The sequence below is a fragment of the Brevibacterium sp. GP-SGM9 genome, assembly GCF_047300845.1.
Classification (GTDB): Bacteria; Actinomycetota; Actinomycetes; order Actinomycetales; family Brevibacteriaceae; genus Brevibacterium.
In genome coordinates this window covers 913,461-971,131 of record NZ_CP178563.1, presented here as the reverse complement: position 1 = coordinate 971,131, position 57,671 = coordinate 913,461, and the positions used below count along the sequence as shown (strand labels likewise).

The following is a 57,671-nucleotide window of genomic DNA, read 5'->3' as shown; positions in this document are numbered from 1 at the left end:
CTGGCCACGATGTCGTTCGTCCTCGGCGCCGGCGCCGGTCCGATCCTCGCCGGAGCCATCACCGAGGCGAGTGCAGCTCGAGGGGCCGGGCACGGATCGCTCACCGCTCCCTTCGTCGTCATGCTCGGGATGCTCATCGTCACCGCGGTGCTCGTGTTCATCCTGCGGCTGCACCGGCCGCTGACCCGGCAGCGGTGGCGCCCCACCTGGCCCGCCGTGCCGGGGCCGATGCGCGCGAGCTTCAACATCGCCGCGATCACCGGTCTGCTCGGCTGGGCGAGCCTCGGCCTGTTCCTGGCCCTGCTGCCGTCGATGTCGGAGTCGGTCATCGCCGAGCCGAGCCCTCTCCTCTCCGGGCTCATCGTCGGTTCGGTCCTCGTCGTCTCCGCCGGAGTCCAGCTCATCGCCCCGAAGTTCGAGCCGCGGGCCGCGCAGACCATCGGGCTGATGCTCATGGGCGTCGGGGCCGCTCTGCTGCTGAGCTCGAATCTGCCGAGCCTCGGGGCATCGACCGCCCTGATCCTCATGGCCGTGGCCGCGTTCGCCACGGGCACCGGCCACGGTCTGAGCTACTGGGGTGCCAATCGGGAGATCGACGTGCTCACTCCGACCCGGCAGCGCGCCGGGATCACGGCGGCCCTCTATCTCGCGTTCTACGCCGGTGCGGGTCTGCCCGCGATCGTCGTCGGCGTCATCGCCGTGTACACCGGACTCGTCGAAGCGATCATGATCTTCACCCTCGGCCTGCTGCTCGCCGTCATCGTGTTCATCCCGATGCCGAGCCTCGCACTGACGACGGTGCGCCGGTCCCGTGCGGAGGCGAATGCCGCACACGGGTCCGATCGACGGGGCGGGGGCTCGTTCCCGCAGCTGGCCTCTTCGGGCGACCGATACGGGGACTACCATTCGAAGTGAGTGAGATTGCACCCGACCCGAGGACCCGATGACTTCGACGAACCCCGCACCCGACCGGACCGATCAGATGCCGACACTGCCCACAGGGCTGGCCGAGCGGCTCGTCGCCTGGCGGCGGGACTTCCACAAACACGCCGAAACGGGCTGGACCGAGTTCAGAACCACCTCGGCGATCATCGGGGTCCTGCGAGACCTGGGCTGGGACACGAAGTTCGGTCCTGACCTCCATGACGCCGACTCCCGGCTCGGGGTGCCCAGCGCAGAGGTGCTCGCCGGGGAACGTGAACGCGCGGTTGCACAGGGGGCCGATCCCTTACTCGTCGAGGCGATGGGGGAGGGCTTCACCGGAGTCCTCGGTGTGCTCGAGACCGGACGGCCCGGTCCCGTGGTCTGCTTCCGCTTCGACATCGACTCGAACAACCTCGTCGAACTCGCCGATGACAGCCATCGCCCCTTCGCCGAGGGCTTCGCCTCCGTCAACGACGGAGCCATGCACGGCTGCGGACACGACGGGCACGCGGCGATCGGACTCGGCCTGGCCACGGCGCTGAGCGAGCATCAGGACGAACTGACCGGGACCGTGAAGATCATCTTCCAACCCGCCGAGGAGGGTGTCCGCGGCGCTCATTCGATTGTGGCCGCAGGTTGGTTCGACGACGTCGACCTCTTCGTCGCCACCCACCTGAAGTCCGATGATGCGAAGGGCAACATCGTCACCGGATCGGACGGGTACCTGGCGAGCACGAAGTTCGACGTCACCTTCACCGGGATCGGCTCACACGCCGGCGGTGACCCGGAGAAGGGGAAGAACGCCCTGCTGGCGGCCGCCTCGGCGACCTTGGTGCTGCATGCGATCCCACGGCACTCAGGTGGGGCCAGCCGCATCAACGTCGGCACTTTCAACGCCGGTGAGGGCCGGAACGTGGTGCCCAGGAAGGCCGTGATCCGAGTCGAGACGCGCGGGCAGGACAGCGAGATCAACGACTTCATGTTCGGCCGCGCCCAGGACGTCATCGCCGGCGCCGCCCGCATGTACGACGTGCAGAGCGAACTGAGTGTCGTCGGCCGAGCCGACCGGGAAGACCCCAGCCCGGAGCTCCTGCCCTATGTCCGGGAGAGCTTCACCGGAGTCCCCGGGGTCGCCGAGATCCGCGACTCGAGCGGAGTCGGCGGATCCGAGGACGCCACGGCGATGATGAAGCGGGTGAAGGAGCGCGGCGGTCTGGCCACCTACGTCCAGATCGGCATGGGCACCACGGCCGGTCACCACACGGAGCGCTTCGATGTTGACGAGGACATGCTCGCTCTCGGTGTGCTCGCCGAGCTGAGAGTGGCGCTGGGGGCCGCGGAGTTCTTGGGCGGGCTCGGGCAGTAGCAAGCTGCCTGGCCGAGTGTTTCCGGGACCGATCCAAGCGGCTTCCGGTTGCTCAGGGATGGCGCGCGGCAGGCGGCTCGAACGCGTCCGATAGACTCATTGGAATGTCGAGAATCTCGTGCCCGAATCTTCGTTCCAAGGTCGTCACCCCTGATCAGGCGGCTGCTCACATCGCCGATGGCGACCGAGTCGCGACGAGCGGCTTCACCGGCTCCGGCTACCCGAAGGCCGTTCCGGAATCCCTGGCCGCACGTGCTCGGGCCGAGCACGAGGCCGGACGCGACTTCGGCGTCGAACTCTGGACAGGAGCCTCGACCGCGCCCGAACTCGACGGAGTCCTCGCCGAGGCGGCAGCGGTGACCAAACGCCTGCCCTTCCAATCCGATCCGGCGATGCGGAAATCGATCAACGACGGCACCACCGAATACGTCGATACGCATCTCAGCCATTCGGCCCAGCAGGCGTGGTTCGGCTTCTACGGAAACCTCGATGTCGCAGTCGTCGAGGTCGCGGCGATCCTGCCAAACGGATTGCTCGTACCCGGCAGTTCGGTGGGCAACGCGAAGACCTGGCTCGACCTCGCCGACAAGGTCATCATCGAGGTCAACGACTGGCACCCGCGGGCCTATGAGGGATTCCACGACGTCTACTACGGCACCCGCAGGCCTCCCGAGCGGCTGCCGATCCAACTCCTCGAGCCGATGCAGCGCATCGGTGATCCCTACCTGCGGGTCGATCCCGCGAAGGTCGTCGCCGTCGTCGAAACCGACGCCCCGGACCGGAACCTTCCCTTCAAACCCGCCGACGAGGACTCGCAGGCGATCGCCGCCCACCTCGTCGACTTCCTGCGGCACGAGATCCGAGCCGATCGGCTGCCTCCGCACCTGCTGCCGCTGCAGTCGGGGGTCGGCAATGTCGCCAATGCGGTGATGGGGAACCTGGCCGACAGCGAATTCGAGGGTCTGACCGCCTACACCGAAGTCATCCAGGACGGCATGCTCGACCTCATCGACAGCGGCAAGCTCACCTCTGTCTCGGCGACCGCCTTCTCCCTGTCCGCCGAACGGGCCGCGGACTTCAACGAGAACATCGAGTCGTACAAGGGGCGGATCCTGCTGCGTACGCAGGAGATGTCGAACCACCCGGAGGCCATCCGCCGCCTCGGGGTGATCGCCATCAACGGCATGGTCGAAGCCGATATCTACGGCAATGTGAACTCGACCCAGGTCATGGGTTCGTCGATCATCAACGGCATCGGCGGATCGGGAGACTTCGCCCGCAACGCCTATCTCAACTTCTTCGTCTCGAACTCTCTGGCCAAGGGCGGGGCGATCTCCTCGGTCGTGCCCTTCGCCAGCCACATCGACCACACCGAACACGACACCCAGATCCTCGTCACCGAACAGGGACTGGCCGATCTGCGCGGACTCTCCCCGGTGGCCAGGGCACGGAAGATCATCGCGAACTGCGCGCACCCGAGCTATCGGGACCGCCTCGGCGACTATCTGGATCGGGCGATCGCCGAGAATCCCCATGGCCGGCACACTCCGCACCTGCTCGGCGAGGCGCTGTCCTGGCACGGACGGTTCCAGGCCGAAGGGCACATGTAGGCAGGGGCGTCAGCCGGCGATCCAGGTCGGCACGGCCGCGACGAACCAGGCCAGGCCCGGTCCGATGAGGCACATCAGTCCGGCATAGCCGATCATCTGCTTGTAGTAGCGGTCGCGGATGGTCGAATGCACATTCGCCAGCAGCATCGCACCGTTGGTGGAGAACGGGCTGATGTCGACGATGGTCGCGGCGATCGCCAGCGCCGCGACGAAGCCTCCGACGTGGACATCGCCCGACTCGAGGAAGGGCACTGCCAAGGCGATGACCACGCCGATGATCGCCAGCGAGGACGCCAGGGCCGAGATCAGACCGGACATGTAGAAGAGTAGCAGAGCGGCCAGCAGCGGAATTCCGATGGCGGAGATGCCCGCCGAGACCCACTCCACGGTGCCCGCCTCCTGCAGGACCGCGATGTAGGTGAGCACACCGGTGATGAGGATGACGACCGACCAGGAGACCCGGGACATCGCAGCCTTGCCCGCCGCAGGATTGATGACGGCGAGGATGATCGAGATCGTGATCGTCACGAAGCCGACGTCCCAGCCGAAGATGAGCACCGACAGCGCCATCGCGATGAGCCCGATGAGGGTCGGGACCTGGCCTCGGGTCAGCCTGCCCCGCCGTGCCTCGCCTGTCGGTGCGCTTCTGGTGAGCAGCCCGGTCTGCGATGCGGCCGTGGAATCCAGTGACACGGCGGCGGAACCCGGTGACGCGGCGGCGGAACCCGGCGACGGCGAGGCCGGATCGTCGTCGGCCTCGGCGCGCAGGCCGGGCCGGTGCCGCAGCACCAGCCACACGACGAGGGCGAAGACGAAGTTGAAGACCAACGGTGCCAGGAACAGCGACACCGGGGTGGGGGTCAGCCCGTTTTTCGCGAGGTAGTCGTTGATGAAGATGCCGTAGACGCTGATGGGGGAGAAGGCGCCGGCGAGGGCACCGTGGACGACGAGGAGGCCGACCATGAACTGATTAAGACGGTGTCTGCGGGCGAAGGTCAGGGCCAGCGGAGCGATGATCGCCACGGCGAAGAGTGCACCGAGTGAGATGAGGACAGCGGTGAGGGCGAAGAAGATCCACGGCATGAGTGAGATCCGCCCGCCGACGAGTCTGACGCACCAATTGACGATGAGCTCGATGACGCCGTTGTTCTGGGCGAAGCCGAAGAGATAAGTGAGTCCGACGAGGGTGAGGAAGAGGTCGACGGGAAAGCCGGCGAGGAACTCCTCGGGCGCCTGGTGAAGGACGAGTCCGCCGACTCCGGCCGCCGCGACGAACCCGAGCAGCCCCATGTTGATGTCCCGCCAGGTGCCGATGATGAACATCAGTCCGAGGACGATCACACAGATCAGTTCCGCACTCATTGCCGCAGTAACTCCTTCAAGGTCGTCGGGGGTGTTCGGATGTGCCGAAGGCGAGGGAGGACCGCCGAACGGATCGTCGCTCTCGCCGTGTCCAATCTAGGTGAAATCTCATTCTCCGACCATTCTGTCTCGTGATGTGACAAACCGTGTTGGCCGGCCTGGAGTGATCGGTTCGAAATCCATCCACCGCGGATAGTGCGTCAGGTCACCAGATCGGTGAGAGTGTCATTCAATCGCCGTCAAGGTGGTTGTCCTGCACTGTTCGAGGCGAGAGAAGTTGATGACTGCCATGACCGAAGACGTGAATGAGCCCAGCAGCGCCGAGGTGCTTCGCGCCGCCGACGCCATCGTCGCCGCATTCTCCGCGACAGACACGGAGGCCTACTTCGCGGCGTTCGCCCCGGATGCCTCGTTCGTCTTCCATCCCGAACGGCACCGCTTCGACTCCCGCGCCGAATACGAGGACACCTGGAAATCGTGGCTGGCCGAGGGATGGTCGGTGGCCGACTGCGCCTCGAGCGACCGGCTCGTCCAGACGTTCCCCGGCGGCGCCGTCTTCTCACACACCGTCGATACGACAGTGAACACCGGTGACGGCCGGGAATCGTACCGGGAGCGTGAGAGCATCGTCTTCCGCCGCCTCGGCGATGGTGGGCTCGTGGCGATCCACGAGCATCTTTCGACGGTCCCGGAGGCTGCGCAGGCCGACTTGACCGGCGCCACTGATGCTGCCGACCTCACCGGCGTTACCGACGCCACCGACGCCGAGGCGGGGGAGCAGTGAACTGGTACCGCAGGCTCGAGGCGCGGCTCGAGTCCGGCAGTGACGATTCCGGCGTCATCCGCGGACAGCTGGGCACCGGCCGGATGTTCATGATCTGGTTGGCCGCCAACCTCGTGGTCACCACGATGCTCACCGGCACGCTCTTCGTCCCGGGCATCGACTACACGACGGCGATCCTCGTCATCGTCCTCGGCACGGTCCTCGGCACCATCGTGCTCACCCTCATCGGCAATATCGGCACCCGGACCGGATTGGCGACGATGGCGATCACGCGGGGAGCCTTCGGTGCGAAGGGCAGCTATCTGCTCGTGGCGGCCAATGTCGTCATCCTCATGGGCTGGAGCTGGGTGCAGGCGATGCTCGCCGGCATCAGCGTCAATTACGTCGTCGCGCAGACGACCGGATTCTCCAACCCGATCCTCTTCTCCGTCCTCTGCCAGGCACTCGTCGTCGGCCTGGCGATCCTCGGTCATGAGGGAATCGAGAAGGCCGAGCCGTGGTTCGCCCTCCTCATCCTCTTGGTCATGGCCTATATCTTCGTCATCGCCTTCACCGGGCACGCACCGGCCGAGTACACGCAGATCCCGATCGACCCGAGCCTCGACGTCACCCCGGCGCTTGCCCTGGACATCGTGATCTCGACCGCGATCTCCTGGACCGTGCTCTCGGGCGATCTCAATCGACTCGCCGGCAGTCAGCGAGCGGGAATCGTCGGCTCCGGCCTCGGTTACATCACCTCGACCGTCTTGGCCATGGTGCTGGGGCTGACCGCATTCAGCTTCATCCTCCTCGACGGCTCGGACGCGGCTGCCTTCGACCCGACCGTTCTGGCCGAGGAATTCGGCTGGGCGCTGGCGATTGTCATCTTCCTCTCCGTCATGGCCACGAACACCATGGTCGTCTACGGCATGGTCAACTCCGTCGTCGGTGCGCAGAGTCGAACCAGACTGAAGTTCCTGCCGGTGGCGCTGATCCTCGGGGCGATCTCGATCATCGGTTCGACCTGGCTGGCGCTGCTCGACCAGTACACGGACTTCCTGACCATGATCGGCGCCTTCTTCGTCCCGGTCTTCGCGATCCTCATCGTCGACTACTACCTCATTAAACGCGGAGCCTACCCCCGCGACATCCTCCGCGATTCCGGCGGCCTCTACTCCTATGTCCGCGGAGTGAATTGGGCGGCGGTGGCCGTGTGGGTGAGTGGGGCGCTCGTGTCCTATCTGCTCACCTATCCGTATCCGAGTCCGGTGGGCGCGACGATCCCGTCCTTCATCGTCTCGTTCCTGCTCTACCTGGGACTCTCATGGCGCTCGCGCGGACGATTCTCCGGAGTCGACTCCCAGCACCTGTCCGTCCGGGACTGAAGCCGAATACCCTCCGCTGACGACCGACGCGGTAGGAGCCTTCGCGGAGCGCCGACCTCTGATCGCTGACCTCTGATCGCTGGCGCGCATCATCGACGCGGAAGGGCCCTTCGATCACCGCCGACGTCGCGGGCTGCTCCCTGTCCGTTCGACGCGGCCTACTCCCTGTCCGCTCGACGCTGGCGGGCTGCCCGCTGACCGCCTGGATGCATCGACCATGGAGGTTGGTGACGGTTTTTCTGTCGAGTCGCTTTCCGAGGTGGGTCTGATTTCTCATGTCAGTGCCGAATGAGACGATTGAGGAACAAGATGAAACGAATGTACATGAAAAGTCAGAGATTTGATGAGAATATTCTGTTCCGGCTATAGACATTGAATGTTCGAATAGAATAGTATTGAAGTACTAAGAAATTCGAGTCAGTTCCACCGTTGCTTCCCCGACAATGACGCACGAGGCAGGTGAAAGACAATGAAAGGCATTACCCCGGCTCCCACAGATCCGCCGAACGGCGATGCCGCAGTGGGCCCTTCGCCGCGATACACGATTCGTTTCGAATCGAATGTCACCAGGCTTGCCGAGGCTGCAGCCGAATCCGATCGCGCACAGTTCGCCGTATTGGAGCAGACCGCGGGAATCATCCTCGAACAGGTGATGCAGTTCAACGGGTGTGAAACGCCCCAGGGCGATGATCCATACCGGTGCGAGACGATCGCTGCGGCAGTTGCACGGTACGCGGAGCCGGTCGAGGACAAGGTCGGCGAAGTCGCTGTCACCTCGCGGGATCCCTGGCGAGCTTATGACGCCGAGGGAAGGCCTTTGGGATCCGACATTGCCGAGGCCACCGACGTTGCCGAAACCACCGACGTTGCCAAGGACGCCGACGTCGCTGAGACTATCGAAGGCGATGCACCTGCGACCGACATTGCCGGCGCGGAACACCCTGGTGCGCACGCAGATGCGACCGAAGCCGAACTCCCGGCGTTCCCTGATTTCGATCTCAGGACCTGTTTCTACGAGTGGGTGCACGAGAACGTGCTCAAGGAGAACCTCGTTGAAGTGTCCTCGATCCTCGGTACTGCCACCCCGCGTACCTACCGACATCTCACTCATGCAATGACGATCATCATCGGACTGCCGAGATTCGCCGACCGGGTACGCAATGGAGATTTCGCCCATGCCCACGTCGAGTCGGCGGCGAACCTGTGCGACACCGTCGCCTTCGGCCTCCTGCCTCAGCTGGACGAGTTCCTCGCCACCCGAAAAGCAGAAGTGACCAGTGAGAGCCTTCGCAAGTCATTGAGGAAGAAGATCAACCTCCTTGAGCCTTCGCAGGACCGGTCCGAGCTGGCGGCGAAGCGACGCAATGTCTGCGTCGAGGGCCGTGCGGACGGAAGCGCCTGCATGATGATCAATGGGCCTGCTGCGGAGATCTTCGCGAGCTATCACCGAATCGAAGCGATGGCCCGCGCGGTTCACGGCAAGAACGGCAGCCCCTTCAACCTCCGCTCGGGCCTTGAGATCATCGACGAGCGGTCTATCTCGGCACTGATGTACGACATTGCGATTCGTCCGGTGCCGGACCTGAAGATCAAAGTCAGAGAGATCGATCCGGGCACCGGTCTGCTCATCGAGCGCGAAGCACCCCTGCTCGATGACGAGGGCACTCTGCTCTTCAACGGCGATGATCACGACAATGGCGTCGAGGACTATGCGAAGTCATTGCTGCCGGACACCACTGACTCTGCCTTCATCGCGAATGGTTCAGAATCGGCACGCGAACGGGAGTTCTCCGTCAAGATCACCATGCCGACTCAGCAGTGGTGGTTGGCGAATCAGGCGGCCACCGTGGTCACGGTCCCGTTCCTGACTCTGACGGGAGACTCCGGGCTTCCCGGCAGCTACGCCGACGGAACACCTGTGCCCGCCGAGGTGGCCAGGCAGATCGCGGGGCGCTCGAAGACTCTGCTGAGGATTCTCACCGACCCCGCCACCGGCACACCGATCGACGCGAAGGCGACGAGCTACGCGATTCCGCAGGACCTGCGGAAGGCGATCGTCGAGCAATGGGCGATCTGCACAGCACCCGGATGCACAAGGAGAGCAGAGAAGGCAGAGATCGACCACGTCGATCCGTTCTTCCACCTCGAACCGCTCAAGGGAGGACTGACGAGGTTCGGAAATCTCCAACCTCTGTGCAAGAAGGACCATGCGCTGAAGACAGCGCGAAGGTACTCGATCAGAATGCCTCGATCAGGGTTGGTCGAATACGAGTTCAAGCATGGCATCACGGCGTCTGTCACTCCACCTGATCAGCCGGTGAACGCCTCCCAGGCGCTTGAGTTCTATGCCCTGGCACACTTGCGTCCGCAGCGATGGCGTCTGCCGGAGAGCTCTGTCCCGGCACCGCCGATGGTCCTGGAACTCATGCCCGGCGAGTCGACGATCCGGGCCCGCGAGGCAGAGAGCCGACGTGCTCAGGAGCTGACAGCCAAGCGCCGTCGGATATCGCAGGACTACCGACAGGCTCGTGCGGCTCGACGGAGGCTGCTGATCGAGCGGATGCTCGATTGGGAGAATGCGGTGTTTCAGCCCTGTCTTCCACCCGGATCGGACCCCCTGATGCGGAAGCAGCTTCCGTGCGGATCAGGTCGCTCCCGGAGAGACCCCAATTCCGAAGCATTCTGGGCGACCGATCCGGATGATCCGCCACCGTTCTGACCTACGGGCCCTTCGGAGCCGTTCCGACCCGCAGGCCCTTCGGAGCCGTTCCGACCCGCAGGCCCTAAGGATTCGTCGGCGACGATATCCCGGCAGGCGGCGGTCCGCTGCCGACGGGGCCGATGTCCCGCCGGTCGCAAGATAAGCCAGAGACCGCCGCGCTTGTCCGGCACGTGTGGATCAGCGGTGGTCTACCGGATACATCTGCCGTTCGAGTTCCGGCGCGAGGGTCCGCACGTACTGATCCGTGAGGTGGTTCCAGTCGCGGTAGACCAGCACATTGCCGATCACCGGTCGTACGGCGTCTTCCTTGATCAGGGCTTCGGTGAGGTCGAGGTGAATGATCCGGGAATCGGTCAGGACCGCCTCGGCGGGGTTGGACCGAGCGAACTCCGCCTCGGCCGGCACGGCGCAGTCGTCCGCAGCGGGATCCTGCGCGGCGCAGGCACGCGGATCGAGCTGTTCGCCCCTGTCGTTCTTCAACCAGGGATTGTCGCGGACGGCATAGATCGGGATATCCGCCTCGGCGATGCGGGAGAAGACGTCCTGGTACTCCGGAGGCACATAGTCCGAATGGCCTGCGTCTCCGCCTTGAGGCCGTGTCGAGACCATGAAGACGCCCTCGCTGGGAGGCGAGTCATAGATGCGGTCCTCGACGCTGCGCGACCAGGCATCACAGTTGGCGTCGTCCTCCCCGCCGTAGTAGAGCGGGCAGCCCGAACGGAGGAACGGAACGATTCTGATTCCGCGTTCCCTGCCGATCGTGTCGAGCGCACCCAACCACTGCTCGCTGTGCGAACCGCCGACGACATAGAGTTCCCTCTCCGCGGTGACATCGCCGTACTCGCAGGCGGAACCGTCGGCCTTATGCGTGATGATCGCGGTGCTGGCCAGGTCGGTCATGCACTCATCAGAGGATGCCGCGGGCATCATCTGCGTGCGGTCGACGAGGCTGGGATAGATCGGCACATCGTCTCGAGGAGCGACATCGTCGAGGACTTCGGCGGCACCGGGGTAGGAGTCATCCCGGCCCTCGGCGACGGCCTCGGCGATTCGGGTTTCGTCCGACGTCTGCTGCACAGAGGCGGCCGCGGACACGGCGAGTGGAGAGGCGATGACGAGGACGAAACCAGCGGCCAGGCCGAGGGATCGCAGCCTGCGCACTCTCGTCGCGGTGCTCGCCGGCACCCGTGTCGATTTCGGCGCAGGGCGCAGGACGGCGCGGCTGCTGCGCAGCGGGATCTCCACATAGTGGTAGGTCAGCCACGCCAGGCCGAGCGAGACGACGATGGTCGGAACGCCGAGCAGGGGATTCTTCGCCTCGAGCCCGGTGACCTTGACCCCGAAGATGAGGAGCGGCCAATGCCAGAGATACAGGCTGTAGGCGAGCCGACCGAGCCCGACAGCAGGCGCCGATTCGAGACACCGGACGATGGCGGGAGGCCGGTGAGCAGACCCTGCCCGCACACCGCTCGGACTCGCTGATGCCGACCCACCCGCTGATGCCGACCCACCCTGTGATACCGACTCACCCGGTGATGCCGACGCACCCGGTGATGCCGACGCACCCGGTGACGCCGTCCGATCGTCGAGACCGGACACGACGAGGCAGAGTGCGCCGAGGAGCGGGATGAGCGTCAGCGGACCGGGAAACTGCTGCGCACCGTCGAAGAAGATCCCCACCGAGAGGATGAGCACCAACCCGACCCAGGACAGCACTGTCCTCGTCAGGGCGGATGGACGGAAGGTGAGGATGACGAGACCGAGCAGGCCGCCGGCACCGATCTCCCAGAATCTCGACAGCGTCGAATAGTAGTTCATCGCCTGCTGACCCGAGAGGCTGAGCACTGTGGCATAGACGAAGGAGCCGACGGTGAGGATGGAGATCGCCAAGATCACCCGAGCCTTCGGCAGCCGGCGAGCAAGATGGATGAGCACGATGATGAGCAGGTAGACCTGCAGCTGAACCGACATCGACCACAGATGCTGGAACGGCGTGGTCGCGCTTCCCGCCGCATCGTATTCGGCGTCGACGCCGATGAGTCTCCAGTTGAGCCAGTGCAGAACCGCGGCGGAAGCGTCGCCGAACAGCGAACCCAGCTCGACCCGCGAATAGAGGATGAGGACGCCGATGACGCTGGCCCCGACGACGGTGACGAGGGCTGGCAAAAGGCGACGGACGATTCTGAGCAGAGAACAGCCGAGCGTGCGGCCGTTCGGATCGGCGACATTCCTCAGCTGGGAGGAGATGAGCAGCAGGCCGCCGATGAAGAGGAAGACATCGACACCGGAGGAGACCTTGCCGACGAAGATATGGAAGACCACGACGAGAGCGATCGCCAGACCGCGGATTCCGTCGAGGTGGTCGTAGTGGGGCTTCGCCTGTGCAGGAGAGGTCATATCGGTCGTTCGTCGTCGGTGAGGCGGCGGCGCGCGCCGAAGGTGTGCGCAACAATGATACGACGAACGCCGCCGATGAGACCGATCACGGTCCGCGGAGACCGGTTTGCTACTGTCATCTGGACGAGGCGAACCGGGCCCGCCGACCGCTCTGCTCGGCCTGGTTCGCAGAAGGGGAATCGGTAGCCGTGGTGATCAACCAGCTGTTCGACAGATTCCTGCCCCCGAATCGCCGCCTCAACCCCGTGGCACTCGCCTGGGTGGCGGTGATCCTCACCGCGATCGGAATGCTCGCCATCGAGTCCTCGATCGCGGTGGGACTCTACGAGGCGCCGGTCGCCCTCGCGCTCCTCGTCACTCTCATCCATGTCGGGTGTCTGCCCCTGTCGATGCTGCGTCCGCTGTTCGGAGCCATCGCCTCCTCGCTCGCCTGCGGGGTCCTGCCCCTGCTCGGTCCGTCCGCCGACGGGGCACCCTGGCCGTGGATGGTGCCGATGATGATCACGCAGACCTTCGTCATCCTGATCCTCGGTCTGCGGGCGCATTGGGGCATCGCCCTGGCTGCGCTGCTCGGCAGCATCGGATCCTCCGCGGCGGCGGCGATGGTCGGCCGGATGTTGTTCCACGCCGGTCATTCGGATGCGGCGATCGTCAACATCGTCATCTTCTCCTGCATCGCCGGAGGGGTCTACGTCGCAGCCGTCATCGTCCAGCAGTGGCAGCTGATCCGGTCGCAGCTGATTCAGGAGCAGGAGAACACCGCCGAGGAGCATTCGAAGCGGGTGGCGATCGAAGAGAAGACGCGCATCGCCCGGGAGCTTCACGACATCGTCGCCCACAGCATGTCGATCATCAACATCCAAGCTTCGAGCGCACCGTTCCGGCATGCCGGCATCGACGCCGAGGTGGCCCGGGAATTCGATGACATCTCCGTCTCCGCACGGCATGCGCTCACCGAGATGCGCGGTCTGCTCAGCGTGCTGCGCAACGACGAGGGCGGCCACGAGCTCGCCCCGCAGCCGAAGTTGTCCGACATCGACGAACTCGTGAGGAAAGCCCAGCAGGCCGGAGTCTCCGTCACCCTCGAACGCAGCGGAGAGAGGATCGACCAGGTGCTGCGCGAGAGCACCGGACTGGCGGGCTACCGGATCGTGCAGGAAGGGCTGAGCAACGCCATCCGACATGCCCGGGACTCGGAGATCTCCATCCGCATCCGCGGCAGCGGAAGTGCGGTTCGGATCAGCATCGTCAATACCTCCGGCCGCGGCCCGGGCGACACCGGGAGGCAGGGAGACCACCGGTCGCAGGGTCTGATCGGCATGCGCGAGCGAGCCGCCTCGGTCGGTGGGGAGATCCGCAGCGGCTGGACCGAACACGGAACCTTCGAGGTCGAAGCGGTGCTGCCACTGACCTTCACCGATCCCGGCCATGCACAGACCGGCCCCGCACAGAAGACCGACCCCGGACAGACCGACCGAGCACAGACCGACCGAGACCAGACCGAACCGCCACCAGCCGGGCCAGGCGCCCACCTCGAGAGAAGAGACCACGAGTGATCCGAGTCCTCATCGCCGATGACCAGGCCATGGTCAGAGCCGGCTTCGCCGCGCTCCTCGATGCTCACCCCGACATCGATGTCGTCGGCCAGGCCGAAGACGGCCGCGAATGCGTGGCGATGGCGGCCGAAGTGAGTCCGGATGTCATCCTCATGGATGTGCGCATGCCGCACCTCGACGGGATCGAAGCCACCCGCGAGATCGTGACCGCCGCTCGCACACAGGTCCGCGATGAGGAGTCCGCGGTCACCGGCCCGAAGATCATCATGCTCACGACCTTCGACATCGATGACTATGTCTTCGACGCCATCCGCGCCGGCGCCAGCGGGTTCCTGCTCAAAGACGCCCCACCGGACGAACTCGCCGAGGCGGTCCGTGTGGTGGCCTCGGGAGAGGGGCTGCTGGCACCGAGCGTGACTCGGCGGGTCATCGAACACTTCGCCGCTGGCACACGGACCTCGAACCTCTCCGTCCTGCCCGATCTCACCGATCGGGAACGCGAGATCCTCGTCCAGGTCGCCCGGGGCGCAACCAACAAGGAGATCGCGGCCTCGCTGTACATCGCCGTGCAGACGGTGAAGACCCACGTCTCACGGATCCTGTTCAAACTCGATGCTCGGGACCGGGCGCAGGCGGTCATCGCCGCCTACGAATCGGGTCTCGTCGTCCCCGGTGGGCAGCCCTGAACCCCGAGCGCTGACCTCACTCCACGACACCGACTCTCAGTGTCGGCGCCAGGGCAGAGCCGCCTCGGCGCGGGCACCCCTACCAGGGTAGGGGGTCGAAAACGGCTCCCTGGGGTGACGCGCGATCGATCCGGGCCTCGTACCGTGAGGAGTATGAACCCGAGTCAGACCATCAGCACCCCCTTGCCGACGCCCGCTCCCGATCGGGAGTCCCGCGCGGAGGTCCTCGAGCGCAGGCGCGCGAAGCGGGGCACCGCCGAGCAGGAGTTCACCAGCGATTTCAGCGCGCTGATGGCCCAGGTCAAGGAGGCGGGACTGCTGGCACGAAGGCCCGGCTGGAACCTGTTGCGGTTCGTGCTGCTGGGTTTGAGCTACGTCGTCGCCTTCTCGATGCTCTTCCTCATCGGAGACAGCTGGTGGCAGATCGCCACGGCCGTGGTCTTCGGAGTGCTGTTCACGCAGACCGCCTACGTCGCCCACGACGCCGCACACCGGCAGATCTTCACCAGCGGCAAGGTGGGGGAGTGGGTGTCGACGATCATCGGCAACCTGTTCATCGGACTCAGCTACGGGTGGTGGCTGAAGAAGCACAACGCACTCCACCATGCGAACCCGAACAAGGCCGGAGTCGACGGCGACATCGCCCCGGGTACGCTCGTCTTCGTCGCCGAGGACGCGCAGAAGCGCACCGGCTTCGCCAAATGGTTCGCCGCTCGACAGGGCTGGGCGTTCTTCCCCCTGCTGACCCTCGCGGGACTGCAGCTGCACGTGCAGTCGGTGCAGGCGATCATCAGGGGACAGTCGTCGATCAAACGCCGCTGGACCGAGGGAGTGCTCATCGCCATTCGCCTCATCGGACTGCCGGCCATCGCGATCTGGGCGGCCGGACCGCTGATCGGCTCGGTCTTCGTCGTCGTCCAGCTGGCCGTGTTCGGAGTGCACATGGGAGGCTCCTTCGCCCCCAACCACAAGGGCCAGCCGATCGTGCCGAAAGACGTCAAGATCGACTTCCTGCGCCGCCAGACCCTGATGTCGCGCAATATCTCGGGCGGTCGTCCGATGGGCTTCCTCATGGGCGGCCTCAACTATCAGATCGAACACCACCTGTTCCCCAGCATGCCCAGCGTCAACCTGCACAAGGTGCAGCCGATGGTCCGCGAGTACTGCCGCGAGCGCGGCATCACCTATACGGAGACGACGCTGCTGCAGTCCTACGGCATCATCATCCGCTACCTCAACCGTGTCGGCTTGGGACAGGCCGATCCCTTCGACTGCCCCGTCACCGCGCAGTTCCGTTCGCGGTAGGCAGGCGAGCCTGCCGGAAGTCGCAGGGGGGAGAGTCGGCGAGCACCGGGCGTCGTCACTCAGGGTAGGCCATAGTGACGCAGGCCGGATCGCCACGACTCGGGCCGTGGCGTCGCGACTCAGGTCAGGTCGTCGTGTTCCCCGGACACCCATTCGGCATAGCGTTCGGCCGACGATTGGACCACGTCGAAGGCTCCTGAAGAGATCTGCTGACCGAAATTGCCGTACATCCGGTCGAAGTCGAGATCAGCCACCGAGGCGGCGATGCGTCTGACGACGTTGGCCGACAGCGGCAGATAGTTCGGGAAGCTGCGCATGAAGGTCACCCTCCCCGAGCGTGCGACCGGCCCGATCGAATCACCGCTGAGCATCACACCGGTGCCGTCTCGCCCCGTCCACAGCGCCACAACGCTGCCGGGGAAGTGACCGCCGGTGCGATGGACCGAGACGCCAGGCAGTGGCCGCGCCTCGTGGTAGAAATGCCAGATGGCGTTGCCCTCACGTTGCACCCAGTCGGCGTCCGCACGGCAGATGAGGACGGGTGCGCCGGCGAACGCGGCGCTCCACTCGAGCTGCACGCCGAACATATGCGGATGGCTCGGCACGATCGCATCGACCCCGCCGAGTTCTGCCACCGCCGCGACCGCCTCGTCGTCGATGAAGGCCGGCACGTCGAAGAGCAGATTGCCGGCCGCCGTCTGCGCGAGATAGCAGGTCTGACCGATGCCGAGCTTGGGCTCCACGCGCAGGGCGAACAGGCCCGGTTCGCGTTCCTCGATCGATATGCCGTGTCCCTCGGCGGCGAGCTCCTCGCGCGTCGTCCACTCCTGGCCGTCGTCTGGCACCCACTGGCGCTCGTCGGCGCAGATCGGGCACAGCTGCGGGGACAAGGCGTCCGACTCGACCCCACAGGTTCGGCAGATCGTCACGTTCGTCAGTGCACTCATCGTGTGTGACCTCCTGCCCCCGATGATAGTCCCCGCCTGCACGTGCCATCATGACCATGATCGTTGCGGGGTGGTCGGCCGGGGTGATCGTCGCGGCATGGTCGGCCGACTCGAACCGGGCCAGGACACCTCGACGAAGGGAGGCACCGAGAGTCGAAACTCTCGGTGCCTCCGAACAGTTCTCACACATGACTGCGAATCAGTGCAGCGCCTTGCGCCTCTTCGCATGGGCGACGAAGTGCCCGACCAGGATCAGCGCGATCCCGAGGGCGAACCAACCGATGAGCACCCACCACTGCATCGCCATCGGGGCATCCGGGAAGTACGAGAGGTCTCGCAGCAGCGTTCCCGAGGCGCCGGGGACGAAGAACTGTCCGATGTCGCCCCACGCGCCGGCGAGGAATTCCTTCGGCGCCTGCAGGGATGAGATCGGGTTGCCGATGAACATCGTGAGCACGGCGCCGATGGCGATGCCGCCCGGTCCCAGAAGCGAGACGAACCCGTTGATCAGGCCAGCGGTCGCCGCTACGGCCAGTCCCGAAGCCAGCACATTGAGTCCGAAATTGCCCTGTAGAATGCCGAACCACGACTGCAGGATGAGCGTGAGAGCCAGTCCGCCGATCGCGCCGTAGGCGAGGACGGCGACGGCACGCATCCGACGGGAGTGGACCAGCATCGTGGTGATCACACCGCCGACGATGCCGCCGATGGTCAGCGGAAGTCCGGCGATCGCCAGGCCCGCACCGGTCGAGTCGTCCTCATCGAGAGGCACGACGTCGGTGATCTTCACCTGAGGAATCTCCATCGCCGAGGCGTCCGGAGCCGTGGCATCGGGTGCTTGTGCCTGGTCGCCGGAAGCCGCACCCGGACCGCCGGGTCCCTGCGCGGCCGCGGCGAGGGCGTCCTGCATCTTCTTCATGCCGTCCTGCATGCCCGAGATCGCCTGCTGATCGATCTTCTGCTGCATCGACGTGCCGATGCCATTGAGCTGCTGCGCGACCGCGGGGGAGGCGGCGGAGGAGGTGAGGATCTCGGGGTCATCGCCGAGGATGAACGCTCCGTAGACCTCACGTTCGTGGATCAGCTGCACCGCCTCGTCCCTTGAGTCGACCTGCTTGAGGTCGAGAATTCCCTCAGGCGCGTTCTCGGCGATCTGGTCGATCTGCTCCTGGTCGCCGACGGCGGCGATCGGCAGATCCCTCGGATCGGAGGTGACGGTCGGCCAGCTGAATGCCAGCAGCACCACGCTGACGATGGCTGCGGCGAAGACGGCTGCGAGCAGAGCCTGCTTGAGGCTCGGCCTCTTCTCGGCTGCGCCTTCGACCGCAGGGTCGGTCGCGGTGGGCGAGTCGTCGCGGTCTCGAGCTCCGTCCGAGCCGCTGAGTAACTTCGTGGCATGACAGTCCAATCGTTGAAAACGAATACTCGTTCTTTTTACTCCTTCGAGTACGATTTATCAAGAATGCTCATTCTGTTTTGGAGGATTGGTGCCGAAAGTCACTGACGAACACAGGCAGGAGATGCGCCTGCGGATTCAGAACGCCGCGCTCGCCTGCTTCATCCGCAAGGGGTTCACGGGCGCTTCGATGTCCGACATCATCAAGGAGGCCGGGCTCTCCGCCGGGGCTGTCTATATCTACTACTCCTCGAAGGCCGAGCTGACGATCGACGTCGGGCGACGGATCATGGAGCAGCGTGTCGGCGTCCTGGGAGACTTCGCCGCAACGGAGGAGGTGCCGCCTCCGCACGTCGTCTTCCCTCAGCTGCTCGGCTCAATCGTCGATGACAATCCCTTCGCCCCTCTGGTGCTGCAGGTCTGGGGAGAGGCATCGCATGACTCCGATTTCACCGAGTTGGCCCGACAGATCTTCGCGGATCTGAGCAACCACTTCGAGGCGTATCTGAGCACGTACTTCGAACGCTCTCTGGGCTTGGAGGTGCCCGCGGCTTCGGCCAGGGCGCATGTACTCGTTCCCGCCGTCCTTGCTCTGATGCAGGGCTCGATGATCCAGATTGCGATCCTCGGCGAGGAGGCCCGGCAACGGGTCGCAACCGGGCTCGAAACACTTCTCGCCGAGTTGGTGGCCTGAGGCATCGACCGTGTGTTCTCATCGGCGGACCGCGCGTGATCCCAGCTCACCATTTCGAAACGCTACGTACTGTTGCGTTCATCTGAGTCGCCGTGCCACTATGTTGCCATGACGCAACTCACCCCGCGGGGTCGACCGCTCGACGATGAGCTCACCGCTCGAGTCCTCGACGAGGTGCGCAGTCGCCTCGATGCCGTCGGCATGGTCAGTCTCCGCATCGAGAACGTCGCCGCCGCGGTCGGTTGCAGTAAGACCGCGATCTACCGTCGGTGGCCGAACAAGGCCGAACTGGTCGCAGCCGCGATCCTTGAGGGCATCAGCATCGGTCGGACTCCGGACACGGGCGATGTTGTCGAGGACCTCGTCGAACATGCGTGGCAGCATCTGGTCAACTTCCGGCAGGAGGGCGCTTCGGAACACCGTCAGAATGGTGTGCTCCTGGCGCTGTTCGACCTCGAGGTGATTCCCCTCATCTCCGAGGGCTATATGCAGGCGCGCCATGTGATCGGTCGGGACATCCTGGAACGGGCACAGTTCCGTGAGCAGATCGGCGCGGACCTCGATCACGACCTCATTCTCGACGCCATCGCCGGTTTCACATTGTTTCGACTCTCCGTCAAACCCGATTCGAAGGCTCACACCGATGCCGAGATGAAGGACTCCTATCGCAGACTGATCCGCTCCCTGCTCAGTTCGTCGAGCCGAGCCGCACGCAGGGCGACGACCTCTGTGTGATCTGCACACCCGAAAGGAAACACCGACCGCAATGCCAGCAGCATATGTTCCCGGCGCACTGTCCGGGTCCGAGCATCTCCTCCTCCGTGGAGCGACTCTCATCGACGGCAACGGCGGTGGCCCGATCACCTCCTCCGAGATCGAAGTCAAGGACGACCGCATCGTCTACGCCGGTGTCCGCCGGAACGAAGGGACCACCTCGGCGGGGGAGAAGCCTCGGATCATCGATCTCGAGGGAACCACGGTCATGCCGGGATTCATCGACTCCCATGTCCACCTCAGCCTCTCCATCGAGAACCAAGAGGCCAACCTCGCTCGATTCGCCTCGGAACGGGTGGTCCGCAGCGCGGTGAACGCCAGGAGCACTCTGATGGCCGGTGTGACCACGGCACGCGACCTCGGGGGCACCGACCGAGGGCTCCGAGACAGCATCGAACAGAGGCTGATTCTTGGACCTCGGATCCACTTGGCGATCGCCCCGCTGTCTCCGACGGGCGGACACACCGACTTCACCATGCCCAACGGGCTGCGGACGATGCCGGAGATGCCCGTCGATCCGATCATCGACACCGACGACGATGTCCGTCGGACCATCCGTCTCCTCATCCACTCCGGGGCCGATGTGATCAAGGTCTGCACGACCGGCGGAGTCTCCAGTCCGACCGACACGCCCGACGACATCGGGGTGCCCGAAGAGCATGTGCGACTCATCGTCGAGGAGACGGCGAAGAGATCCGGTCAGCCGGTGGCCGCCCACGCCCAGGGAGCCGCAGGCATCAAGGCCGCCATCCGCGGCGGCGTCCGGTCGATCGAACACGGCTATGGCATCGACGACGAAGGCATCGACCTCATGCTCGAGCACGAGACGTTCCTCGTGCCTACGCTCAGCAGCGCTCTGCGCGTGCCCGACCCGAAGGACGTGCCGAGCTACCTCTACGAGAAGAAGGTGAGATGGTCGGCGATCGCCCGGGAGCGAGTGGCGCAGGCCATGCAGGCCGGCGTCAGGGTCGCTCTCGGCACCGATGCCGGCGTGTGCCCGCACGGAGTCAACCTGCGGGAGGAGATGCACGCCGTCGAGCTCGGCCTCTCCCCGATGGATGCGATCGTCGCGGGCACCCGGAATGCGGCCGAACTGCTGCGCCTCGGAGACCACATCGGCACGGTGGAGGAGGGGAAGCTGGCCGACCTCGTCATCGTCGACTTCGATCCGCTGGCAGACATCGCACGTTTGGCCGAGCCGGACAACGTCAAGGTCGTCCTCCAGGGCGGAGCTGCCGTCAAAGACGCAGACGGATGGTTCGGCCGTCCGGTGCAGCGCGCTGCCCTCGGATGAGCACCCCGGTGCGCCGAGCGGACCTCCGATCCGACTCCATCACCGACCCCGATCACAGAACAACCCCGACCACAGCATCAACCCCAACCACTACATCAACTCCGACCACAGCAGAGGATGCACCATGACGATCGATTTCCCGACCGAAGCGCAGAACCTGTCCGATGAACTGCGCGACCTGCGCCGAGACCTGCACGCCCACCCGGAGATCGGCCTCGAACTGCCGCTGACTCAGAAGAAGATCCTCGACGCACTCGCCGGTCTGCCCCTCGAGATCACCACGGGCACGAGCCTCAATTCCGTGATCGCGGTGCTGCGCGGCGGCAGGCCCGGCCCGACCGTGCTGCTGCGCGGCGACATGGACGCGCTGCCAGTCACCGAGGCGACCGGACTCGACTACGCCTCGACGAACGGAAACATGCACGCCTGCGGACACGACCTTCACGTGACCGGTCTCGTCGGTGCCGCGAAGCTGCTGTCGGCCCACCAGGACGAGCTCGCCGGCACCGTCGCCTTCATGCTCCAACCCGGCGAGGAAGGACAGGGCGGGGCGAAGATCATGCTCGACGAAGGGATGTTCGACACCATCGGCGGCACCCCCGACGCCGCCTATGCGATTCACGTCGCCCCGGGCGTCCCCGGGACCTTCGTCACCCGACCGGGCACGATCATGGCCGGAGCGAACACGCTGCACGTGACCATGCACGGAAAGGGCGGACACAGCTCCCGCCCGGAGGACTCGACCGACCCCATCCGTCCGCTCCTGGAATTCGGTCAGGCCCTGTACTCCATGGTCACGAGCACCTTCAGCGTCTTCGATCCCATCGTCGCCGAGGTGACCCAACTCGAAGCCGGCGACGCTGTGAACATCATCCCCGCCACGGCCAGCCTCGGCGCCTCCGTGCGGACGCTCTCCGCCGAGACGACGAAGTCGTTCCCGACCGCGGCGACGCGGTTGGCCGAATCCATCGCCGCCGCCCACGAATGCACCGCCGAGGTGAAATGGGTCGAGCAGTACCCGGTGACCGTCAACGACGAGGGCGAGGCACGATTCGTGTCCGAGACGCTCAGCGGAGCATTCGGGCAGTCACGCGTCGTCGAATCGCCCAATCCGGTGATGGGCTCCGAGGACTTCTCCTATGTCCTCGAGCAGGTGCCCGGCGCATTCCTCTTCCTTTTCGTGTCCCCGGACGGGGTCGACCCGGAGACCGCCGCGACGAACCATTCGCCCGAGGTGCTCTTCGATGACTCTCATCTGCCCGATCAGGCGGCGGCGCTCGCCACCCTCGCCTGGGAGCGGACGCGGCGGAGCTGATCGCTCGGGCTGAGGGGATCCTTGGGACCAAGGGCATCCTTGGGACCTGGGGCATCCTTCGGGCCGAAGGCATCCGTTGGGCCGAAGGCGAACAGTCGGCGCCTGATGTCGGCTCGTCTGATCAGACGGTGTCGCCGTCCTCATCGACGGAATGGACCCGGTCCTCGCGCATGCTCACCTTGTCGACTCCCGCCAGCTCCATCAGCGGGGGAATGAGCATGTGCAGAGGCGGTTTGCCCTCGAACTTCACATCGATCTGGACCATCTTCACCCCTTCGGCGGAGTCGAAGCGTTTGGAGTCGACGATGGTGTTCGAGAACCCCATGGTGCTTGCAACCGCGAGGATGTCGCGCAGGATTCCCGAGCCGTCCCGGTAGGCGATGCGCAGCAGCTTGCGGTGATCGCTGTCCGGGATCCGACGGATCAGGGGAGCAATGACGAAGAGAGTCAGCAGGTGCAGCGCCGTGAGCATCGCCGCCAGTGTGACCATCCCGGCGCCGCAGGCCATGCCCACGGCGGCCGTGACCCAGATGGTGGCGGCCGTGGTCAGGCCCCGGACCATATTCCGACCCTTGAAGATCACTCCGGCACCGAGGAAGCCGATGCCCGAGACGATCTGCGCCGCGATCCGCGAGGGATCGAGGCGGACATCGTTGTCGAGGACTCCGGCGAAGCCGTAGGCCGAGACCAAGGTGAACGCGCATGTGCCGATGCCCACGAGCACATGGGTGCGATAGCCGGCGCTCTTCTGGCGGAACTGACGTTCGAACCCGATGAGGGAACAGAAGACGAAGCTGGCCAGGAGCAGCTCGGCTTCGATGAGGCCGGTGGAACTGAAGAGATCGATCTGAGAACCCATAGTCCACCTCACATTAGACCTGTGGGGCCCCGGCCGACAGCGCGGGGTCCCACAGTCGTCTGCGCGGTGCGGAGAAGGCGCCTACACCGTCGAGGGAATCCACTCGTGTTCGTCGCCCGCCGCAGAGCCGCCCGCTGCAGACTCGGCGGTCGCCTCGGTGCGGCGGTGGTTCAGGCCATCACCGGCGGTGGGCGCGACGCGGCGGTCGGCCGCCTCGGCGGGGGAAGCTACCTGAGAAGGAGAACTCGTCTCGCCGGGGGAGTCCTCGACGACCGTCGAGCGCACGGTCTGTGAGCTCGCCGGACTCCGATGTGCCGAAACGGTGCGCAGGGGCGCAGAGGCCTCGAGTGCCTTTGCCTGCTTGGCCCGTTGCTTGGCCTTCTCGCGCTCCTGTTCGAGATGGAGATTGCCGAAATCGTGCTCGGTTCGCGGCGGCTTGACGCTGTCGATGAGGAAGACCAGCGCCAGCGACACGAGTCCCCACAGGCCGAGGACCTGCAGATGCTCGGTGACGACATCACCATCGAAGTAGATGATCGACCGAATCGTCTCCACGGCCGCCGGCATCGGCAGGACGTCGTGGAGTGTGGAGAAGAACGTCGGCGTCATGTACTCCGAGATCGCGCCGTTGGAGGCCGGCATGCCGGCGAACATGAGCGTGCCGATGACCGGAATGATCGCGAGCATGCCGATGAGCCGCTCGAAGATCATGGCGAACATGGCGATGCAGAAGATCGCTATGATTCCGTCTCCCCACAGCTGCGCGAAGTGTCCGTCGACGGCACCGGTGATGGGTCCGGCGATGAGCGCGACGACCAGAGACATGAACGGCGAATAGACCGCGGTCAGAGGCAGCATCCGCTTGAGCGGACGACTCCACGGGTTTGCATTGGCGCCGACGATGACGACCATGAACCCGGCGAGGACCCAGCCCATCGCGACGTACATGACGACCACGCCGTTCTTGTCCCGATCGGGAAGCGGAGCGACGTCGTCGACCTGGAGGTCCATGTCCTGAGCGGAGGCGACCTGGTCGAAGACCTGATTGACGACACGGTAGGCGCTGTTGTTGCCCGACTCATTGGCGATGAGGGTGAAGTCGGGATTCTGCTCCGTCGGCAGGACGAGGGCGGCGACCTCGTCCCGATCCTCGACGAGAGCGCGAGCTTCGTCCTCATCGGTTGTGGCCGTGAAGTCGAACATGTCTTTGCCCATGCTCTTCTCGAGGTCGGCGATCGTGTCCTTGGCCTGCTCGCTCGAGGATCCGACCACGGTCACCGGCATGTCCTTGGGCGTGGGTGAGCCCATCGCGCCGAGCATGAAGGTGATCATCATCGTCACCATGGCCAGCGGGAAGATCGCGAGGGAGATGTAGCGCAGCACCTTCGAATCGGGCCGTCGGCCGCCGTGCAGGGACGGGATGTTGACGGTGAGCGGCTGCGGATCGGGGTTGCGCCGGTGCGAGATGAAGTCGTAGCCCTTCGTCAGCAGCAGCCCGACGACGGCCCCGATGGCGAGCACGAGGAGATGGCCGGTGACGCCGGTGCCGTTGAAATAGAGCACCGAGCGCAGGGATTCGCCGATGGCGGGCATCGGCAGGAATTCGTGGGTGAAGCGGTAGAACGGGGGCATGGTGTAGACCGGCATGGCCATGTTCGACGAGGGCATGCCGAGGACCATGAGGAAGAGGATGCCGAAGATCACCCCCATCGAACCGAAGAGTCGGGTGATGAAGAGTTGGACGCAGGCGATCGCGAACACACCCAACCAGGCGACGCCGAGGACGGCGACGGTGTCCTTGACGTCGACGATGTCGAGGATGGGGCAGGTGACCGTCCAGACCAGACCGGCGATGACCGCCGCCCACGCGCCGAGGATCGGCACGATGCGCTTGAACTTGAGCAGTTCGGGCGAGTTCGAGCGGAGCACGCTGAAGGGCAGATACCCGGCCATGACGATCGCGGTCATGAGGAACATGGCACCCAGGCCCGTCGGGTCGTTGTCGGGCAGCGGGGTCACGTCTTCGGTCTCGACCTCGAGGCCTTCGTCTTGGAGGGTGGGCATGACGAGTCCGGTGACCGTCGTCGCCTGCTGGGCTCCGGCGCCGCTTGCCGTGTAGAGGGTGGCCGTCTTGCCCTTGACGACGACGGCTGCCGAGGCCTCACGGTCGACGACCATCTGGCGGGCGGTGTGCGCATCGTCGACGGTGTCGACCTCGAGTGCGTCGGGTTCGTTTCCGTCGAGGGCGAACTTCGTATCCGCCGCCTTCGTATCCGAGCCGGCTACGACGACGGGCATGTCGTTGGCTGTGGGGGAGTGCATGGTGCCGAGATATCCCGTGATCATCATGCCTACGAAGATGAGAGGCATGACGAAGATCGCGACCGTGCGTCCGATCAGCTCGGCCTTCGCACGCTTCGCCGCTGCAGCGGCGTCGACCGCGTCGGTGCGGGCATGTGCGTCGGTGGTGTCGGCCGAATCCGGGGCATCCGAGCCCAGCTCAGCCGAATCCGAGGCGTCGTGCGGATCGAGCCCTCGTGCCTCTCGGCGAGTGCGTGGCGGTGGTGTGGTCACTGTCGTCCTCCAGGTATCGCGGAAGTCGAGTGATCGCCGTCGACCACCTTGAACTCGACCACTTTAAGACATGTGACTTAGAATTGTGAAATCGTCACGGATTTGCCATCGTGATGTCAGTACTCGCCGAGGCGGTCCATCCGAGGGCTCTTCGGGTGGTGAGGCCGGAGCGCCGAGGCCGTTCGACCGCCGTGTTCGCGGTGGTCCGGCGATGACGGAAGATGAGGATATGGGACTGCAGAGCGACCGGGCCCGGGAAACGCTGCTTAACGCCGCGGAGGAGCTGTTCGCCGTCCACGGCATCGACGCCGTCTCGAACCGCCGCATCGTCGAGCACGCCGGTGCGGCCAATCATTCGGCCGTGGCCTACCATTTCGGCGGTCGTGACGGTCTTCTGCGTGCGCTTGTCGAGCGGCATGTCGCTGAGGTGGCCGTGCACAGGCAGGAGGTCATCGACGGGCTGGGGAGCGCCCCGAGCATCCACGACTTCGTCCGTGCCCGGCTCGGTCCGCTGTTCGCCGTCTTCGCCGGGCTGCCCTCGCCGAGTTGGCGTGCTCAGTTCCTCTCGCAGGTGGGAACCGTGCCTTCGGCCGTTGAGATCATGAGGTCCGTGGTGGCGGAGTCCGGTCTGCCCGAGGATCTCCGATTCTTCGGCGGCGATGTCGAGGGCATCCCGACCAGTGTGCTTCGCGGCCGGGCCTATCTGCTCGCTCACATGGTCATCGGTGTCAGCGCCGACCAGGAGGCGAAGATGAACGACGGCGAACACAAAGGCACATGGGAGCAGGTCGGACGGTTCCTCATCGACGCCGCCGCGGGAATGCTCGCAGGCCCCGTGACCGCGCCCGATGGGGCGATCCGCTACCCGGCAGTGCCCTACCTCTGAGTCGCCCCGTACCCAGGCGCATCATGGTCAATGTTCCCAGCTGCGCCGGACGGGCGAAGTCTCGGGGTCAGTTGCAGCCCTCGGGACCGCAGACCGCTCCATCGGGATACGTCTCGCCTGACGGGGAGTCCTTCTCCGAGCCGTTGCCGGTCAGCACGGTGAGCTTCTGACTCTCACCCCAGGCGGTCTCGAGCGCATGGGCGAAGGCATCCGGCGACTGAGCGCCGGAGATTCCGTATCTGCGGTCGATGACGAAGAAGGGGACTCCGTTCGCGCCGAGAGCCTGTGCCTCGGCGATATCGGCCTTCACCTCGGCGCTGAAGTCCTCGCCGGCGAGGATTCGGCGGGTCTCCGCGGCGTCGATGCCGAGGGTTTGCCCCACCTCGGCGAGGTAGTCGAGGTCCCCGATGTCCCGCCCGTGTTCGAAGTGACCCGACAGCAGCGTCTCCTTGGCCTCGGCCATCAGCCCGTGAGTCTTGGCGAGGTGGAGGAATCGGTGGGCGGTGAAGCTGTTGGCGACGACGATCGAGTCGAAATCGTAGTCGAGGCCTTCACCGGCGGCCTCCTTCGCCACATGGGCGAACATCTGCTCGACCTGCTCGGCCGGCATGCCCTTGGACCGGCTGAGGTAGTCGGTCTCGGTGCCCTCATAGTGGGCGGGCAGCGTCGGGTCGAGCTGGAAGCTGCGCCACTCGACTTCGACGTCGTCCCTGTGCTCGAACCCGTTCAGGGCGGTCTCGAAGCGACGTTTGCCGATGTAGCACCACGGACATGCGATGTCCGACCAGATCTCGATCTTCATGACACGCACAACCCCATCGGAGGCGAGGCTATTCCCGGCCTGCGCCCGGAGCCGCGAGAGGGCCGGGGCCTACTTCAGCGTGCGGCTGATCTGCGGCACCATCTCGTCGAGTGCGTAGTCGAGGCTGAGAATCGTTCCCCAACTGAACGCGCCGGAGACGACCTCGTCTTCGACCCAGAGGACGTCATCACCGCGCACCACCGGCAGATCCCGATAGAGTCCGAGATCCTCGACGGTCTTCTTCGCCTCGGGACTGAAGCCCGCGTTCCAGACCAGCAGGTCCTTCGAGAGCTCATCGATGCGCTCGTCGGGGACATAGACCTCCCCGGCATCGTTCGGCTTGAACTCTGCGATCGCCTCGGGCACGGTGAATCCGAGCTGGGAGAAGAACTGGGCGCGCACGTCATTGCCGGTCCGCACGACGGACTCGCCGGCTTCGAATCTCTCGGCCACGATCGCCTCCTTGCCGGCGAACTCGGGATGCTCCTTCGCGATATCGGCAAATGATCTCTCGAGTTCGTCGACGAGCTCGAGAGCCTCCTCCTCTCGCCCCAGGGCCTCTCCGGTTGCTCGGGTCGCCTCCTGCCAGGTGATCGAGAAGTTCGTGTACTCCTCGTCCGGGACGACCACCGGAGCGATCTCGGAGAGCTGTTCGTACTGCTCCTTCGTGGTGCCGTTGTACAGGGAGATGATGAGGTCGGGTTCGAGCTCGGCGATCTCCTCGATCGGCGGATTGGAATCATCGCGGACGCCGCCGTTGAGAACCGTCGGCTGCGCATCGCCGAGTTCGTCCTGCGCCCAGGGCCAGGTCGCGTACTCGTAGTCGCCCCACCAGGGCGCGACGGCCGTCGGTGCGACACCGAGTGCCAGCAGAGGATCCTGGTCGGAGAGGCCGAGTGTGACGATCGACTTCGGTTCGGCCTCGATCGTGGTCGAGCCATAGGCGTGGTCGACGGTCACAGGGAAGGATCCTCCCGCAGAGTCGGAAGCGCTCGGATCCGACTGGGGGGCCGATGGAGACGAGGAGCACGCCGTCACCAGCAGTGCGGTCGCGATGGCGACGAGCGGCGCGGCGGGTCTGATCCTGTGACGCAGGGACATGGAGGCTCTCTTCCGGGAATGCTGGTCGCTGGGAGTATCGGCCGGCCAGCGCGGTCCGATCTGCAGGTAAGGCTATCCTCAACCGCGATGGGACTCCACTCGGCCGTTCGGACAGTCATGAAGGTGAGGTGACACTGTACTGTCATCTGTGACGAAGAGGAGGGCTGAAATGTCAGCAGGACACGGCGAGGACGGGAACATGGCGGCCCACGATGCCGCTGAAGTGACAGATGCGACTTTTTCCGGCGCCGAACATTCCGCCGAGTCATTCGCGCCGCACAGCCACGACCAGGATCAGCTCTATTGGTTTCCCGACGGCGGGATGGAAGTCGTCGTCGGGGGCCATCGGTGGCTCGTGCACAGCGACACCATGGTGTGGATTCCGGCCGGAACCCTCCATTCGAACCGGCTGTTGGGCCCCGGAGCGACCGTGAGCATCTACCTCAACCCGAGGCTCCGCCCCACCGGAGAGAAATGGGCGCGGACCCGGGCGCTCCGCCGTGATCCGCTCATCGCAGAGATCATGCGGCATATTCCCGGCCGAGCGCTGAGTCCGACTCGGCGGGAGGCGTGCGCCCGTCTGCTCCTCGATCTGCTCGGCGATGCCGATGACAGGGAGACGACGCTGCCGCTGCCCGTTCACCCCGCGGCCCGCGCCGTCGCCGAGGCGATCGTTGCGGATCCGGGAGAGCAGAGATTGCTGAGCGATTGGGCCGCCCTCCAGGGAGTGAGCTCACGGACGTTGGCGCGAGCGTTTGAGTCCCAGACCGGACACGGATTCGCGCGCTGGCGGACACGGACGCGGCTGCTGTCCTCCCTGTCCTCGCTGATGGCCGGAACTCCCGTGCATCTGGTCGGCTCCACGGTCGGATTCGCGACGGCCGGCGGCTACATCGAGGCGTTCGCCAAGGAATTCGGTGTCACTCCGGGCGAATACGTCCGCCTCCATCGCCGCTGAGTCATCGTGCCGGTCTGACGCGAATGCCGGGGCGAGCCGGCTGCGGTCGCGGGGCGCTGCTGCCCCTCAGAACAGTGCGCGCTGCAGGGGAGGCTGGAGTTCGACGGCGGGTGCCTGAACGTGGCCGGCCGAGTTCGGGCGCCGAGCGGTTCGTGCCGTCTTCGGATAGTCGTCATCGCCCGATCCGCGCAGGCCGTAGCGATCGATGAGCGGATTGATCCTCGCCGCCAGCCAGGACCGGTACTCCTTCGAAGCATAGGGAGATCGCGCATACATGCGGCGGTAGCGGGGGAGGAGCTCTGGATGTTCGCGCTCGAGCCACGAGAAGAACCACTCACGTGCTCCGGGCCGCAGATGCAGCGCGCCGTAGACGACGCGGGAAGCCCCGGCTTCCCTGATGGCCGACAATGCGGCATCGAGGTGTTCGAAGGAGTCGGTGAGCTTGGGCAGCACGGGCATGAGGAAGACCGTGACCTCGAAACCGAGGTCCGCCGCGGCGCGGACGGTCGCCAGCCTCGCCGAGGTGGTCGGGGTGCCCGGTTCGAGTGCCTGCTGCAGCTCGTCGTCGTGGACGGCGATGGACATGCTGATCTCGACCGGCACGTCCTCGGCGGCCCGGGCGAGCTGCGGCAGATCGCGGCGAAGCAGGGTTCCCTTGGTCAGGATCGACATCGGAGTGCCGTGCTCGGCCAGCGCGGAGATGATGCCCGGCATCAGCCGATAACGACCTTCCGCTCGCTGATAGGGGTCGGTGTTCGTCCCCAGTGCGACGAGCTCGCGCGTCCACTTCGGCTTGCTCACCTCGGCGGCGAGCACCTCGGGGGTGTTGATCTTGACGATGACCTGCCGATCGAAGTCCTCGCCGGAATCGAGGTCGAGGTATCGGTGGGTGCTGCGGGCGAAGCAGTACACGCAGGCATGCGAGCAGCCGCGGTAGGGATTCACCGTCCAGGTGAAGGGCATCGAGCTCGCCGGCGGAACCCGATTGAGGGCCGATTTCGCGAGCACCTCATGAAAGGCCATGCCCGCGAACTCCGGGGCGCGCACCGTGCGCAGCAGCCCGTTGACTCCGAAGAGTCCGGCCACCTGCTCGGTCTGATTCTGAGGGTTCCACCGCATGCTCTCATTCGAACACGTGTTCGAGTGAGAGTCAATGGCAGGGGGCGATGCCGTCAGGGCACGCCGTCAGAGCGGGCGCTGTTGTCAGGACACGCGCAGTCCCTTGAACTCGCTGCGGTGGAACACGAGCGCCTCGGTGCCGGCGGCGTCATCGGCCTCGAGGACTTCGAGCAGCGCCACCGTGTGGTCGCCGGCTTCGAGCTCGCTGTGCAGGCGCGTCCACAGGCGGGCCGGGCTGCCGGGAATCGTCAGCGCCCCATCGGAGGCGATATCGGGGTCGATACCGTCGAAGCGGTGGTCGCGGTCCTTCGATGCCAGCTGACGAGCCAAGGCAGACTGATGCATGCCGAGCAGCGAGATGCCCAGGGCTGGGGCCGTGCGCAACGTGGGCCAGGTCGCCGAGCTGTTCTGGACGGCGACACTGACCAGGGGAGGGTCGAGGGAGACGCCCACGGTCAGCGTCGAGGCGACGAGCCCCAGCGGTGCACCGTCGATCTCCGCAGACAGCAGTGCCACACCCTGCGGAAAGTGCGAGAAGGTCTCACGCAGGTTCGTCGGCGTCACCGTGTGGGTAGTCATTCCTCTGCCTCCGCATTTCCGTTCACCATGAATTTCGCTCAGCGCATCTGTGTTCGTCTTTCTGATCATGGCAAAGGTTCGGGACAAAAGCACCGGCATTCCGTCATGGGAAATGACATGTGTCCCCGTATGACACTCAAAGTCTCGTGATGACGAAAATCGACCGCGCCTCGACTCGCAGTCCCTAGATTGCTCAACGACCTGTCGTGAACCCCGACCGCGAGGAGAACCCGTCGTGACATCATCGTCAGCCGCGACCATCACCGAAGACCCGCCTCGGCGGGTGTTCGACGGGAAGAAGCGGGTGCTGGCTTCGGCCTTCGCCGGAACCACGATCGAATGGTACGACTTCTACCTCTACGGCACCGCCGCCGCCCTGATCTTCAACGTCCAGTTCTTCCCCAGTGACAGCGAACTCGGCAGCCGCCTCGCCGCCTTCGCCAGCCTGGCCGTCGGATTCTTCGCCCGCCCTCTCGGGGGAATCATCGCCGGACACCTGGGAGACCGAGTGGGGCGCAAGGCCCTCCTCGTCGTCTCCCTGCTGTCCATGGGAATCGCCTCGACGTTCATCGGCCTGGTGCCGAACTTCGAGTCCATCGGTTGGTGGGCCGCCGTCGCCCTCGTCGTCCTGCGCATCGTGCAAGGCCTCTCCGCGGGCGCCGAATGGGGCGGATCGGCACTGCTCTCGGTCGAACACGCACCCGTGCGCAAACGCGGGTTCTTCGGCTCCTTCACCCAGATCGGCTCGGCTGCGGGCATGCTCCTGGCCACCAGCGCCTTCTTCCTCGTGCAGAATCTGCTCACCCCGGAGCAGTTCGCCTCCTTCGGCTGGCGCATCCCGTTCCTCGCCTCCGCCCTGCTCGTCGGGCTCGGACTCTGGATCCGTCTCGGCGTCGCCGATGCACCGGAGTTCCAGGAACTCAAGGACTCGGGCAAGGTCGCCAAGGCGCCCCTGCGCGATGTCATCACCCAGCACCCCCGCGTTCTGCTGGTGACGATCGGACTCCGCCTGGCCCAGAACAGCGTCTTCTACCTCATCACCGTCTACATGCTCAGCTATCTGGCAGAGAACCGAGACGATTCCACCTCGGGAGTGACCGCGGTGATGATCGCCTCCGCCATCGGACTCTTCACCGGGCCTCTGTGGGGTTGGGTCTCCGACCGGGTCGGACGCCGACAGGTGACGATCGGCGGCATCATCGGCGTGGCCGTGTTCGGGTGGATCTTCTTCGCCTTCCTCGACGCGGGTCCGCTGGCCTTCCTGCCCATCGTCGTCATCCTCGGCATGAACCTCGCCCACGACGCCATCTACGGCCCCCAGGCGGCCTGGTTCGCCGAGCAGTTCCCCATCGAGGTCCGCTATTCCGGAGTGAACATGGGCTACCAGCTCGGCACTGTCATCGGCGGCGGAATCATGCCGATGGTCGCAGCCCTGCTCTACGTCGCCGGCGGGAAGTCACCCTGGCTGATCTGCGGCTACCTCACCCTGCTGTGCCTGCTCTCACTCATCGCCGCCCTCGGCGCCAAAGACCCGGCACGCGACCAGGCCCGGAACCGGGCCCCCGCCGAGGCGTGACACCCCGGACCGTCCTGACTCACCACGAAAGAGGAACACGATGACGAAACCGATCACTCTCAACGCCTTCGACATGATGACCCCCGTCCACCAGTCGCCGGGACTGTGGCGGCACCCGGAGTCCCGCGTCGAAGACTTCACCCAGCTGTCCTTCTGGACCGACCTGGCCGCAACCCTCGAAGAGGGCGGCTTCTCCTCGCTCTTCCTCGCCGACATCCTCGGCGTCTACGACGTCTACGGCGGCAACGCAGATGTCACCAACCGCGGGGGAGTGCAGTTCCCGCTGCTCGACCCGCTCGTCGCCGTGCCCGCCATGGCAGCGGCGACCAAGACGCTGGGCTTCGGGGTCACCGCCTCGGTGACCTATGAGCAGCCCTACCTGCTGGCGCGGACCCTGACGACCCTCGACCACTTCACCGGCGGTCGCGTGGCCTGGAACATCGTCACCAGCTACGTCGACTCCGCGGCCCGCAACCTCGGGCTCGAGGGGCAGATCCCGCATGACGAGCGCTATGACCGGGCCGATGAGTACATGGACATCATGTACAAGCTCTTCGAGGGTTCGATCGCCCCCGACGCCCTCCGCGCCGACGCCGAGGCGAACGTCTTCGTCGACCCCGAGAAGGTCCACGACATCAACCACGACGGCACGTTCTTCTCCGTCCCCGGTCAGGCGCTCGCCCTCCCCGGACCGCAGGGCACGCCGCTGCTGTTCCAGGCTGGAGCGTCGAAGCGCGGTCAGGAGTTCGCCCTCGACCACGCCGAGGCGATCTTCTTCTCCGGACCGACACCGCAGATCCTGCGCACTTGGGTCGACAAGGTCCGCGACGGGCTCGAGGAGCGCGGCCGTGACCGTGACAGCGTGAAGATCTTCGCGCTCGCCACCGTCATCGTCGACGACACCGATGAGGCCGCCGAGGCGCGACTGGCCGACTACACGCGCTACGTCGACACCGAATCCGCGCTCTCCCTCTTCGGCGGCTGGACCGGTGTGGACCTGTCCGGAGCCGCACCCGAGGATCCGCTCGAATACGTCACCACCGATGCGAACCAGTCGGCGCTCGCCTCCTTCACCACGATGGCCGGAGACAAGACCTGGACGATTCGCGACCTCGCCGAATTCGTCGCCATCGGCGGCCGCGGACCCGTCATCACCGGATCCCCGGCGACGATCGTCGACGAATTCGAACGGTGGATGACCGAGGCCGACATCGACGGGTTCAACATCGCGGCGGCAGTCCGGCCCGCCGACGCCGAGCGGTTCACGAAGTACGTCTCACCCGAACTGCGCCGTCGCGGACTGCTGCCTGAACCGGTCGCCGGAGCCACGGTGCGCGAGCAGCTCACCGGGCAGGGACCACGGCTGCCCGAGGACCACAAGGGCGCCGGATTCCGACTGGGACAGGGCGCCGCGGTCTAGGCACCACACTGTCGCGACCGGCCGGTGACAGCGCGAGTTCACCGGCCGGTCGTGTCTGGTGGATAATGGTCTGCGGCCATTTTCCGATCCGCCGAACCTCACAAGGATCCCGCATGCGCGCAGCGACGTCCCAGCCCAACTCCGCGACCACCTCGGCGCCGAGGTACCAGCGCAAGGCCCTCTTCGCAGCGGCCATCGGCTACGGACTCGACGGCTTCGACCTCCTCATCCTCAGCTTCGCCCTCTCGGGAATCATCGCCTCCTTCGGACTCAGCGACGTCCGGGCAGGCTCCCTGTCGACGATCACCCTCCTCGGAGCGGTCCTCGGCGGCATCGTCTTCGGCGCCCTCGCCGACCGCCTCGGACGCGTCAAGGTCCTCACTTGGACCGTCATCATCTTCGCCGTGTTCACGGGACTCTCCTCCCTTGCCCAGGGGTACTGGGACCTCGCCGTCTACCGGTTCATCGCCGGAATCGGCATCGGAGGCGAGTTCGGCATCGGCATGGCACTGGCCGCCGAGGCGGTCAAGGCCGACCAGCGTGCGCGGGCCACCTCATGGGTGGGCGTGGGCTTCCAACTCGGAGTCTTCGCCGCCGCCGTGGTCTCGGGCCCGGTCATCGCCGCCTGGGGGTGGCGGGCGCTCTTCGTCATCGGGCTCTTCCCCGCACTCTTCGCCTTCGTCATCCGCCGCGGAGTCGAAGAGCCCGAGACGTTCGTGCGCTCACAGCAGGACGAGGGCGGCGGAGCTGAGGCGAAAGATCATGAGTCCTTCGCCGCCAAACTTCGCGCACTCGTCAAGGACCGTGCGACGGTCAAGATCACGGTGGCGCTGACGATCCTCACCACGGTGCAGAACTTCGGATACTTCGGCATCATCACCTGGCTGCCGAACTACCTCTCGGAGCAGATGGACCTCGGCGTGACCAAGGGGTCGCTGTGGACCGCGGTCACCGTGATCGGCATGCTCGCCGGCATCCTCATCTTCGGCCAGGTCGCCGACCGACTCGGCAGACGACCCGCCTTCAGGATCTTCCAGGGCGGGGCCATCGTCTCGATCCTCGTCTACAGCCAGCTGCGCGACCCGAGCGCACTTCTCGCCGGCGGCTTCTTCATGGGAGCCTTCGCCAACGGCATGCTCGGCGGCCACGGCGCACTGCTGGCGGAGATGTACCCGACCGCGATCCGCGCCACCGCGCAGAACGTCATCTTCAACATCGGACGCGCCCTCGGCGGACTCGCCCCGATGGTCATCGCGCTGCTGGCCGGATCCCTGGGCTTCGGCTTCGCTCTCGCGCTGCTGCCGCTGATCTACGTCATCCAGTTCCTCGCGATGTTCCTGCTCCCGGAGAAGCGCGGAGTCGAACTGGAGTGAGCGGCGCGTGTGAATCGCACCTGTGAGGCTGCGCACATGAGTGACGCCGTGTGACGCATGACTGCGGCGGCGTCGACTCGAAGCGTCATAATCGTCGCTTGTGAGCAATCCAGACATCGCCGCCGGTGCGGTGAACACCCGCACCGTCCGCAGCGCCTCCGACATCCATGCGATCCTCGCCGAGTTCGGCTCCCAAGGCACGAAGACGAAGGCCGTGATCATCCTCGCCCTCGGCGGGATCTTCATGGACGCCTACGACTTCTCCTCGCTGGCCTTCGGCATCACCGCGATCCAAGAGCAGTTCGGCCTCTCCGGGTTCATGACCGGGCTGGTCAACGCCTCGATCATGATCGGGGCCGTCATCGGCGCCCTCTTCGGCGGGTACCTCGTGGACCGCTTCGGACGCTACAAGCTGTTCATGGCCGATATGGTCTTCTTCGTCGTCGCCGCCATCGGCTGCGCACTCGCACCGAACGAATGGGTGCTCATCGCCTTCCGATTCGTCATGGGCATCGGGGTCGGCCTCGACCTGCCGGTGGCCATGGCCTTCCTCGCCGAGTTCTCCAAACTCAAGGGCAAGGGCAACCGCTCACAGCGCGTCAACGCCTGGTCACCGGCCTGGTACACAGCCACCGGCATCGGCTACCTCGTCGTGCTCATCATCTTCATCAGCCTGCCCTACGAACAGCACGCCATCCTCTGGCGCATCGTCGTCGGATTCGGAGCCGTCCCCGCGCTCATCGTGCTCCTGGTGCGCCGCCGCTACCTCGCGGAATCACCGGAATGGCTGGCGAACCAGGGTGATCTGCGTGCGGCCGTCGACGTCATGCGCACCCATCACAACCTCGAAGTCGAACTCGCCCCCGACGCCCTCGGCGGCTCATCCGCGACCGGAGGAGCTCAGACCAAGCCTGCGGGAGGACAGTGGAGCGGCTTCGCCGAACTCTTCGCTCCCCGCTACCGGGTGCGCACGATCGTCGCACTCTGCGTCTCCGTGTTCTCGACCTTCGGCTACAACGCCGTCGCCTACGGCACCCCGCTCATCATCACCACCCTGTTCCACCAGACCCCGCTGATCACGATCGTGTCCTCGCTCATCATCAACCTCGGCTTCGGCGCGATCGGCGGACTGCTGGGCATGACCATCGTCAACCGCTTCGGCACCCGCAGGATCACACTGGTCGGCTTCGTGATCCAGGCGATCGCCCTGGCCCTGCTCGCCGTCGTCGGCATCCCCAGCGGGGCGCTCGTCCTCGTCTCGGTGGCGATGCTCGCCGCCTTCGTCTTCGCCCAGGCGGGCGGACCCGGCGCGAACCTGATGAACTACGCCACGCTGTCCTACCCGACACGGCTGCGCGGCATCGGCATCGGATTCAACCAGTCCGTGCTGCGGGCCTTCTCGATCGTCTCGCTCATCATGTTCCCGATCCTCGCGGCCTCACTGGGCACCGGAGTGTTCTGGATCGTCGCCTGCGCGCCGCTGGCCGGAGCCATCGCCGTGGGCATCGTGAAGTGGGATCCGACCGCCAAGGACGTCGAAGACGAAGCATAGACTGGAACGATTCAACTAATGGTATGCCAAACGAGGGGCGCCGTCATGATGCGGTGATGCGGGTCCTGTTCGATCTGTGCGATCTGCTCGAAGCGTCCTGAAGCGCTGCGGCCCGTGAGATCCAGAGGAACTCGCTCTTGCGAACCTGATGTGAGCCAGGTTACGCTGGCTCGGACAGTAATCAGCGTCGCAGAGCCGCGAGCGATAATTTGGTATCCCAGCGGTCTGCCCTTCGGATGTGAGCAGTGAGCCGTATGAGGAAAGCCGAAATCACGAACGAGTCCGTGCCGCAGCGCCTGGGACCGAGCCAAGAGCAGCTGGCTGCTCATCGCATCAGCCCCCGGTTCTACAATTCCGACCTCGCCCCGAGTCAGAAGGAAGGACGCAGCTGGACCGCCTACAGCGTCTTCACCCTGTGGGCCAACGACGTCCATTCGCTGGGCAACTACGGGTTCGCACTCGGACTCTTCGCACTCGGGCTCGGTGCGTGGCAGATTCTCGTCGCACTCCTCGTCGGTGCGGCACTCCTCTTCTTCCTGCTCACCCTCTCCGGGTTCATGGGGCACAAGACCGGCGTGCCCTATCCGGTGATGAGCCGGATCGCCTTCGGCATCCACGGTGCCCAGCTGGCCGCCTCGGTGAGGGGAATCGTCGCCATCGCCTGGTTCGGCATCCAGACATACCTCGCCTCGAGCGTGCTCAACGTTCTGCTCATCTCACTGGTGCCCGGCCTGCAGACCTGGGCCGACACCGAATTCCTCGGACTCTCCGGCCTCGGCTGGTTCTCCTTCACCCTGCTCTGGATCGTCCAGGTCATCATCGTCAGCTACGGCATGGAGATGATCCGCAAGTACGAGGCCATCGCCGGTCCCATCATCCTCGTCACCTTCCTCGCCCTGGCGATCTGGATGCTCGCCCGCGTGGACTTCTCCATCGCCTGGTCGAGAGACGATGCACTGACCGGATGGCCGATGTGGATGCACATCCTCGGCGGCGGCTCCCTGTGGGTGGCGATCTACGGCACCTTCGTGCTCAACTTCTCCGACTTCACCCGCGCTGCGAAGAAGAAGGGCTCGATCGTCGTCGGAAACTTCTGGGGAATCCCCATCAACATGCTCGTCTTCGGCCTCGTCGTCATCTCCCTGGCCGGGGCCCAGTACGAGATCGACGGCACCGTCATCTCCTCGCCGGCCGATATCGTCCAGGCCATCGGCAATCCGATCCTGCTGGCACTGGCGTCCCTGGCCCTGCTCGTACTCACCGTCGCGGTCAACCTCATGGCGAACTTCGTCGCTCCCACCTATGCACTGACGAACCTGTTCCCGCGGCACCTCAACTTCCGTTCGGCGGCGATCATCTCGGCCGTCATCGGCTTCGTCATCCTGCCGTGGAACCTCTATGACTCACCTGTCGTCATCGTCTACTTCCTCGGCGGACTCGGTGCCCTGCTCGGACCCCTGTTCGGCATCATCATGGTCGACTACTGGGTGATCCGGAAGACGAAGGTCAACGTCCCGCAGCTCTACACCGAGGCGAACGACGGCGAGTACTTCTATCACCACGGTGTCAACTGGCGGGCGATCGGGGCCTTCGTTCCCGCCTCGGCGATCTCGCTGGTCTTCGCCCTGGTGCCGGCCTTCGCCGGCCTGTCCGAGTTCTCCTGGTTCAGCGGGGCTGCCCTGGCGGCGCTCATCTACTTCTTCATCGCCCGCCGCGACTTCACCTTCCGTGAGGTCGACGGCGAAGAGATCGCGGTGCCGACGACCCACTGAGCCGTGCGCACCACCCGCCGACAATGCAGCGCTGCGCTGCGCGACGTGCCGCCCCGACTGCACACCACCGCCCCGCACACCGACCACACAACGCCCCGTACCCCGACCGCACACCGACCCGCACCTCAATCGACCCGCACCCCAGGAGACCTCAGTGAAGATCCTCGTCGTCAACGTCAACACCACCGAATCGATGACCGAAGGCATCGCCGCAGCGGCCCGGTCGGCCGCCTCGGCGGGCACAGAGATCATCGGGGTGACCCCGACGTTCGGAGCCGAGTCCTGTGAGGGCAACGTCGAGAGCCATCTCGCCGCGCTCGGGGTGATGGACGCCGTGCTCAAGCACCAAGGCGACTTCGATGCCGTGATCCAAGCCGGCTACGGCGAGCACGGCAGGGAAGGCCTGCAGGAACTCCTCGACGTTCCGGTCATCGACATCACCGAGGCGGGAGCGGGCCTGGCGATGTTCCTCGGCCGTCGCTTCTCGGTCGTGACCACCCTCGATCGCACCGTGCCGCTGATCGAGGATCGGCTGCTCCTGGCCGGACTGCACACCCACTGCGCCTCGGTGCGGGCCTCCGGGATGGCCGTGCTCGAGTTGGAGAACGAGCCCGAACGTGCCGTCGCCGCGATCACGGAGCAGGCCGCCGAGGCGGTCGAGCGTGATCGTGCAGAGGTCATCGTTCTCGGCTGCGGGGGAATGGCGGAGCTCGCGAACTCGATCGTCGACCGGTGCCAGGTCCCGGTCGTCGACGGAGTCACGGCCGCAGTCAGACTCGCCGAATCACTTGTCGGCCTCGGCCTGTCGACCTCGAAGGTGCGCACCTATGCGCCGGCCAGGCCGAAGCAGATGCGCGGCTGGCCTCTGGGTGAGAACGCAGCCGTCTCCGCGCACGAAGCGGACTGAAGTACCCGCAGCGCAAGAGCTCTGAGTTTGCCGCGGCCCCGGAACTCAGTTCGGACCGGGTGATTCCTCGGCATCGTCGCCGCCAGGCGAATTGGCCAGACGCTCCTTGTGCTTGTCGTGCTGCTCCTGGCTGGTGCCCAGGTGCCGAATCGCCAGCTCGCGGGCCCTGCTCTGGTCCCGGCGGGCGATGGCTTCGTAGAGTTCGGCGTGCTCGGTGGCGACGAAATCGAGGTCATCATGCTGACTCAGCTGCCAGCGCATGCGGGAATCGAGCAGCTCGCCGATCTCGACGAGGAGCTGATTGCCCGAGAGCTCAGTGACGATCGCATGGAACTCGGCAGCACAGCGATGAGCGCCGACGGCATCCCCGGCCCGAGACAGCTCCTGCCCCTTCTGCATCGTCGCTTCCAAGCGCGCGAGTCCGTCGCGGGTGTGGCGCTGCGCGGCGAGTTCGAAGGACAGGGTGTCGAAGACCGTGCGCACCTCGTTGAGATCGGCGATGTCGCTGGGGGAGAAGTCGCGGACAGTCGACCAGGTGTTGGGTCTGTTCGTCACCAGCCCCTCGGCGGCAAGCTGTTTGAGCGCTTCGCGCACCGGGACGCGGGAGACTCCGAGTTCGGCCGCGAGGTTCCTCTCGACGAGTCGGTCTCCGGGATTCCTGACTCCGTCGATGATCTCATTGCGCAGGGCATCGGTGACCCGCACTGTCTCTGAGCGTGGAGTGTCATTGTTCTTCACCTGGTCATTCTCTCATTGTCGGTCCTGCTTGGACGGGAATCGAAGGCGGCTGATTCGAAGGCAGGATTCGACCGCGAGATTGCGGTTCGCGGTGGTGCAGGCTCGTGCTATGGTCGCAGGCAGTGACACGGGGTGCCCCGAGCGAGGGCTGAGAGAACACCCGTCGAACCTGATCCGGTTAGTACCGGCGAAGGGATTGTCCGCAGGATCGACTGCGCACCGTCACCGAGGTGACCCCTCGGTGATCGTCCATCCGTCGACCCGTACGGCGTTCCTTCGCCATGAGCATAAGGAAACGCACATGAGCGAGACCACCGACCAGACCACGAGCAACCCGCCGATCAACGAGCAGATCGTCCTCATCACCGGGGGCGCCCGCGGGCTCGGACTCAGCCTCACCAGGGCTTTCCTCCGCGAGGGCGCCAAGGTCGTCATCAACTACCTCACCAGTGAAGACTCCGCTCGCCGGCTCGCCGCCGAGCATCCCGACCGGGCCGTCGCGATCCGCGCCGACGTTCGTGATCGGTCACAGGTCGACGCCCTGTTCGCCGAGGCGGCTGCGCATTTCGCGGCTCCGATCACCACGGTGGTCAACAACGCACTCATCGATTTCTCCTTCAACGGCGATGCCCGACCCCACGCCGAGGAGATCACCGTCGAAGCGCTGACGGCACAGTTCCACGGTGCCGTCGGAGCGGCGACGAACACCACCCAGGCCGCATTGGCCGGATTCGCACAGGCCGGATCGGGCCGGATCATCAACATCGGCACCAACCTGTTCCAGAACCCGGTCATGCCCTACCACGACTACACTGCGGCGAAGGCGGCGCTGCTGTCGCTGACGAGAACCTTCGCCGCCGACCTCGGGCCCAGGCAGGTGCGGGTGAATATGCTCAGCGGCGGCCTGCTGCGCACCACGGACGCCAGCGCCGCGACACCCGCAGAGGTCTTCGACGGAATCGCCGCCGGTACCCCGCTGCAGCGGGTGACCACCCCGGAGGAATTCGCCGACTCCGCACTCATCTTCGCCTCACCCTGGTCGCGGGGGATCACCGGTCAGAATCTCGTCGTCGACGGAGGACTGGTGAAGAACGGATGTCTCACGACCAGACGCCCCACGACCCGACGCCGCATCGTCCGGTCCATCTCAATCTTTTCGCCCACGGCTGCGGACACCATTCGGCGGCCTGGCGGGCCGAGGATTCGACGGTCGAGCGCCTCGGCGACATCACCTACTGGGAGGAACTGGCTCGGATCGCCGAACGCGGACGGTTCGACGCCTTCTTCCTCGCCGACGGACAGTCGGCCGGAGTCCCGGGCCTGGCGAACGGCCCGCGGTGGCTTCTCGAACCGCTGACCACCCTGACCGTACTGTCCCGAGCGACGGCGCATATCGGACTGGTGAGCACGATCTCGGCGAGCTTCTGGGATTCGTTCCACGCGGCGCGGATCCTCGCCGGCCTCGACCACATCTCCGGTGGCCGGGCCGGGGTCAACATCGTGACCTCGACGACCGACGCCGAGGCACGCAACCACGGCATGGACGGACTGCCCGCGCATGCGCAGCGCTACGCTCGGGCCGAGGAATTCACCTCGGTGATGCTCAGGCTCTGGGACTCGTGGCCGGCCGAGGCGATCCTCGCCGATCGCGACGGTGACTATGTCGACGAATCTCGACTGCAGTCGATCGACTGCAGTCGATCGACCACTCAGGCGATCACTTCTCTGTGGCGGGCCCGCTCAACATCCCCTCGACCCCGCAGGGCCGACCGGTGATCTTCCAAGCCGGCGCCTCCGCGCCGGGCCGGGACCTGGCGGCCCGGTTCGCCGACGGCGTCTACGCGGTCGCCTGGGACTTCGAACAGGCACTCGAATACAGGCAGGACGTCCTCGCCCGTGCCGCGACCGCCGGACGCGACCCCGACTCGGTCACGGTCATGCCCGGGCTCGTCACCTATGTGGCACCGAGCGAGGCAGGGGCCAGGGAGCTCTAGGCCGAACTCAACGACCTGCTGCCCGTCGCGGACTCGTTGCGCCAGCTGGCCTACTTCACCGGGCAGGGCACCTCCGACTGGGACCTCGACGGTCCCGTCCCGGAACTGCCCCCACTCGAGGAGTTCACCGGTCCGCAGGGACGCTACGCCACGGTGCTGCGGATCATCGAGACCACCCGGCCGACGGTGCGCGAACTTCTCGGCTACCTCGCCGCCGGTGGGGGACACGCCACCTTCATCGGCACTCCGGAGCACATCGCCGATGAGATTCTGCGGTGGATCGACCGGGGAGCGGCCGACGGCTTCAACCTCATGCCGCCGGCACTGCCGGGCAGCCTCGAGGACTTGGTCGATCTCGTCGTCCCGATCCTCCAGGACCGTGGCCGCTTCCGGCGCGACTACACCGGGTCGACGCTACGCGACCACCTCGGCGAGTGACCCGGCACCGACTGTGCCGGGCCCCGGGGTCACCTCGGTAATTGCCGGGCTCGGCGGTGACTGCCAGGCTCCTCGGGCTCAGCGCCTGATCGCCCGACCGAGCGTGTCGAGGCCGACCGAGCCGAGGTTGAGGGCCTTCGTGTGGAAGGCCTTGAGATCGAAGTCGGCACCGGCTTCGGCCTTCGCCTCATCGCGGAACTGCTCCCACAGGCGCTGACCGATCTTGTAGCTCGGGGCCTGGCCCGGCCACCCGAGGTAGCGGTCGAGTTCGAAGGCGAGGAAGGAACGGTCCATGGCGACGTTGTCGGTGAGGAACTGCCAGGCCTTCTCCCGGTTCCAGATCCCACCGCCGAGGCTGGCCGGAGCCTCGAGGCCGAGGTGGAAGCCGATGTCGAGGACGACCCTGGCCGCCCGCAGCCGCTGCGAGTCGAGCATGCCGAGGTAGTCGCCGGGTTCGTCCATGAATCCGAGATCGGCCATGAGCTTCTCCGCATACAGCGCCCAGCCCTCGCCGTGCCCGGACACCCAGCACATCAGCCGCCGCCAACGATTGAGGGTGTCGGAGACATAGGTGGCCTGACCGACCTGCAGGTGATGGCCGGGCACCCCCTCGTGGTAGACCGTCGTCTTCTCCTGCCAGGTGGCGAACTCGGTGACGCCCTCGGGCACCGACCACCACATCCGGCCCGGACGGGAGAAGTCATCGGTCGGGCCCGTGTAGTAGATGCCGCCGGTCGCCGACGGGGCGATCATGCATTCGATCGTGCGCACCGGTTCGGGGATGTCGAAGTGGGACTTGCCGAGCTCGGTGATCGCCTCGTCGGCGACCGTCTGCATCCAGTCCCGCAGCGCTTCCGAACCGTGCAGGGTCCGTTCCGGGTCCTTATTGAGAAGGGCCATGACCTCGAACAGGTCCTTGCCCGGAGCGATCTTCTCGGCCACCTGGCGCTGCTGCGCATCGATGCGGGCGAGCTCCTCGAGTCCCCAGGCATAGGTCTCGTCGAAATCCACCTCGGCGCCGAGGAAGTCCCGCGAATACAGGGCATAGGCCTCACGACCGCAGGCTTCGTTCTCCGGAGCGGCCGGGAGCAGCTCGCTTGCGAGGAAGTCGGCGAGTTCGGCGAAGGAGGCGCGGGCCGCTTCGGCGTGGCCGCCCAGCTGGTCGCGCAGAGACGCGGGCACCTCGGCGGCACCGGCGATCAGGGTGTCGAAGTTGCTGCCCGCTTCGGCCAGCGCACGGGCCTGTTCGATGACCTTCTCGACCTGGATCCGGGCGGAGACCCGGCCGCGTTCCTTGGCCAGGCTCAGCGACTCCCGGTACCCGGAGACCGAGTTCGGAACCGCGGCGAGCGTCGTGTCGATGGACTCCCAATGCTCCGTGGTCTCTGTGGGCATGAGGTCGAAGGCATCGCGGATGTCCTGCAGCGGTGAGGCGATGACGTTGAGGCTGGCATGTTTGATTCCGGCCTCGAAGTAGTCGCGGTCGACGCCGAGGCGGTCGCGCATCGCGTCGACGGTGACGCGATCGATGTCGTCGAGCTCGGCAGTCTTCTCCGCCTCGGCGAGCTTTTCGAGGGTGTCGACGGTCAGCTCGTTGATCGCGGCGAGTCCGGCGGGGGAGTAGTCGTCGAAGCCCTTCGCACCGTCGAGGCCGAGGTAGAGGGCCAGGGACGGGGAGAGGGCGAGTGAGCGGTCGACGTAGTCTTCGGCGACGGCGTCGATGGCTGAGGGAGTTCTCTTCTGAGTCATGGAACCCATCTTATCGCGAGCTGAGTCACATCGATCGTGGACAGGAAATCGTCGTCTCCGCGGAGCCGATAGCATGAGTGGGTTCCTCGGAGTCAACGGAGAGAGAGTCTGATCGTCGGTGTCACGCGCACAGCTGTGGACGAAGGATTTCATCGTCGGAATCTGCCTGAATCTGGCCATGTCGATGGTGTTCTACCTGCTCATGACGTCCATGGCCGGTTACGCCGTGGCACGCTTCTCCGCCGGCGAGGCGGCAGGCGGCTTCGCCTCCTCGGCGTTCGTCGTCGGTGCGGTCGCCGCCCGTGTGCTCACCGGGAAGTACCTCGACTTCATCGGCCGTCGGAAGCTGCTCGTCATCACCATGGCGGTCTCGATTCTCGCTTCGCTGGCCTACCTCGCCGCCGACAGCCTCGTCCTGCTCCTCGTCGTCCGCATCGTCCACGGCATCGCCTTCGGTGCGGGCAACACGGCGATCATGACCGCGATCCAGAGCGTCATCCCGGCCTCCCGGCGAGGTGAGGGCACCGGCTACTTCGGCACCGCCACGACCCTGTCCACGGCACTGGGCCCCTACCTCGGCGTGGTCATTCCCCGTCATTACGACTATCCGATGCTCTTCGTCGCCTCGGCGATCATGTCGCTCATCGCCTTCGTCCTCTGCATCATCATCAGCCTGCCCAAGCAGGAGCTCAGCGACTACCAGCGGCGCACGAAATGGCACCTCAAACCCTCGACGCTCGTCGACCGCGACGGACTGCGCATCGGCTTCATCATGCTCATCGCCGGCATCGCCTATGCCGCCGCGCTCGTGTTCCTCGCCAGTTATGCCGCCGACAACGGGGTCGCTGCGGCCGCCTCCCTGTTCTTCGTCGCCTTCGCCGTGGCCTCCCTCTTCGCCAGGCTCTTCGTCGGCCGACTGCAGGACACCCTCGGGGACAATTTCGTCGTCTACCCGGTCTTCGTCTTCAACGTCATCGGCAATCTCCTCCTCGCGCTGTGGCCGACGACCCCGGGGATCGTCCTCGCCGGCGTCTTCGTCGGACTCGGCTTCGGTTCGCTCATGCCGTGCATGCAGGCGATCACCGTGAAGTCGGTGACCATGGCCCGGGTGCCCGTGGCCACCTCGTCGTTCTTCCTCCTCCTCGACGCGGGATCCGGGGTCGGGCCGATCGTCCTCGGCGCACTCATGCCCCTGACCGGAGGCAGCGGAATGTTCCTGCTCTGCGCCGGACTGGTCGTCCTGGCCATGGTCGTCTACTTCATCACCCACGGCCGGCGCCGAGGTGGTCGCCCCGGAACCGAGTACCTCGGCTGAGCAGGGTTCCGCCTGGATCACCGGGGCGATAGCCTGAAGCCATGAAGTTCGCACTCGCGCAGATCAATTCGACGACCACCGTTTCGGACAACCTCGCCAAGCTGCGGTCCTATGCCCGCAGGGCCGCCGAGGCGGGTGCTCGCTTCGTCGTCTTCCCCGAGGCCACGATGTCGGCCTTCGGCTCCGGGCTGCGCGGCATCGCCGCCGAGCACACCGAAGACTGGCAGGCGGCGGTATCCGAAACGGCCGCGGCCGCGGACATCACCGTCATCGTCGGGGAGTTCGCGGTCGTCGGGGACAAGGTGGTCAACCTGCTCGCCGTCTACTCGCCCGAGGGCACTCGGACCGAGTACGCGAAGATCCACCTCTACGACGCCTTCGGGTTCAAGGAATCCGACACCGTGGAACCGGGCGACGAACCCGCGGTCATCGACGTCGACGGGGAGCCGATCGGCCTGGCGATCTGCTACGACATCCGATTCCCCAAGCTCTTCGCCGAGCTGAGTCGCCGCGGCGCCCGACTTACTGTGGTCTCGGCGTCCTGGGGAGCCGGAGCCGGGAAGGTCGAACAGTGGCAGATCCTGGCCCGGGCACGGGCTCTGGACTCGAATATGTTCCTTGCCGCCCTCGGTCAGGCCGATCCGGAGGTCTCCGGGGTAGAGGTGCCGAAGAACGGACCGACAGGAGTCGGCCACAGCCTCGTCTCCGACCCCTTCGGGCGCGTGCTCGCGCAGCTCGAAGGTGATGAGGCACTTGAGATCGTCGACCTCGACCTTGCCGGAGCCGACAAGGCCGCCGAGGCGATTCCGGTCCTCGCGAACGCGAAACTCGGGTACTGAGCTCGGGTACTGGCCCGGGGGGCTGAGTCCGGGCGCTGAGCAAGGCCGACTTCCGGGTTCAGTGTGCCTGAGAACACAATTATTGCACTTGAGGCAAAAATGCACCGAGTGCAATAATGATGGCATGTCGTCCACACCAGAAGAGCAGCCCGCCGAAGGCCTGCGGGAGCGGAAGAAGCGCGAACGCAAGCAGGCGCTGCGCACCGCCGCGATCGAACTCGCACTCGAAAAGGGCTTCGACAACGTCACGATCGAAGACATCTGCGATCGCTGCGGGGTCTCTCGCCGTACCTTCTTCAACTACTACTCGACGAAGGAGGAGGCGCTCCTCGGCCGAGCCGACACCGTCTTCGACGACGAGGATCAGGCCGCCATCGCCGAGTTCGAAGCCGGCGGACCCGAGGGTCGACTCATCGCCGACCTCGCTCACCTGCTCACCTCCGTGGTGCGCACGCGGCTGAACAAGCGCGAGGAGATGCATCAGTATCACCGGATCCTCAAACAGGACCCCTCACTCATGCAGGTGCAGATGTCGCGGATGGGCAACAACGAGCGTCTGTTCCGCGAAATGATCCAACGTCGCCTCGACGGGCGCCCGGCAGGCACGGACACGCTCGGTGCTCCGGCCGACGGCACGGTCGGTGCTCCGGCCGAGCGCGACCCGGGAGCCGCCTCGGCGCAGAAATCCGCGTCCGAGTGCCACGCCGACGAGGGAGAGCCCGTGTCCACGCGGGCCGAGACGCTTGCGGCGCTGGCGATGATGGCGATCAGAGCCACCTTCATCCGCCTCCGCCGCGTCGAGGGCGACCCGGGCGTCGTCATCGACGAACTCTTCACCGAACTCAGATCCATCTTCAAGGAGGAATCCGCATGAGCGCAGCACCTGCGGTCGCCGAAAAGGCACCCCTGGTCCTGACCAAGAGGACCATCATTCTCATCTTCTCCGCGCTCATGGCCGCCATGTTCCTGGCGACCCTGGACCAGACGATCGTGTCGACGGCCATGCCGACGATCGTCGGCGAGCTCGACGGGGTCGAACATCAGGCATGGCTGGTCACGATCTATCTGCTGGCGATGACGATCGTCATGCCTCTCTACGGCAAATTCGGCGACATGTGGGGTCGGAAGGGAATCTTCCTCGTCGCGATCGCCATCTTCGTCGTCGGTTCCTTCGGCTCCGGCATGGCGCAGAACTTCTGGGAGCTCATCGCCTGGCGCGGCTTCCAGGGACTCGGCGGCGGCGGTCTGATGATCCTCTCCCAGGCCATCATCGCCGATATCATCCCTGCCAGTGAGCGCGGAAAGTACATGGGACCGCTCGGCGGACTGTTCGCGATCTCGAGCGTGCTGGGGCCCGTACTCGGCGGATTCTTCACCCAGCACATGGACTGGCGCTGGTGCTTCTGGATCAACGTGCCGATCGGCATCGTCGCCTTCCTCATCGCACTCTTCGCCCTCAAACTCCCGAGCAAGAGGTCGGATCAGAAGATCGACATCCTCGGCATCGTCCTCATGGTGGCCGCCACCTCGCAGCTGATCCTCGTCACCAGCTGGGGAGGCCACGACTACGACTGGAACTCGCCTACGATCATCGGTCTCATCATCGGCACCGTCGTCGCGGCCCTTCTCTTCGTCTTCGTCGAATCGAGGGTCAGCAACCCCATCATCCCGGTCCACCTGTTCAAGAACCCGACCTTCGTGCTCTCGACGTCGATCGGCCTGCTGCTGGGACTGGGCATGTTCTCCGCAATGGCGTTCCTGCCGACCTTCATGCAGATGGCCGCCGGCACCGATGTGACCGGTTCCGGGCTGCTCATGCTGCCGATGATGGCCGGAGTCATGCTGACCTCGATCGTCTCGGGCATCATCGTGTCGAAGACCGGCAAGTACAAGATCTACCCCCTTATCGGCACCTTGGTCGCGGGGATCGCGCTGGCCTGGATGACGACGCTGACGGCCGATACCTCGATGGTCCTCATCGGAGCCATGATCTTCACGATGGGCTTCGGTCTGGGACTGGTCATGCAGATCATCGTCCTCGTCATCCAGAACTCGGTGCCGCCCGAACTGGTCGGCACGGCCACCTCGACGAACAACTACTTCCGCGAGATCGGCGCATCCGTGGGCACCGCCCTGTTCGGATCGATCTTTACCTCGCGACTCGCGGACAAGGTCGCCGAGGCGATGCAGTCCATGCCTGCCCACGCTGCCGGAGCCGCAACCGGGGGAGGCGGCGTGTCGACCGATTCGCTCACCCCCGAGTCCGTGTCGAGTCTGCCCGGGCCGATCCATGATCTCGTGGTCAACGCCTATGCCGGTGCCCTGGCGCCCTCGTTCTGGTACATGGTGCCGGTCTTCGCGATCGCCTTCGTCCTCGCCTGGTTCCTCCCGCAGCTCAAGCTCTCGGACGTGGCCGGAATGGTCGCCCGCGGAGAGGCCGTCTACGGCGATGACATGGGTCGCGGGACCGGTGGAGCCGACGGCGATGCCGGTGTCGACGGCGGTGCGCATTCCTACGGTGAGGTCGACCGCGCCGGCGCCGAGGACGGTGAGGGCGGTGTGCACGGTGCGGCCGCCTCGGCGGGTCGGCAGCGCATGAGCACGCTCACGGTGGACGACGGCGAACGGCCGCTGTCCGATGTCGACACGGCGACGATCCACTCGAATCCCGACCCGGGTTCGGGACCGGACAAGGATCAGTACCGACTGAAGTAGGCCGTCGGAATGCGAGGCGGGTGCTGGTTCGAACACAGGACCGGCGCCCGCTTCTGAGCGTCGGCGTCGCCTCGATCATCGCGACGGCCGGTCCGCCTCATCGCGATCATCGCGGCGGCCGAAAATCGACGGTCCGATGGGCCACCTGCCTGTCAGTCCACGCGAAGCTCGAAAAAGTCGTCGCACGAGACGACTTTTTCGAGCTTCGCGTGGACTGAGGCGTCCTGGCCTGTGCAGAGTGGGGCAGGTGCCCGTGGCTCGAGGCATCCGGACGCGCACAGGAGTGCGGCGAATCGGACACCTACCTGCCCAGGGGCTGATCCCAGGTCTGCGGAAGTTTCCTGCGGACGTTGCGCCGAGGAGCGTTGAAGCCGGCGCGACTGTGCTTATTCGTCTCCATCTGGTCGAGCGCGGCTGCCTGATTGGCGGCGTAGGCGCGGGCCACCTGGCGGATCGCGACCACGGCGGCCACAGCAGCAGCACTTGCCATGTCGTCGCTGACGGGTTCGCCGTCATGAGCGAGGACCTGCGAACGGCTGCTCACCGTCTCGCCCACCGAGGCGGCGCCGGCTTCGTCCCCGTCCACCGAGGCGGCGTCGAGGTCGTCCCCGTCCGCCGAGGCGGCGTCGAGGTCGACATCGCCGACTGCGGATGTGCCGCCGTCGGGCTCGGGCTCGTGGACGTTCTGCTGTGCCTGACTCATAGTGGGATGTTACCGTGCTTGCGCGCGGGAGCGTCCACATGCTTGTTTTTCAGTGCCCGCAGCGCCCGCACGATCCGGTTCCGCGATTCGCTGGGCTTGATCACCGCGTCGATGTAGCCCTCCTCGGCGGCGAGATACGGGTTGAGCAGAGCATCCTCGTAATCCTGGATGAGCTCGTCGCGGAGAGCATCGACGTCCTCACCGGCTTCATCGGCGGCCTTGAGCTTGCGCCGGTAGACGATGTTCGCCGCACCCTGGGCACCCATGACCGCGATCTGCGCGCTCGGCCAGGCGAGGTTGATGTCGGCGCCGAGCTGCTTCGAACCCATCACGCAGTAGGCACCGCCGTAGGCCTTGCGGGTGATCAGCGTGATGAGCGGGACGGTGGCCTCGCCGTAGGCGTAGATGAGCTTCGCGCCGCGGCGGATGATGCCTCCGTACTCCTGGTCGGTACCGGGCAGGAAGCCGGGCACGTCGACGAAGGTGAGGATGGGGATGTTGAAGGCATCGCAGAGGCGGACGAACCGGGCGGCCTTCTCCGAGGCATCGATGTCGAGGGTGCCTGCCAGCTGCATCGGCTGATTCGCGATGACTCCGACGGTGACTCCCTCGACTCGTCCGAAGCCGGTGACGACGTTCGGGGCGAAGAGTTCGGAGACCTGCAGGAACTCGGCATCGTCGAGGATCGTGGTGACCACGTCGAGGATGTCATAGGGCTGTGAGGGCGAATCCGGCATGAGCGCATCGAGCGCCTCGTCCTCGGGAGACACGCTGAGATCTGACTCGAACTCATCGGCATCGGCCGGATCGAGATTGTTCTGCGGCAGGAAGGAGAGCAGGTCGCGCGTGTAGTTGAGGGCGTCCTCCTCGTCGCTGGCCAGGTAATGGGCGTTGCCGGAGACGGTGTTGTTCGTCCGTCCGCCGCCGAGGTCCTCGTGGCCGACGTTCTCCCCGGTCACGGTCTTGATGACGTCGGGTCCCGTGATGTACATGTGGCTGATCTGATCGACCATGATCGTCACATCGGTCAGGGCAGGGGAGTAGACGGCGCCACCGGCCGAGGGCCCCATGATCAGCGAGATCTGCGGGATCACTCCGGAGGACGCGACGTTGAGTCGGAAGATCTCGGCGAACAGCGCGATCGATCCGACGCCTTCCTGGATGCGGGCGCCGCCCGAGTCGTTGATCCCGATGATCGGGCACCCGAGCTTGAGCGCGAGCTTCTGGACCTTGACGATCTTGCGTCCGTTCGCCTCGGCGAGGGATCCGCCGAGCACCGTGAAATCGTGAGCGAACACGGCTACGGTGCGACCCTCGATCGTGCCGAGACCGCACACCACGCCGTCGCCGTCGGGGCGGTTGTTCTCCATGCCGAACTGGTGGTTGTGGTGACGGGCGAACTCGTCGATCTCCTGGAAGGAACCGTCGTCGAGGAGCTGATCGATGCGTTCGCGGGCGGTCTGCTTGCCGCGCTTGTGCTGATTCTCCACCAGGCGCTCGTTGCCGGTATGGGCCGCGTCCCGGCGCTGGATGAGAGCGTCGATGCGCTCGGCTGTTGTCCGTGGGGTTTCCGTCATACCTCCACAATAACGACGCGACGGTCCATCATTGTGCACTCTCGCCAAAAGAATCTAGAGTGGACTGGTGAACAGCCAACACAATTCTCTGCTCGTCGACGCCGCCTCCGTTCGCGTGGCCGCGGCCGAACGCGGAATCGATCTCCCACCCCTGATCTGGGACGATGCCTGCACGTCGACGAATGACGAATTGGCCGGGCTGGTCCGAGAGTCATCTGACGGCGACGAGCCCATCGCCGAGTTCATCATCCGCGGCACCGACTTCCAAAACGCCGGACACGGTCGTCTGGGCCGGACCTGGACCGTTCCGCCCCGCCGATCGCTGACCTTCTCGATCCTGCTGAAACCGAGTGCGGTCTTCGACGCCTGGGGATGGATCCCGCTGTTGGCGGGGGAGGCCGTGCGCTCCGCCCTCGCCGAGGTGGGGGTGCCCGCCGTGATCAAGTGGCCCAACGATGTGCTCACAGCAGACGGCAAGAAGCTGTGCGGAATCCTCGCCCGCGTCGAGGCGCTGCCGAGCGGCCCGCACATCGTGCTGGGGATGGGCATCAACACTCGCCTGCAGTCTGCCGATCTGCCCCGTGAAGACTCGAGTTCGATCGCGCTGGAAACTGGGATGGACGTTTCAGAAATTGATCATGAACGCTTGTTAATCTCGATCCTGAGCACACTGATTCCTGCTTATGGGGAGCTTGTCGAGAATGACGCTGACGACTTCAGCACCAGTGCTGCGGCCGAGAAGGTGCGTGCGAACATGGTGACACTCGGAACCCGAGTGAGGGTCGAGCTGCCCGACGGTTCCGACCTCCTCGGCCTCGCCACCGGACTCAACCCCGGAGGCGACCTGATCATCGATGACAAGACCGCCGTCAGCGCCGGCGACGTCCACCACCTGCGCCCGGCGGCCCCGGCCGACCGTAGTGTCGCCGGCGACCGCAGCGGGGGGCGTCGATGACGAGGGTCTCCGACTTCACCTCCGGGTTCGACACCGTGCCCGACGAAGCACTCGGCACCGCCGAGGTGGGCTCGTATGGAGAGCACGCGCGCAGCGGCCACAGCGCCGAACCTCCGGAGACTGCGACCCGAGCGATGCCCGTCATCACCGACCAGCTCGCGGCCGACCATGCGTCCGGTGCCCCCGAACCGAGTCCGGGTGAGCCGAGTCCCGGCGAGCCGACGTCGACCCCGAGCTCACCGGAACCGACCCCGACGGTGGTGAGCACAACTGCCCCGGAGCCGAGCCCGACTTCTTCGGCGGATGTCTCGCCCCCGACCAACGCGGGGCCGCCCCCGACACCTACTGATCCGCCCCCGACCAACGCGGGGCCGCCCCCGACACCTACTGATCCGTCCCCGACCAACCCGGAGCCGTCCTCGGCCACCACTGAGCCGAACCAGACTCGCTCTGAACCGGCCCCGACGAACTCTGCCTCGACCCCACCGACTTCTGCTCCCGCACCGACGGCCACCTCGTCGAGTTCCTCGATCGCCGGGATCGAACACGGCGATGACGATCTGGCTCGAGTGCTCGAAGACTCGGATGGGAACACCGATGCCGAGTCGCCCGCCGAGCCCGACCTGGAGGAGCCCCAGGACCTGGCCTTCTCCGCAGGGCTGCGAGAAGACCCGCGGACCGCGGCACTCCAGATGGTCGACGATGCCGACGAGGACACCGACGACGAGGACGAGACGATCTACGAGACTCGCACCGCGGCCGAACGACTCGAGGAGATCCTGCTCGACGGCAAGCGCGTCCTCGACCGTCGTGAGGCGGCGAAACTCGGCGGAATCTCCACCGTCTCGGCGCGGAAGATGTGGCGGGCGCTGGGCATGTCCCAGACCGACGGCAAGGAGAAGGCCTACACCGTCAGCGATGCCCACGCGCTGCGGATGTGGGCCAAACCGGTCGCCGACGGTCTCATCGATCAGGACACTGCGCTCTCACTGGCCCGGGCGATCGGGCAGACGACCGACCGCCTCGTCGTGTGGCAGATGGAGACCCTCGTCGAATTCCTCACCGAGGAGAAGGGCCTGACCGATCCGGAGGCCCGGCGGGACGCCCTGCAGGTCGTCGAGGACATGGTCGACCCGCTGCAGAAGATGCTCACCTATTCGTGGCGCCGCAACCTCGCCGAGGTGATGGGCCGCCTCAACGTCAACGTCTCCGACGGTCTGGCCATGGACAACCGGCAAGGCTGGTACGACTCCTCGATGCCCCTGGCCCGAGCGGTCGGATTCATCGACCTGGTCTCCTACACCCGCCTGTCGCAGAAGATGGAGCCGCGACAACTGGCGAACATGGTCCAAGAATTCCAAGGCATGGCCTACAACATCGTCGCCACCGGCGGCGGCCGCGTCATCAAGACGGTCGGCGATGAGGTGTTCTTCGCCGCGTCGACCCCGATGGCCGGCGCCGAAATCGCCATGACGCTGATGGAGCGGGTCAGCGCGGCTGAGGATCTGCCGCAGGCCCGCGTCGGATTCGTCTGGGGCCGAGTCCTCTCCCGCCTCGGAGACATCTTCGGATCGAGCGTCAACCTCGCCGCACGTCTGACCGCGGTCGCCGATCCGGGCACGATCTTCACCGACGAGGACACGGCGCGAGTGCTCTCGGCCTCCGACGCCTATGTCTTCGAGCGGCGCGAATCGCTGTCGCTGCAGGGCCTCGGTGAGACCGGGATCGGAGAGATGAAGCGCGGAACCGCCGCGAAGATGCAGCTCGATCTCGACGACGACGACAGCGACGGCTGAGACAGGCACTCAGCACAGCGAAGCGCTCCTGCAAGCACCCGCCCGGTCCTGGGCGGGTACCCGCCCGCCCTCAAGCGCCCGCCCGATCAGAACAGCGCGGAGTCGTCGTCCTCATCATCGTCATCGCGGGAGACGATGACCGCATCATCGGTATCGAACTTCGCGCGTGCGATCTCGTCCTTGGACTCCTGGAGATCTTGAGAATCATCGAGACCGAGCTCGAGTTCATCGAAGCTCGTCGCCAGACCCTGAGTCGAGCCACCGGACTGCCGCGGCTTCGACGCTGACGCGCGAGCGCCCTTGCGAGCCGGTCCGTTCCCCGGTGATCCCTCGGCCGAGCCATCGGCCTCGGCGCTCTCACCGTCGGACTCAGCCGCCTCGGCGAACTGCTCGGACTCCGCACCGCCGAGGCGGGGGAGAGTCCCGATGACGTCAATCTTCGACTCCAGGGGCGAACCGGAGCCGTCGCGCCGGGACATCTCGGTCGGCAGGGACCTCGCCCCACCGGCGGCCGCGGCGGCCTGCGGAGAATCGCCGACCCAGGCCAGGGACAGCTCGGTCTCGCCCTTGAGGAATTTGTGGGCGCGCACCCCCGAGGTGGCTCGACCTTTGGTCGGGAACTCGGAGAAGTCGCTGACCTTGATCGAGGACGACGGGGCACCGTAGAAGTTCTCACCGCTGGCGATTGTGACCACTGCGAAGTTGCCGAGCTCGGCATCGGCATCGCCGTCCTCATCGGTCTTCGCAGCCTTCGGCGTCATTCCGAAGAAGATCGCCGTCGCCTCGGCGGAGAGCTTGATGCCGGCGACGCCCGAGGCGTTCCATCCCTGCGCCCGCAGCCCGGAGGCGTCGAAGGCCAGGAGCTGGGCGGTGGAGGTGACGAACACGGCGAGGGAATCGTCGATGTCCTCCGGCTGGGCGAGACCGACCACGGAGTCCTTGCCCTTGAGGGTGATCGCCTCCCACTCGTTCTTGTTCGGTCGTGCCGACACCGACACGCGTTTGACGACGCCGCCGGCGGTGCCGAGGACGAACTCGCGGTCGAGATCGATGAGACCGAGGATCTTCTCGTTCTTCTCCAGTGCCGCGTACTCGGCGATCTTGACCCCGCCGGCGACGTTCGGACGCACCGCGGCTGGCGGCAGCGCCGGCAGGTCGACGACATCGACCATGTGGACCCGGCCGGTCGAGGTCACGGCTCCGACCTTGCCCTGGGTGGTGGTGACGATCTCCGATCGCAGGGCATCGTGGCTCGCCCGCTTCCCGCCGCGCTGCTGCACGGAGGCATCCGAGGTCCGAGCGACCCGACCGGAGGTCGAGAGCAGCACCCGGCACGGAGAATCGGCGATCTTGAGATCGGTCTGGGCCTTCTTGCCCTTCGCGCTCAGCTCCTTCATCGAGCCCTCGATGAGCACGGTCCGACGCGGGGTGCCGATGATCTCGGCGGTGGCCTCGAGCTCGGCGGCGACGAGTTCGCGCAGCTTCGCCTCGTCAGCGAGGAGCGACTCGAGGTACTCGATGCGCTTGCGGAGCTCATCGCGTTCGGCCTCGAGTTCGAGGCGGGAGAACTTCGTGAGCCGGCGCAGCTGCAGATCGAGGATGTAGGTCGCCTGCACCTCGGAGAGCTCGAAGACATCCATCAGCCGGGTCCGCGCGGTGGCGGCATCATCGGAGGAGCGGATGAGCTGGATGACCTCGTCGATGTCGAGGATCGCGATGAGCAGTCCCTCGACGAGGTGGAGCCTGTCCTTGGCCTTGCGCAGCTGGAAGACTGTGCGGCGACGGACCACATCGATGCGGTGGGAGAGGTAGACGGTGAGCAGCTCGCGCAGACCGAGGGTCCGCGGCTGGCCTTCGACGAGACAGACGTTGTTGATGCCGAAGGACTCCTCGAGGGGAGTCTGCCGGTAGAGCTCGGCGAGCACCGCTTCCGGGTTGAACCCGTTCTTGACGCCGATGACCAGGCGCATGCCGTTCTTGCGGTCGGAGTAGTCGTCGATCGAGGCGATGCCCGTCAGCTTCTTCGCGCCGACGGCATCCTTGACCTTGGAGACGACCTTCTCCGGTCCCACGAGGTAGGGCAGCTCGGTGACGACGATGCCCTTGCGGCGGGCGTTGATATTCTCGATCGAGACCGTCGCCCTGGTGCGGAAGGTGCCGCGGCCGGTCTCATAGGCCTCGCGGACCCCGTCGAGGCCGATGATGCGCCCGCCGGTGGGCAGGTCGGGGCCGGGGATGAAGCGCATGAGCTCGGCCAGGCCGGCCTCGGGATTGCGGATGAGGTGCGCGCAGGCGGCGATGACCTCACCCGGATTGTGCGGGGCCATATTCGTGGCCATGCCCACGGCGATGCCGGAGGCGCCGTTGATGAGCAGATTCGGGAAGGCGCTGGGCAGCACCTCCGGCTGGGTCAGGGTGTTGTCGTAGTTGCCGATGAAGTCGACGACATCCTCGTCGAGGCCCGCGATCATCTGCATCGATGCCGTGGTCAGCCTGGCCTCGGTGTAACGCGGAGCCGCCGGGCCGTCGTCGAGGGAACCGAAGTTGCCGTGGCCGTCGACGAGGGGGACCCGCATGATGAAGTCCTGGCTCAGGCGCACCAGTGCGTCGTAGATCGCCGAATCGCCGTGCGGGTGCAGCTTGCCCATGACATCGCCGACGATGCGCGAGGACTTGACATGCCCGCGGTCGGGCCGCAGACCCATATCGCCCATCTGATAGACGATCCGGCGCTGCACGGGTTTGAGGCCGTCGCGGGCATCGGGCAGGGCGCGGGAGTAGATGACCGAATACGCATACTCGAGGTACGAACTCTCCATCTCTGAGGAGACGTCGACATCGATGACTCTGCCTTCGGGCATGGAACTCCTTTGACGCA

Annotated in this window: 45 protein-coding genes, 1 pseudogene and 1 riboswitch (1 of these 47 only partly in view); of the genes and pseudogenes, 31 read left to right on the top strand and 15 right to left on the bottom strand. The window is 65.7% G+C overall.

Translation table 11 applies throughout. The annotated features are described in order from the left end of the window. From ACH82I_RS04385 to ACH82I_RS04375, 3 genes are all read left to right on the top strand, one after another. Window positions 1-915: the 3' portion of an MFS transporter gene (locus ACH82I_RS04385; RefSeq protein ID WP_230743549.1), read on the top strand. The gene continues 420 nt to the left of window position 1, outside the view; 915 of the gene's 1,335 nt are visible here — the last part of the coding sequence; the start codon falls outside the window, past its left edge; its stop codon occupies window positions 913-915. Between the two features lie 28 nt (window positions 916-943). Further along, on the top strand, window positions 944-2,290 hold the full coding sequence (locus ACH82I_RS04380; RefSeq protein ID WP_413335759.1) for an amidohydrolase: 1,347 nt from the start codon (window positions 944-946) through the stop codon (window positions 2,288-2,290). 104 nt (window positions 2,291-2,394) lie between these two features. Beyond that, complete coding sequence (locus ACH82I_RS04375) at window positions 2,395-3,900, top strand: acetyl-CoA hydrolase/transferase family protein (RefSeq protein ID WP_413335757.1); 1,506 nt, start codon at window positions 2,395-2,397, stop codon at window positions 3,898-3,900. 9 nt (window positions 3,901-3,909) lie between these two features. On the opposite strand, the gene ACH82I_RS04370 is transcribed toward ACH82I_RS04375, so the two are convergent. After that, window positions 3,910-5,262: an SLC13 family permease gene (locus ACH82I_RS04370; protein ID WP_413335755.1), complete on the bottom strand. Its 1,353-nt coding sequence runs from the start codon at window positions 5,260-5,262 to the stop codon at window positions 3,910-3,912. A gap of 289 nt (window positions 5,263-5,551) precedes the next feature. Here ACH82I_RS04370 and ACH82I_RS04365 point away from each other — a divergent pair, with 289 nt between their 5' ends. The 3 genes from ACH82I_RS04365 to ACH82I_RS04355 all read left to right on the top strand — a co-directional run bounded on the left by ACH82I_RS04365 (window position 5,552) and on the right by ACH82I_RS04355 (window position 10,129). Continuing rightward, on the top strand, window positions 5,552-6,046 hold the full coding sequence (locus ACH82I_RS04365; protein ID WP_413335753.1) for a YybH family protein: 495 nt from the start codon (window positions 5,552-5,554) through the stop codon (window positions 6,044-6,046). After that, window positions 6,043-7,410 carry a purine-cytosine permease family protein gene (locus ACH82I_RS04360; protein ID WP_413335752.1) on the top strand — a complete coding sequence of 456 codons (1,368 nt, stop codon included), beginning with the start codon at window positions 6,043-6,045 and terminating at the stop codon, window positions 7,408-7,410. Before ACH82I_RS04365 ends, ACH82I_RS04360 begins: the two co-directional genes overlap by 4 nt. Before the next feature lie 469 nt (window positions 7,411-7,879). Further along, a complete protein-coding gene (locus ACH82I_RS04355) occupies window positions 7,880-10,129 on the top strand; it encodes an HNH endonuclease signature motif containing protein (RefSeq protein WP_413335750.1) in 2,250 nt (749 codons plus the stop codon). Between the two features lie 180 nt (window positions 10,130-10,309). Here ACH82I_RS04355 and ACH82I_RS04350 read toward each other — a convergent pair whose 3' ends face one another. After that, the gene (locus tag ACH82I_RS04350; protein ID WP_413335748.1) at window positions 10,310-12,529 is read right to left on the bottom strand and encodes an acyltransferase family protein; all 2,220 of its coding nucleotides are present in this window, start codon (window positions 12,527-12,529) and stop codon (window positions 10,310-10,312) included. On the opposite strand from ACH82I_RS04350, the gene ACH82I_RS04345 reads away from it, so the two are divergent. From ACH82I_RS04345 to ACH82I_RS04335, 3 genes are all read left to right on the top strand, one after another. Beyond that, a complete protein-coding gene (locus ACH82I_RS04345; RefSeq protein WP_413335746.1) occupies window positions 12,514-14,085 on the top strand; it encodes a sensor histidine kinase in 1,572 nt (523 codons plus the stop codon). The two genes, ACH82I_RS04350 and ACH82I_RS04345, sit on opposite strands and share 16 nt — an antisense overlap. Further along, window positions 14,082-14,771, top strand: coding sequence for a response regulator (locus ACH82I_RS04340; RefSeq protein WP_413335744.1), 690 nt, complete (start codon window positions 14,082-14,084; stop codon window positions 14,769-14,771). Before ACH82I_RS04345 ends, ACH82I_RS04340 begins: the two co-directional genes overlap by 4 nt. Before the next feature lie 153 nt (window positions 14,772-14,924). Then, window positions 14,925-16,076, top strand: a complete 1,152-nt coding sequence (locus tag ACH82I_RS04335) for a fatty acid desaturase family protein (protein WP_230743558.1) — start codon at window positions 14,925-14,927, stop codon at window positions 16,074-16,076. A 119-nt stretch (window positions 16,077-16,195) separates the two neighbouring features. Here the strand turns inward: ACH82I_RS04335 and ACH82I_RS04330 are convergent, their stop codons facing one another. Beyond that, window positions 16,196-17,023 carry a hydrolase gene (locus ACH82I_RS04330; protein WP_413335742.1) on the bottom strand — a complete coding sequence of 276 codons (828 nt, stop codon included), beginning with the start codon at window positions 17,021-17,023 and terminating at the stop codon, window positions 16,196-16,198. A 199-nt stretch (window positions 17,024-17,222) separates the two neighbouring features. Further along, window positions 17,223-18,431: an ABC transporter permease gene (locus ACH82I_RS04325; RefSeq protein ID WP_413335740.1), complete on the bottom strand. Its 1,209-nt coding sequence runs from the start codon at window positions 18,429-18,431 to the stop codon at window positions 17,223-17,225. Window positions 18,432-18,510: 79 nt separating this feature from the next. Between ACH82I_RS04325 and ACH82I_RS04320 the strand changes: the two genes are divergently transcribed. The 4 genes from ACH82I_RS04320 (at window position 18,511) to ACH82I_RS04305 (ending at window position 22,496) form a co-directional block, all read left to right on the top strand. Beyond that, window positions 18,511-19,113, top strand: coding sequence for a TetR/AcrR family transcriptional regulator (locus ACH82I_RS04320; RefSeq protein WP_413335738.1), 603 nt, complete (start codon window positions 18,511-18,513; stop codon window positions 19,111-19,113). 108 nt (window positions 19,114-19,221) lie between these two features. Further along, window positions 19,222-19,848 (top strand): TetR/AcrR family transcriptional regulator, encoded by a 627-nt coding sequence (locus ACH82I_RS04315; RefSeq protein ID WP_413335736.1) that lies wholly within the window; start codon window positions 19,222-19,224, stop codon window positions 19,846-19,848. 31 nt (window positions 19,849-19,879) lie between these two features. Next, window positions 19,880-21,181 (top strand): amidohydrolase family protein, encoded by a 1,302-nt coding sequence (locus ACH82I_RS04310; protein WP_413335734.1) that lies wholly within the window; start codon window positions 19,880-19,882, stop codon window positions 21,179-21,181. 124 nt (window positions 21,182-21,305) lie between these two features. Beyond that, on the top strand, window positions 21,306-22,496 hold the full coding sequence (locus ACH82I_RS04305; RefSeq protein ID WP_413335732.1) for a M20 metallopeptidase family protein: 1,191 nt from the start codon (window positions 21,306-21,308) through the stop codon (window positions 22,494-22,496). A gap of 121 nt (window positions 22,497-22,617) precedes the next feature. On the opposite strand, the gene ACH82I_RS04300 is transcribed toward ACH82I_RS04305, so the two are convergent. Both ACH82I_RS04300 and ACH82I_RS04295 read right to left on the bottom strand, forming a co-directional pair. Then, window positions 22,618-23,355, bottom strand: a complete 738-nt coding sequence (locus tag ACH82I_RS04300) for an MgtC/SapB family protein (protein WP_413335730.1) — start codon at window positions 23,353-23,355, stop codon at window positions 22,618-22,620. Between the two features lie 81 nt (window positions 23,356-23,436). Further along, the gene (locus ACH82I_RS04295; protein ID WP_413335728.1) at window positions 23,437-25,929 is read right to left on the bottom strand and encodes an ABC transporter permease; all 2,493 of its coding nucleotides are present in this window, start codon (window positions 25,927-25,929) and stop codon (window positions 23,437-23,439) included. Window positions 25,930-26,158: 229 nt separating this feature from the next. Here ACH82I_RS04295 and ACH82I_RS04290 point away from each other — a divergent pair, with 229 nt between their 5' ends. Then, a complete protein-coding gene (locus tag ACH82I_RS04290; RefSeq protein ID WP_413335726.1) occupies window positions 26,159-26,815 on the top strand; it encodes a TetR/AcrR family transcriptional regulator in 657 nt (218 codons plus the stop codon). A gap of 67 nt (window positions 26,816-26,882) precedes the next feature. Here the strand turns inward: ACH82I_RS04290 and ACH82I_RS04285 are convergent, their stop codons facing one another. Together ACH82I_RS04285 and ACH82I_RS04280 are read right to left on the bottom strand one after the other, a co-directional pair. After that, window positions 26,883-27,617 (bottom strand): DsbA family oxidoreductase, encoded by a 735-nt coding sequence (locus tag ACH82I_RS04285; RefSeq protein WP_413335724.1) that lies wholly within the window; start codon window positions 27,615-27,617, stop codon window positions 26,883-26,885. 69 nt (window positions 27,618-27,686) lie between these two features. Further along, window positions 27,687-28,577 (bottom strand): ABC transporter substrate-binding protein, encoded by an 891-nt coding sequence (locus ACH82I_RS04280; RefSeq protein ID WP_413335722.1) that lies wholly within the window; start codon window positions 28,575-28,577, stop codon window positions 27,687-27,689. A 310-nt stretch (window positions 28,578-28,887) separates the two neighbouring features. Between ACH82I_RS04280 and ACH82I_RS04275 the strand changes: the two genes are divergently transcribed. After that, window positions 28,888-29,676: a helix-turn-helix domain-containing protein gene (locus tag ACH82I_RS04275; RefSeq protein ID WP_413335721.1), complete on the top strand. Its 789-nt coding sequence runs from the start codon at window positions 28,888-28,890 to the stop codon at window positions 29,674-29,676. 66 nt (window positions 29,677-29,742) lie between these two features. Here the strand turns inward: ACH82I_RS04275 and ACH82I_RS04270 are convergent, their stop codons facing one another. Together ACH82I_RS04270 and ACH82I_RS04265 are read right to left on the bottom strand one after the other, a co-directional pair. Beyond that, window positions 29,743-30,795 carry an Rv2578c family radical SAM protein gene (locus tag ACH82I_RS04270; protein WP_413335719.1) on the bottom strand — a complete coding sequence of 351 codons (1,053 nt, stop codon included), beginning with the start codon at window positions 30,793-30,795 and terminating at the stop codon, window positions 29,743-29,745. A gap of 84 nt (window positions 30,796-30,879) precedes the next feature. Continuing rightward, window positions 30,880-31,374 (bottom strand): flavin reductase family protein, encoded by a 495-nt coding sequence (locus tag ACH82I_RS04265; RefSeq protein ID WP_413335717.1) that lies wholly within the window; start codon window positions 31,372-31,374, stop codon window positions 30,880-30,882. Between the two features lie 235 nt (window positions 31,375-31,609). On the opposite strand from ACH82I_RS04265, the gene ACH82I_RS04260 reads away from it, so the two are divergent. The 6 genes from ACH82I_RS04260 to ACH82I_RS04235 all read left to right on the top strand — a co-directional run bounded on the left by ACH82I_RS04260 (window position 31,610) and on the right by ACH82I_RS04235 (window position 39,974). Beyond that, the gene (locus ACH82I_RS04260) at window positions 31,610-32,950 is read left to right on the top strand and encodes an MFS transporter (RefSeq protein ID WP_230743573.1); all 1,341 of its coding nucleotides are present in this window, start codon (window positions 31,610-31,612) and stop codon (window positions 32,948-32,950) included. Between the two features lie 40 nt (window positions 32,951-32,990). Further along, window positions 32,991-34,370 carry an LLM class flavin-dependent oxidoreductase gene (locus ACH82I_RS04255; protein ID WP_413335714.1) on the top strand — a complete coding sequence of 460 codons (1,380 nt, stop codon included), beginning with the start codon at window positions 32,991-32,993 and terminating at the stop codon, window positions 34,368-34,370. A gap of 113 nt (window positions 34,371-34,483) precedes the next feature. Continuing rightward, a complete protein-coding gene (locus ACH82I_RS04250) occupies window positions 34,484-35,743 on the top strand; it encodes an MFS transporter (RefSeq protein WP_413335712.1) in 1,260 nt (419 codons plus the stop codon). Between the two features lie 100 nt (window positions 35,744-35,843). Next, window positions 35,844-37,295, top strand: coding sequence for an MFS transporter (locus ACH82I_RS04245; protein WP_230743576.1), 1,452 nt, complete (start codon window positions 35,844-35,846; stop codon window positions 37,293-37,295). A gap of 254 nt (window positions 37,296-37,549) precedes the next feature. After that, on the top strand, window positions 37,550-39,067 hold the full coding sequence (locus ACH82I_RS04240) for an NCS1 family nucleobase:cation symporter-1 (protein ID WP_413335710.1): 1,518 nt from the start codon (window positions 37,550-37,552) through the stop codon (window positions 39,065-39,067). A 154-nt stretch (window positions 39,068-39,221) separates the two neighbouring features. Continuing rightward, a complete protein-coding gene (locus ACH82I_RS04235) occupies window positions 39,222-39,974 on the top strand; it encodes an aspartate/glutamate racemase family protein (RefSeq protein ID WP_230743578.1) in 753 nt (250 codons plus the stop codon). A 45-nt stretch (window positions 39,975-40,019) separates the two neighbouring features. On the opposite strand, the gene ACH82I_RS04230 is transcribed toward ACH82I_RS04235, so the two are convergent. Continuing rightward, entirely contained in the window at window positions 40,020-40,712 is a 693-nt protein-coding gene (locus tag ACH82I_RS04230) for a GntR family transcriptional regulator (RefSeq protein ID WP_413335708.1), read from the bottom strand. 118 nt (window positions 40,713-40,830) lie between these two features. Further along, window positions 40,831-40,926: riboswitch (TPP riboswitch) on the top strand. 87 nt (window positions 40,927-41,013) lie between these two features. Here ACH82I_RS04230 and ACH82I_RS04225 point away from each other — a divergent pair. The 4 genes and pseudogenes from ACH82I_RS04225 to ACH82I_RS04210 form a co-directional block, all read left to right on the top strand. Beyond that, window positions 41,014-41,805 (top strand): annotated as a pseudogene (locus ACH82I_RS04225) (3-oxoacyl-ACP reductase); the annotation flags it as partial. Window positions 41,806-41,807: 2 nt separating this feature from the next. Next, window positions 41,808-42,488 carry an LLM class flavin-dependent oxidoreductase gene (locus ACH82I_RS04220; RefSeq protein WP_413335706.1) on the top strand — a complete coding sequence of 227 codons (681 nt, stop codon included), beginning with the start codon at window positions 41,808-41,810 and terminating at the stop codon, window positions 42,486-42,488. Next, on the top strand, window positions 42,485-42,706 hold the full coding sequence (locus ACH82I_RS04215) for an LLM class flavin-dependent oxidoreductase (protein ID WP_413335704.1): 222 nt from the start codon (window positions 42,485-42,487) through the stop codon (window positions 42,704-42,706). Before ACH82I_RS04220 ends, ACH82I_RS04215 begins: the two co-directional genes overlap by 4 nt. A 36-nt stretch (window positions 42,707-42,742) precedes the next feature. After that, a complete protein-coding gene (locus ACH82I_RS04210) occupies window positions 42,743-43,144 on the top strand; it encodes a hypothetical protein (protein ID WP_413335702.1) in 402 nt (133 codons plus the stop codon). A gap of 78 nt (window positions 43,145-43,222) precedes the next feature. Here the strand turns inward: ACH82I_RS04210 and ACH82I_RS04205 are convergent, their stop codons facing one another. After that, window positions 43,223-44,893, bottom strand: a complete 1,671-nt coding sequence (locus tag ACH82I_RS04205; RefSeq protein ID WP_230743581.1) for a DUF885 domain-containing protein — start codon at window positions 44,891-44,893, stop codon at window positions 43,223-43,225. Between the two features lie 118 nt (window positions 44,894-45,011). Here ACH82I_RS04205 and ACH82I_RS04200 point away from each other — a divergent pair, with 118 nt between their 5' ends. The 4 genes from ACH82I_RS04200 (at window position 45,012) to ACH82I_RS04185 (ending at window position 49,762) form a co-directional block, all read left to right on the top strand. Further along, on the top strand, window positions 45,012-46,208 hold the full coding sequence (locus ACH82I_RS04200) for an MFS transporter (protein ID WP_413335699.1): 1,197 nt from the start codon (window positions 45,012-45,014) through the stop codon (window positions 46,206-46,208). A gap of 41 nt (window positions 46,209-46,249) precedes the next feature. Further along, window positions 46,250-47,047, top strand: a complete 798-nt coding sequence (locus ACH82I_RS04195; protein ID WP_413335697.1) for a nitrilase-related carbon-nitrogen hydrolase — start codon at window positions 46,250-46,252, stop codon at window positions 47,045-47,047. 124 nt (window positions 47,048-47,171) lie between these two features. Next, complete coding sequence (locus tag ACH82I_RS04190; RefSeq protein ID WP_413335695.1) at window positions 47,172-47,921, top strand: TetR/AcrR family transcriptional regulator; 750 nt, start codon at window positions 47,172-47,174, stop codon at window positions 47,919-47,921. Continuing rightward, entirely contained in the window at window positions 47,918-49,762 is a 1,845-nt protein-coding gene (locus tag ACH82I_RS04185; RefSeq protein ID WP_413335693.1) for an MDR family MFS transporter, read from the top strand. Before ACH82I_RS04190 ends, ACH82I_RS04185 begins: the two co-directional genes overlap by 4 nt. Window positions 49,763-50,063: 301 nt before the next feature. Here the strand turns inward: ACH82I_RS04185 and ACH82I_RS04180 are convergent, their stop codons facing one another. Continuing rightward, window positions 50,064-50,465, bottom strand: coding sequence for a hypothetical protein (locus ACH82I_RS04180; protein ID WP_413335691.1), 402 nt, complete (start codon window positions 50,463-50,465; stop codon window positions 50,064-50,066). Continuing rightward, a complete protein-coding gene (locus ACH82I_RS04175) occupies window positions 50,462-52,042 on the bottom strand; it encodes an acyl-CoA carboxylase subunit beta (RefSeq protein ID WP_413335689.1) in 1,581 nt (526 codons plus the stop codon). The genes ACH82I_RS04180 and ACH82I_RS04175 overlap by 4 nt, the downstream gene beginning before the upstream one ends. 67 nt (window positions 52,043-52,109) lie before the next feature. Here ACH82I_RS04175 and ACH82I_RS04170 point away from each other — a divergent pair, with 67 nt between their 5' ends. Both ACH82I_RS04170 and ACH82I_RS04165 read left to right on the top strand, forming a co-directional pair. After that, window positions 52,110-52,997, top strand: a complete 888-nt coding sequence (locus ACH82I_RS04170) for a biotin--[acetyl-CoA-carboxylase] ligase (protein ID WP_413335687.1) — start codon at window positions 52,110-52,112, stop codon at window positions 52,995-52,997. Next, on the top strand, window positions 52,994-54,793 hold the full coding sequence (locus tag ACH82I_RS04165) for an adenylate/guanylate cyclase domain-containing protein (RefSeq protein WP_413335686.1): 1,800 nt from the start codon (window positions 52,994-52,996) through the stop codon (window positions 54,791-54,793). Before ACH82I_RS04170 ends, ACH82I_RS04165 begins: the two co-directional genes overlap by 4 nt. An 86-nt stretch (window positions 54,794-54,879) precedes the next feature. On the opposite strand, the gene ACH82I_RS04160 is transcribed toward ACH82I_RS04165, so the two are convergent. Beyond that, complete coding sequence (locus tag ACH82I_RS04160; RefSeq protein ID WP_413335685.1) at window positions 54,880-57,654, bottom strand: DNA gyrase/topoisomerase IV subunit A; 2,775 nt, start codon at window positions 57,652-57,654, stop codon at window positions 54,880-54,882. Window positions 57,655-57,671: the final 17 nt, after the last annotated feature.

Coding starts and splice junctions, on each gene's coding strand:
- ACH82I_RS04355 (WP_413335750.1), top strand. CDS start 7,880: ATGAAAGGCATTACCCCGGCTCCCACAGATCCGCCGAACGGCGATGCC.
- ACH82I_RS04275 (WP_413335721.1), top strand. CDS start 28,888: ATGTCAGCAGGACACGGCGAGGACGGGAACATGGCGGCCCACGATGCC.
- ACH82I_RS04190 (WP_413335695.1), top strand. CDS start 47,172: ATGTCGTCCACACCAGAAGAGCAGCCCGCCGAAGGCCTGCGGGAGCGG.
- ACH82I_RS04290 (WP_413335726.1), top strand. CDS start 26,159: ATGGGACTGCAGAGCGACCGGGCCCGGGAAACGCTGCTTAACGCCGCG.
- ACH82I_RS04310 (WP_413335734.1), top strand. CDS start 19,880: ATGCCAGCAGCATATGTTCCCGGCGCACTGTCCGGGTCCGAGCATCTC.
- ACH82I_RS04300 (WP_413335730.1), bottom strand. CDS start 23,355: ATGGGTTCTCAGATCGATCTCTTCAGTTCCACCGGCCTCATCGAAGCC.
- ACH82I_RS04380 (WP_413335759.1), top strand. CDS start 944: ATGACTTCGACGAACCCCGCACCCGACCGGACCGATCAGATGCCGACA.
- ACH82I_RS04220 (WP_413335706.1), top strand. CDS start 41,808: ATGTCTCACGACCAGACGCCCCACGACCCGACGCCGCATCGTCCGGTC.
- ACH82I_RS04165 (WP_413335686.1), top strand. CDS start 52,994: ATGACGAGGGTCTCCGACTTCACCTCCGGGTTCGACACCGTGCCCGAC.
- ACH82I_RS04375 (WP_413335757.1), top strand. CDS start 2,395: ATGTCGAGAATCTCGTGCCCGAATCTTCGTTCCAAGGTCGTCACCCCT.
- ACH82I_RS04205 (WP_230743581.1), bottom strand. CDS start 44,893: ATGACTCAGAAGAGAACTCCCTCAGCCATCGACGCCGTCGCCGAAGAC.
- ACH82I_RS04350 (WP_413335748.1), bottom strand. CDS start 12,529: ATGACCTCTCCTGCACAGGCGAAGCCCCACTACGACCACCTCGACGGA.
- ACH82I_RS04370 (WP_413335755.1), bottom strand. CDS start 5,262: ATGAGTGCGGAACTGATCTGTGTGATCGTCCTCGGACTGATGTTCATC.
- ACH82I_RS04250 (WP_413335712.1), top strand. CDS start 34,484: ATGCGCGCAGCGACGTCCCAGCCCAACTCCGCGACCACCTCGGCGCCG.
- ACH82I_RS04330 (WP_413335742.1), bottom strand. CDS start 17,023: ATGAGTGCACTGACGAACGTGACGATCTGCCGAACCTGTGGGGTCGAG.
- ACH82I_RS04315 (WP_413335736.1), top strand. CDS start 19,222: ATGACGCAACTCACCCCGCGGGGTCGACCGCTCGACGATGAGCTCACC.
- ACH82I_RS04365 (WP_413335753.1), top strand. CDS start 5,552: ATGACCGAAGACGTGAATGAGCCCAGCAGCGCCGAGGTGCTTCGCGCC.
- ACH82I_RS04265 (WP_413335717.1), bottom strand. CDS start 31,374: ATGACTACCCACACGGTGACGCCGACGAACCTGCGTGAGACCTTCTCG.
- ACH82I_RS04160 (WP_413335685.1), bottom strand. CDS start 57,654: ATGCCCGAAGGCAGAGTCATCGATGTCGACGTCTCCTCAGAGATGGAG.
- ACH82I_RS04240 (WP_413335710.1), top strand. CDS start 37,550: ATGAGGAAAGCCGAAATCACGAACGAGTCCGTGCCGCAGCGCCTGGGA.
- ACH82I_RS04185 (WP_413335693.1), top strand. CDS start 47,918: ATGAGCGCAGCACCTGCGGTCGCCGAAAAGGCACCCCTGGTCCTGACC.
- ACH82I_RS04175 (WP_413335689.1), bottom strand. CDS start 52,042: ATGACGGAAACCCCACGGACAACAGCCGAGCGCATCGACGCTCTCATC.
- ACH82I_RS04285 (WP_413335724.1), bottom strand. CDS start 27,617: ATGAAGATCGAGATCTGGTCGGACATCGCATGTCCGTGGTGCTACATC.
- ACH82I_RS04305 (WP_413335732.1), top strand. CDS start 21,306: ATGACGATCGATTTCCCGACCGAAGCGCAGAACCTGTCCGATGAACTG.
- ACH82I_RS04270 (WP_413335719.1), bottom strand. CDS start 30,795: ATGCGGTGGAACCCTCAGAATCAGACCGAGCAGGTGGCCGGACTCTTC.
- ACH82I_RS04180 (WP_413335691.1), bottom strand. CDS start 50,465: ATGAGTCAGGCACAGCAGAACGTCCACGAGCCCGAGCCCGACGGCGGC.
- ACH82I_RS04335 (WP_230743558.1), top strand. CDS start 14,925: ATGAACCCGAGTCAGACCATCAGCACCCCCTTGCCGACGCCCGCTCCC.
- ACH82I_RS04195 (WP_413335697.1), top strand. CDS start 46,250: ATGAAGTTCGCACTCGCGCAGATCAATTCGACGACCACCGTTTCGGAC.
- ACH82I_RS04255 (WP_413335714.1), top strand. CDS start 32,991: ATGACGAAACCGATCACTCTCAACGCCTTCGACATGATGACCCCCGTC.